We start from the raw sequence: 56,107 nt of genomic DNA on the forward strand, positions 1-56,107 counted from the left end.
CCCTCGTCCGCTCCGGCGCCCGCTTCGAAAACGGCCACCTCGTCGAGGACCTCGAAGTCGCCTGAAACTCAACTCACCCACAAGTCTTGACAATTACTCAACTCCACCTTCATGTCCGTCAGCGGCACTCCTGCGATACCGCCCGACCCGGTCAAGCATCTGCACGCCTCCCGGTTCCGCCGCACGCTCGCGTACTTCATCGTGCGCCGGCCCCGCGGCCTGATTGCCGCCGCGTTGCAGTACGGCCACCTCAAGACGAAAGTGACCTTGAACTACGCCGCGAACGACGACGACTCCTGGCTCGACGACCTCGCCGTGGAGCGCCTGGAGATGGTCCTGGAACAGTCCGAGGACGACTGGACCCGCCTGGAGGAAGAGCACGAGCACGTCAGCGGCCCGGCCGCCGCGGAGTACCGCCGCCGCACCGCCGGCGCCGCAGTGTTCCTCGGCCGCACCGTGCGGGCACAGGCCAGTGTGAACCGCCTCCTGGCGCAGACGGACACCGACATCCACCACGGCGAAGCCATGACCTGCGTGCATCGTGCGGAAACCGCGGCATGCCGCAAGGAGAATCTCCTGCTCGGGCTGCCCGTCGACGACGGCCCCGATGAATCGCTGTGCCGCAGCACCTGCGCCAACCTCGCGTACACCGACCGGGACATCGCCCAACACCGCACACGCCTGCCCGCCCTGATGGCGGAAGCGCGCGATCCGATGACCCCGCGCCCTCGCCGGGACCGTGCCGCCGCACAAGCCAACCAGATCCTTGCCGTGATCGAGCAACACGAGACATCGCGGCCAGGAGCCGCACACACCAAGGGCGGTCAGACCACATGACCCGCAAGAACAGAGACCGCAATGCGGAGCGTGAGGCGATACAAGCCGCCGCGACGCGTCTGCTGGCCGGAACGCCCTTTCGCTCGACGGCTGGCAAACTCACCGGAACAGAGCTGATCGCCGAGTGCGGGCTACGCCGCGACATCGTCTACGGCGACCACAAGGACCTCGTGGACGAGTTCAAGGCCCGGGCCAAGGCACAGAACTTCACCCCGCAGGTCGCCCAGCACATGGCCGAGGCCAACGCCGCGTTGAGGGACGCCCTGGCGAAGACCAAGGCCGAACTCGCCGCGGAGCGAGAGCGGGTCCGCGCCCTCGTGCGCGCCACAGCCGAGCTGTCACTCGAGCTCGCCCAAGCGCGCGAAGAGCTTGCAGCAGCTCAGCAAGTAACACGGCTGCCCGGCGGGCGGCGGTGACGGCCGGCGATCTGCGTGTCACGTCCTCGGCAGTCGGGCAATGCGGCTCCGACGGACCGCTCCCTGCGACGTCGCACAGTGGCTTGAGCGCCGCTGTCGGTGATGCAGAGGCTGGCCTCGGTGCCTAGGTGCGCGGTTGCCCTGAAGGGGGCAGGGCGCGTGCCAGGAGGAGGGCTACGTCGTCGCGTTCGTCGGGGTGCCGCAGGGCAAGCAGGCGTTCGCAGGTTGCCTGGAGCGGCTCGTCTTTGCTCTGAAGGAGGTCCAGCAGGGCGGCCAGGCGGAGGTCGATGTCGTCGTGACGGGTTTCTATGAGGCCGTCGGTGTAGAGCACCAGCCGGTCCCCTGGATCGAGGCTGACGGTGGTGGCGGCGAAGGCCGCCTCGCCCACCCCCAGGGGTGTGCCTGCAGGGAGGTGGAGCGGGTGGGCTCTGGCGCCTGGGCGGATCAGGATGGGTGGGAGGTGTCCGGCGCTGGCGATGCGGATCTGGGCCTGGTGGGGGTCGTAGACGGCGCAGACGCAGGTGGCGATGTACGGGTCGAGTTCGGCCGTGATCTCATCGAGGTGGACGAGGATGTCAGCGGGGTCGAGGGCGAGCCGGGCCAGTGTCTGCGTGGCGGTACGCAGTCGTCCCATCGTGGTGGCAGCGTTGATGCCGCTGCCCATGACGTCGCCCACGACCAGGACGGTCCGGCCGTCGCGCAGTGCGATGGTGTCGAACCAGTCGCCGCCCACTTCGCTGACCATGCCGGCGGGCCGGTAGTGGGTGGCCACCTCCAGTCCCACCAGCCGGTCCGGTGGGCGTGGCAGCATGCTGCGCTGGAGGGTGAGCGCGATGTCGCGTTGCCGCCGGTACCAGCGGGCGTTGTCGATGCAGACCGCGGCGCGGGAGGCCAGCTCACAGGCCAGGAGAGCGTCGTCGGCCGTGAAGGGGTGCTCGTTGCGGGCCCGGAAAAGCTCGATGGCGCCCAGCACCTGATCGCGGGCGGACAGCGGTACGGCCAGGTAGGAATGCACTCCGGCCGCCCTCAGACGGTCGGCTGTAGGTCCGTCCGGGGTGATACGGCGAAGGTCGCCGGGAGCCAGGGTTTGAAGGCGCACCGGCGTGGCGGATGTGACGCAGCAGGTGACGAACTGGTCCGCGGTGTATCGCCTATGGGCGCCGAGGGCGTCGGTCACGGCCCGGGCCAGGGCCGGGTCGGCTGCCGCGGTGGCTACGGACCGCATGAGCGCAGGGTTTTCGGTTGGGTCGCTGCTTGAGGTGTCCAGCACGTCGTGGAGTACATCCACGGTGGCGATGTCGGCGAGGTCCGGCACGATCAGGTCGGCCAGTTCGGCAGCGGTCTTGTCCAGGTCGAGTGTGGTGCCGATGCGCGCGGAGGCGTCGGCGATCACGGCGAGGCGGTGGCGGGCCTGGTCGGCTTCGGCCCTCGCGCGGTAGCGGTCGGTGACGTCGATGACGGAAGCGGCAATTCCCAGGACCCGTCCGCGGGCGTCCTCGAGCCGGTACAGGGACACCGACCAGGCGTGGTCGTTCTCCGGGTCCGCCAGCCTGCGGCCGACCAGCTCCCAGTCCAGGACGGGCTGGCCGGTTTCCAGGACGCGCCGCATCATCTGCTCTGCAGCGTCGGCGTTGATGCCGGGCAGGATCTCCCGGGTTGTGCGGCCCAGGTGCTCCTCAGCGCTGAGGCCGTTGATGCGGGCGAGCGCCGGGTTGACCGCCGCGTACCGCAGATCCGTGTCGAGGACGGCAACCCCGATGGGCGACTGCTCCACGAGGCGCACGGACAGGGCCAGATTGCGCTCCACTGCGCGCAGCGTGCTCTGGTCGCTCGCCAGACCGAGGGCGTAGACGTCGCCGAGATCGTCCAGCAGGCGCATGTTGCGGAATTCCAGCAGACGCGTGGAGCCGTCCTTGTGCCGCACGGGAAAGACCCCGGCCCAGCTCTCGCCGGTGGTCATCACCTGCTGGAACAGGTCCAGGACGAGGGCGAAGTGTTCTTCGGCGACCAGCAGGCGGGCTGCGTACTCGCCAAGCGCCTCTTGCGCGGTGTAGCCGAAGAGCTGCTCGGCCTGGGGGCTCCAGAAGACGATGCGCCCCTTGGCATCCAGGACGACCGCGGCAACGTTGAGGACATCCAGCAGACTGCCCGGGGCTGACGGGCCGGCCGTCGGATGCTCGGCCCGTATGCGCTCCGGCGGGAACCGTGCGTCGTCGGCCATCTGGCCTCCTCCCAGCCTGCTGTAGCGGGCAGGACGCTTGCTGGCGTCCATTGTCCCGCTTTGCCGTTCGCGGCCACGCCCGTTCGTGCGCTCAGCGGCTCCGCACCCTCAAAGCCGGCGGACGGAGCTCTGCCTCTGCGCTGACGCTGGTGGCCCCAACGAGGTGGCTTATCCGCCTCGGGAGTGGAGTGCGGGTGTCGGCGCAGTGTCTCGGCGTGCCTCGTGCCCGGCATGCGGAAGACGAGCGCTCGAGTGGCGGCTGCGAATCCCGATGGATTCGGTCCAGCGCATCAAGCGGTGTCGCAGCCAGGCAGCCGCAGCGCCGAGCATGCCGGGCAGCGTGGCTCGGGCCGGTGGCAGGGGCAGACGGGTCTGCCGGCGGTATGCCTTCCAGTCCTGGTACAGGCCGGGTGCCAGGGCGAGGGCGAGCAGTATCAAGGGGACCACGACAGCGGATATCACGGCGGTGTGTCCTTCCGGATCATGGTGTCGGACAGCTCAGCCGGACGGGCTCTGCGCCAGTGCGGGAGTGCCGGCCTTGGACGGCCTGCCGCAGAAGGCGTCGAGCGTGCCGTACGGGTTCTCGCTATGCCGGGCATCTAGGTGGGGCGGACGGCGATCGTGCTTCCCGGCGAACCAGGACCACACGCTGCTGCAGGCCCCGGCCCACAGCGGCAACGGCAGCCACACCAGAGCATCCATCGCCACGTCCTGCCCTTCCCTGTTCGGATGCGCGGTCTTGGGAAACGACGCGGGCACCCCGCGACCCGCAGGCCCCGGCAAGCGAGCGCCAGGCGGATGACTCGCCGCCAGCAGCAGGGGCGCCGTCACACCTCACTCATATACAACGAGGCAAGGAATATGACAACCAACGAAGCGCTTTCTTGATAGCAGGCGACTCAAGAAAGGGGGTTGTTGACGTGCTGGTACAGGCACGGGTGGATGGTGATCATCTCCTCATCCGCCTGCCGTGGCGCCTGGCCGTGGCTGCACGTCGGCGGACGCTGAGGGTTTCGCTCGAGCCCGTTGCAGAGGTGCGGGTTGAGCCGTCGTGGTGGCGGGCGCTGCGGATCGGCACGCCGGGCCGGGACTACCGGTTCCGGCCGGGGCGCTGGTGTGCCGGAGAGCTGGTCCACGCCAAGGGCCGCGACTTCGTGGCGCTGATGGAGGATGCGCCTGCCCTCGTCGTCGACTTCTACCACTGGCAGAGTCCGTATGCGCGCCTTGCCCTGTCCGTAGGTGACCCGCACGGGCTCGCGGCCCTGTTGCGGGACCGCGTTGGCCGGCTCAGCAGAGCACCGGGAGGTGGTGTCGGTGCTGATGCGAGCTGACCCGCGCCAGGACGACCCGGCTCGCTGATCGTTCGGTGGCACACCACCCGCCCGGCCGCGGTGCCGCTGGATGCCTGGCGCGACAGTCCTTGGTGGCACCGCGTGCGGGCGCAACCCGAGGATCAGGATCGTTCTTTGCGTGAGCCGGAATGCCTAGGATTCGCATCGCTCGGTGGCTGGCATGGGGGACTTGCTGTTCACTCGTGGTGCTGGTGCGAGGCGAGCGGCGATGCCGGCGTCGACGAGGGACGGGCCCGCTGTCGAGCCGATGCTCAGGGAGTTGCTGGAGCAGGCAATGGCATTCCCTGGGGGAGACGCAGCCGGTGAGGGGAACAGGAAGTTCTCGAAGGCGTCCAGCCCGAAGAGCATCAGCAGGAGCATCACCGGCAGGACCAGAGCTATCACGACCATGACGACTCCCGGTGAAGCAATGATCACGGGAATGCAGCGGACAGAAACTCCTGGTCCAAGGCTGGGCCGATCGGGGGAACTTCGCACGCTCGGCGCGAAGGCAGTAGACCGATCGGGTGACATCACACCGATGAAGGCCCTTGATCGTTCGTTGGGCCGTGCATGGATGCTCTCGGTGGAGTCGTTCAGCCCTTGGCTGGTCTATCGGAGACTGACCGGCTTCCCCATCCGTGTCCGATGGTCTCAGCGGTGACGTCATCGCCTGCGAGCGTGCGAGAAGGCGCCTGCATGGGCCGGTGGTGATGGTCAGCAGCACGGTGACCACCGTGATCCGCGCGGTGGTGTCCGTGGTGTCTGACTTTCCCCGGTGAGCGTTTACGGGCTGGTCGGGGAGCCGGTGGTGCGGTGCTGGCGCGCCGCAGCGACCGGCCGTCGGATGGGCTGCACGATGATCCCGCGGCTGCTTCTGCGCAGTCTGCGGGACCGCCCGGCCGACTGACTGCACCGTACTCCCAGCGGTGCAGCAGTCATGCCCTGCCCGTACGCCGTGTGCGCGCAGGAGCCACGGCGCGAAGGCGAAGGCGCGTCCGTCGGCGTGTAGGCGGACGGGAAGGCACGACCGTGGCGCCGATGGCTCCGCATTCCGGCGCTGCGGGCAGGCTCGCCGACCCGTGCGGTCCGTGCGGTGCGGTCAGCGCGTGTCAGCCGCCGCGGCCCGCTGGGAGCGGGAGGGGCAGCCAGCGGGCGTGGAGGCGGTCGTACCAGTCGACGTCCGTCCAGATCTCGCTCGGCTGCGGGTGCCTGCCGGGTGCAGACCGGCCACTGCCGCCGATGCCGGCCGTCAGGGGTGCGAGAAGCCACTTCGGTAGCGTCATGGTCTGCCCTCCCTTCTGCGGCATGGGCGACCCCCAGGGCACCCTGGGGGTCTGTCTCGTCGCGAACTGCCGGCGTGCCGACCACGCACGCAGAGTGCGCCGGGGGCCTCTGCCTGGTTTCCCCAGGCCCTGGTGTGCTCCGCCGGTGAGCGCCTTGGCGTTGGCGGATCGCGTCAGATCTGAGGTCCCCGGCGACGCCGCGGCAGGCGAGGACGGCGAGACGGTCGCCGCCGCTACGCCGGGTGTTCGTGGGCGCTGGCGAGGCAGCCGGACATGCCGAGCCGCTGCTTCATCCAGCGTTCGCCTTCCTGACGTGGATCGGTGCTGATCAGGATCCAACCACCTCCCTCTCATGCACGGTTTCCGACTGTTCCGACATCATGGTTGTTTCCGGGCTCCAGGATACTTATGCATCCCAGTCCAAGATTTTTTAGGTTTTTTGTCCCCGTTTGGCCGTTCAGGCGGCTTCTGCTGCGGCGCCTGACGTATCGGCGGCCCAGGTGACGGTGAGGTGGTCGTCGGTGAGGTCGACGGTGATGGTTGAGCCGTCGGGGATGTCGCCGGTGAGCAGGGCGCGGCCGATGCGGGTTTCGAGTTCGCGTTGGATGAAGCGGCGCAGCGGGCGGGCGCCGTAGACGGGGTCGAAGCCTTCGGCGGCGATGTGCCGGCGGGCGGGTTCGGTCAGGTTGAGGGTCAGGCGGCGGTCGGCGAGGCGTCGGCGCAGGTCGTCGGTGAGCAGGTCGACGACGCGTTCGATCTCCGGCAGGGTCAGGGGCTTGAACAGGACGACGTCGTCGACCCGGTTGAGGAACTCGGGGCGGAAGTGGCGGCGCAGTTCGCCCATCACCGCGCTACGGGCCTCGTCCTTGATCTCGCCGTCGGGGGTGACGCCTTCCAGCAGGTACTGGGAGCCGATGTTGCTTGTCATGATCACGACGGTGTTGCGGAAGTCGACCGTGTGGCCCTGGGCGTCGGTCAGGCGGCCGTCGTCCAGCAGCTGCAGCAGCGTGTTGAAGACGTCGTGGTGGGCCTTTTCCACCTCGTCGAGGAGGACGACGCTGTAGGGCTTGCGGCGCACGGCCTCGGTGAGCTGGCCGCCTTCTTCGTAGCCGACGTAGCCGGGCGGGGCGCCGACCAGGCGGGAGACGGTGTGCCGCTCCTGGTACTCGCTCATGTCGAGGCGGACCATGTTGTCCTCGGTGTCGAACAGGGCGGCGGCGAGGGTCTTGGCGAGTTCGGTCTTGCCGACGCCGGTGGGGCCGAGGAAGAGGAACGAGCCGATGGGGCGGCGCGGGTCCTTCACGCCGGAGCGGGCGCGGATGACGGCGTCCGCGACGAGCTGGACGGCCTCGTCCTGCCCGACGACGCGTTCATGGAGGATCTCGTCAAGGCGCAGCAGTTTCTGCTTCTCGCCTTCGAGGAGGCGGCTGACGGGGATGGATGTCCAGCGGGCGACGATGTTCGCGATCTCCTCCTCGGTGACGACCTCGCGCAGCAGCCGGCGTCCGCTCTGCTTGGTCGCGAGCCGTTCCTCCTCGTCCTGCAGGCGGCGGGTGAGGTCGGGCAGGCGGCCGTGGCGCAGTTCGGCGGCGCGGTTGAGGTCGTAGGCGCGTTCGGCTTCCTCGGCTTCGTGGCGGGTGTGTTCGATCTCCTCGCGCAGGGCCTGGACCTTGCGCAGGGCCTGGCGTTCGGCCTCCCACTGGGCGCGCAGGGAGTCGGATTCGGCGCGCAGGTCGGCCAGTTCGCGGCGCAGTTCCTCCAGCCGGGTCTTGCTGGCGGCGTCCTCTTCCTTGGCCAGGGCTGCTTCCTCGATCTCCAGGCGCCGCAGGCGGCGGGTGAGTTCGTCCAGTTCGGCCGGCATGGAGTCGATCTCGGTGCGCAGCATGGCGCAGGCTTCGTCGACGAGGTCGATGGCCTTGTCGGGCAGGAACCGGTCGGAGATGTAGCGGTGGGAGAGGGTGACGGCGGCGACCAGGGCGCTGTCCTGGATCTTGACGCCGTGAAAGACCTCCAGGCGTTCGCGCAGGCCACGCAGGATGGAGATCGCGTCCTCCTCGGACGGCTCGTCGATCATCACGGGCTGGAAGCGGCGTTCCAGGGCGGCGTCCTTCTCGACGTGCTTGCGGTACTCGTCCATGGTGGTGGCGCCGATCATGTGCAGCTCGCCGCGCGCCAGCATCGGCTTGAGCATGTTGCCTGCGTCCATCGCCCCTTCGGCGGCGCCCGCGCCGACGACGGTGTGGAGTTCGTCGACGAAGAGCAGGATGCGGCCCTGGGCTGCGGTGATCTCGTGCAGCACGGCCTTGAGGCGTTCCTCGAACTCGCCGCGGTACTTGGCGCCCGCGACCAGGGAGCCCATGTCCAGGGCGAAGATCGTCTTGTCGCGCAGGCCCTCGGGTACGTCCCCGTGGGCGATGCGCTGGGCCAGGCCCTCGGCTATGGCGGTCTTGCCGACGCCGGGGTCGCCGATGAGGACGGGGTTGTTCTTGGACTTGCGGGACAGGATCTGCACGACCCGGCGGATCTCGGCGTCGCGCCCGATGACGGGGTCGAGTTTGCCGGCGCGGGCGTCGGCGACCAGGTCGCGGCCGTACTTGGTCAGTGCCTCGTACGCCGATTCCGGGGTTGCTGAGGTCACGCGCTGGTTGCCGCGGATCTGAGTGAGGGCGGCCAGGAACCGCTCCCGGTTCAGGCCCTGCTCGCGCAGGGCACGGCCGGCCGCGGTGTCGGTGCCTTCCTCGATGAGCGCAAGGACGAGGTGTTCGACGGAGACGTACTCGTCCTTGAGCCTCTTGGCCTCCTGATCGGCTGTGTCCAGCAGCCTCGACAGGCGCTGGGTGAGGTAGACCTGGCCGGGGCCGGCGCCGGGGCCGGAGACGCTGGGTCGGCGGCTGAGTGCGGCCTCGATGGTGGCGCGTGTCTGGTCGGGGTCGGCTCCGGCCGCGGTGAGCAGACGGGGTACGAGCCCTTCGGGCTGGTCGAGCAGGGCCAGCAGCAGGTGTTCGCCGTCGACCTCGACGTGCCCGTAGCGCACCGCTTTGGTCTGGGCGTCCTGTAGGGCTTCCTGTGATTTCTGGGTGAGGCGGTTGATGTCCACGGCGGTGTTCACCTCCTGCCGACGCCGGGGCGGCCAGCGAGGGCGGCTTCCAGTTCTTCGATCCGGTCCAGCAGGTCCAGGACGACTCCCAGGGCCGTGTAGTTCAGGCCCAGGCCGGCGCGCAGCCGGTGGATGCGGGCGATGCGCAGCAGGTGCGCGGAGCCGAAGCGCATGGTCCCGGCCGGGTCGGTGTCCGGGGTGAGCAGTCCGAGGGCGACGTAGCGGCGGACCATGTCCGGGTGCATCCCGGCCGCGGCGGCGAAGTCGTGCAGGGCCACACCTGCCACCCGGCGGGCGGGCAGCGGTACGAGTGGATACCCGGTGTCGGGGCGGTGCGCGGTCATGAGCGTGGCCCTCCGGAGCTGCTGGAGGTAGTGGTGGGTGTTCGCGGGTTGAAGCCGGATTCCCGGGCGAGCTTCTCCCACAGCTCGCGCTCACCAGGGGACGGGGTGCCGGGCGGGACCATGACCTTCACCTCCGCGTACAGGTTGCCCGGGGTGCCGCGCGGGTTGGGCATGCCGCGACCGCGCAGCCGGAGCCTGCGTCCGCTGGAGGAGCCGGGCGGCAGCTCCAGCCGGGCCGGCCCGCCGGGGGTGTCGACGGTGACGGTGGCGCCCAGGGCCGCCTCCCAGGGGGCGACCGGCAGGTCGACGGTGATGTCGCGGCCCTGGACGCGGTAGCGGGGGTGCGGTGCCAGGCGGACCCGGAGATACAGATCGCCGGGCGGGCCGCCACCGCTGCCGGCTCCTCCCTGCCCGGCCAGCCGGATCCGCTGGCCCTCGGTGACGCCCGGCGGGATGTTCACCTCGTACGTCCGCTTCCCCGAAGCCGTGTCCAATGAAATCTTGCGCTGTCCGCCGGTGTAGGCGTCCTCCACGCTCAGCGTGATCTCCGCCTCGCTGTCGGCGCCCGGAGCACGCACCCGGCCGAACCCTCCGCCCCGGCCGGCGCCGAAGAATCCCCCGAGCAGGTCCTCGAGGTCCACGCCGCCGAGACCGGCCCCGAAGTCACCGCCGAGCCCGCCGCCGGGGAAGCCGCCGACATCGCCCCCGCCGAAGTCGACGCGGACCCTGCGCCCGCCGGCGCCCGCGCCTGCGCCGAAGGGGGAGCCGACCCGCTCGTCGTAGTCCTCGGGAACCTGGCGCCAGGCAGGGCCGAACCGGTCGTAGCGGGCCCGGCTCTTCGGATCCGACAGCACCTCGTACGCCTCGTTGATCTCCTTGAAGCGTTCCTCCGCGCCGGGGTCTTTGTTGATGTCGGGGTGAAAGCGGCGTGCCAGGGTGCGGTAGGCGCGCTGGATCTCCTCGCTGCTGGCGTCCCGCTTGACACCGAGTACCTGGTAGTAGTCGGGAGTCTCGTTCGCCATCGGCCCCTCCCCGGCTCATTCCGGCCGTTTGGCCACCGCTACCACGGCGGGGCGCAGCAGCTGCCCGTCGCTGCGGTAGCCACACCTGAGCACCTCGACGATCGTGCCCGGCTCGGCGGTGGGAACGTCTCGGGCCTGGGCGGCCTCGTGCAGTGACGGGTCGAACTTCTCGCCCACCTCGGCGAACCTGCGGTAGCCCAGTCCCTCAATGGTGGCGAGCGCCTGCCGCTGCACGGCCTCGACGCCGGCGATGATGCTCTTCGGGTCCGCCTCGGCGTGGCGCAGCGCCAGTTCCAGGTGGTCGAGCACCGGAAGCCACAAGGACAGCACCCGCTCGCGTTCGGTGGCCCTGACTTCGGCGATGGTGCGCTCGTACCGCTTGCGCTGGTTGTCGAGTTCGGCCATCGCACGCAGCCAGCGGTCCCGCAGCTCGGCGGCGCTCTCACCGCCCGCGGCCGGTTCACCGACTGGCCGGGGACCCTCCTCGGCCGCCGTGGTGGCCTGCGTCTGAGCGGTCGCGGCTTCCGCTTCCTCCTTCTCCACAGCGGCGCTTTGCGCCTGTTCCTCAGGGGCAGCAGATTCCTGTTCGGCGGCCGGGTCTGTGGGACGGCCGCCCTCGTCGGGGGACAGGTCGCGCGCTTCCTTCATGATCACTTTCCCTCGGCTCGCTGCCGGTTCCGGCACTCCGTGGTCGACGATCATTCCGGCCGGAACTCGGCGTCGATCACATCGTCGTCGCCGCCCTCGCCGCCGGGCCGCCGCTCCGGACCACCGCCGCCGCTCGGCGGGGCGGTGGCGGACAGCCCGTGGAAGACCTGCTGCAGGTCGGCCGTCAGCGACCGGATCCGCTCCAGCGGCGTCGCCTCGTCCTTGACCGCCTGGTGCGCGTCCGCGGTCAGGGTCTCCGCGCGGGCCTTCTCATGCACCGGCACGGCGTCGCCGAGCTCGCGCAGCCGCCGCTCGACCTGGTAGGCGGCGCCGTCCAACTCGTTGCGGGCCTCGACCAGCTCCCGGTGGCGGGCGTCCTCGGCCCGGTGCCGCTCGGCGTCGGCGACCATCCGCTGCACCTCGGACTCGTCCAGGGTGCCGCTGCCGGAGACGGTGATGCTCTGCTGGGCGCCGCTGTCCTTGTCCTTGGCGGAGACGTTGAGGATGCCGTTGGCGTCGATGTCGAACGTGACCTCGATCTGCGGCACGCCGCGCGGCGCGGGCCGGATGTTCTCCAGCCGCACCCGGCCCAGCACCCGGTTGTCGGCCGCCTTCTCCCGCTCGCCCTGCAGGACCACGACATCGACGGCGGGCTGGTTGTCCTCGGCGGTGGTGAAGACCTCGCTGCGCCGGGTGGGGATCGTGGTGTTCCGCTCGATCAGCTTCGTCATCAGCCCGCCCAGCGTCTCCACACCCAGGGACAGCGGGGTCACGTCCAGCAGGAGGACGTCCTTGACCTCGCCCTGCAGTACGGCCGCCTGCACCGCCGCGCCGCAGGCCACGACCTCGTCCGGGTTGACGGACATGTTCGGGTCCTTGCCGCCGGTCAGCCGCCGCACCAGCGCCTGCACGGCCGGCACCCGGGTCGAGCCGCCGACCAGGATCACCTCGTCCAGATCGTCCGGGGTCACCTTGCCGTCGGCCATGGCCTGCTTGACCGGGCCCATGCACCGCTCGACCAGGTCGCCGATCAGCCGCTCGAAGGTGGCGCGGCTGACCGTGGTCGTCAGGTGCTTCGGACCGGAGGCGTCCGCGCTGATGAACGGCAGGTTGATCTGCGTCTGTGCCGCAGAGGACAGTTCCACCTTCGCCTTCTCCGCCGCCTCATACAGGCGTTGCAGCGCCTGCGGGTCCCGGCGCAGGTCGATGTCGTTCGTCTGCTGGAACTCGTCCGCGAGATGGTCCACCAGCCGCCGGTCGAAGTCGTCACCGCCCAGGTGCGTGTCCCCGGCGGTGGAGCGGACCTCCACCACACCGTCCCCCACGTCGAGCAGGCTCACGTCGAAGGTGCCGCCGCCCAGGTCGAACACCATCACCGTCTCATGCTGCTTCTTGTCCAGCCCGTACGCCAGGGCCGCCGCGGTCGGCTCATTGATGATCCGCAGCACCTCCAGACCCGCGATGCGCCCGGCGTCCTTGGTCGCCTGCCGCTGGGCGTCGTTGAAGTACGCGGGCACGGTGATCACCGCCTGGGTGACCTTCTCGCCCAGCTGCTTGGAGGCATCGTCCACCAGCTTGCGCAGCACGGCCGCCGAGATCTCCTCCGGGGCGTATGTCTTGCCGCGCACGGTGAACCGTGCCGCATCCTCCGGCCCGGCGACCACCTCGTAGGACACCTGCTCGGCCTCGGTGCCCACCTCGCTGAACCGGCGGCCGATGAACCGCTTGGCCGAATACACCGTGCCTTTAGGGTTCAGCACCGCCTGCCGGCGCGCCATCTGACCCACCAGCCGCTCGCCGGTGTCGGTGAACGCCACCACCGACGGCGTGGTCCGCGCGCCCTCAGCGTTCGGGATCACCCTGGGCTCATGGCCCTCATATACGGCGATCACCGAGTTCGTCGTACCGAGATCGATGCCCACAGCCTTCGCCATGATCATCTCCTCCGTCGTCGGCGGATCCGCTGCGGGCGGCCGGCCGACCACGAGCCAGGAACACCGACGTCGTCCCGGACGGCCGCACCGCCTCCAAGTTCCCGCCGCCTATCCCCATAACCTCCATTTCGTGTCGCTGTTTCCATTTTCCCTCTGCTTCTTTCCCTCTGGTTCGGAACCCTGAATTGGTCGGCGGCCACCGCGGGCGGTGGCGCATGGTCCTGCACGAGACTGCGGCGCCACCAGGCAGCGATGGCACCCCTCGCGCCACCTGGTCAAACCGGCAGGCGTTACCAGCGGGCGCTGATGTGGGTAGGTGGCGCGGCGGGGGAGGGGCTGCGACGCAGGGGCGCGGGGTCGCTCCCCAGGAGCACAGAAGAACGCCGCAATCCGGGAGGCGGCGCAGAGAGGGGAGCGGCGCCCCTGGGCCTGCCCCAGCCGGCCGGGATCCGCCCTGAAGGGATGAGGTGATCGCCAGGTGTTGTGGTGGTGCGCCGACTCTTGGCGCGAAAGGTGAGTGCCATGTTGTCAATTTGGCTGCGTTGCAGTTACAAAGGTTCCGGTCATGCGGGTCGTGGGGCTCCCCGGGTCGTGAGGCGGCTGCGGGCACCCCTTTGTGTTGAAAGGGGAGACGTGAGGGGCCAGTTGTCATGGTTGCCCGTCGCGGCGTTCGGTGTACGAGTCGGTATGTGGGCGGGCCTGGCCGGGCGTCTACGGCGCCGAACGGTCACGGCACAGATCGAGCAGGTTGCCCACTCGGCGGTGATGGGGCGGCTGGTTGTGGGAGCGATCCGGTGACCGGCCCCGCCCGGATGGGTACAGACGCTACGGTCGGCCTGCATGTCGAGGCGCTGTTGACCAGCGACTGTGCCGCCGTGTATGTCGCCGGCGAACTCGACCTGGACACCGCCGAGCAGCTGGTGCAGACGGTCCGGACTTGCCTGACGCACCGTCCGAACGTGGTGCGCGTGGACGTTTCCGAACTGGCCTTCTGCGACTGGTATGGCCTCAAGACTCTGCTCAGCCTGCACCGGGAAGCGCAATGCGCCGGATGCGCCCTGAAGTTGTCCGGGACTGTGCGGCCGCAGCTTGCCCGCCTGCTCGCCGCGACCGGCACCGGGCATCTGCTGACCGCGACCGGCGCGCAACCGACCGGTACCGCACGCACCACGGGTACCGCTCGGCGCCGTCACTGCGCGGCTGCCCCGTTGGCAGCGCCAGGCCCTGGCCCTGGCATTCCTTCGGCCCGGCCCGCCACCGCACCGGAACCGGCAGTGGCTTGACGGAACCCGGCCGCAACCGACCGGCATCTGCCAACGACCCGGCGGCGGTTCCCCTGTGCATCAGCCGATGCCGAGCCAGCCCAGGAGGGTTTGCAGGAGGACGATGGCCGACAGCAGGGCGGTCACGGACACGCACACGGTGGCCACGGCACGGAAGACGGGGCCGTTGGCGGCGTCTCCCAGAACGTTGCGGCGGTTGGCCAGCGTGAGGACGTAGGCGAGCAGGATCGGGGTGATCAGGCCGTTGACGACCTGGGCCCGTACCAGGAGCTGGATCAGGTTGCCGGGGACGAGGGCGATGGCGGCGCCGATGCAGACCTGTGCCGTGAACAGCCCGAGGAACAGGGGTGCTTCGCGGAACCGGCGGGAGACGGAGCTTTCCACGCCAACGGCTTCCGCGACGGCGTAGGAGGTGGACAGGGGGACCACCGCGGCTGCCAGGGCAGAGGCGCCGAGCAGCCCGAGGCCGAAGAGCTGTTCGGCGAAGCGGCCCGCCACCGGCTTCAGCGCGGAGGCGGCCTCTGCCGCGGAGTCCAGTGGTGCCCGGGTGGTGATTGCGGCGGCGGTGGCGATGATGATGAACATGCTGATGACGTTGGCGAAGATCGACCCTGCGACGGTGTCGGCCTTCTCCTGCGGATATTCGGCGGGGCCGATCCCGCGGTCGGCGACGGCTGCGGCGACGTAGAACTGCATGTACGGGGTGATCGTGGTGCCGATCAGCGCGACCCCGAGCAGCAGGAAGTCCTTGTCGCCCACGAAGTGCGGCCAGGCCAGCTGGGCTCCGGCCTGTCCCCAGTCGGGGTGGGCCAGCATGGCGGCGATGGGATAGGTGAGAAACGCCAGTGACAGCACCAGGAAGATCTTCTCCGCGTACCGGTAGGAGCCGAAGACGACCAGCGCCCACACTCCCGCCGCAGCGAGGGGTACCGCGATGTAGCGGGAGGCGCCGAGAAGTTCGAGGGCGGCGCCGATGCCGGCGAACTCGGAGACCACCAGACCCAGGTTGGCGATGATCAGGCACAGCAGGGCGAAGGAGGCGACGCGGACGGAGAACTGCTCACGGATCAGTCCGCCGAGCCCGACACCGGTGTAGGCCCCCAGGCGGGCGCACATCTCCTGCACGACGACCAGTGCGACGGTGACCAGGAGCATGAAGAAGAGGGTGCGGTAGCCGTACTGGGCTCCGGCCGAGGCATAGGTGGCGATCCCGCCCGCGTCATTACCCGCGTTGGCGGCGATCAGGCCGGGACCGGCGATGGCCAGGGCGGTGACCAGGCGGCGCCTCCAGCGCGGCGCGGGCCGGTCCGGCGCAGCCGTGGCGGGCGCGTCGGGGACAGCGGGTGCCGTGGTGGAGTTCCGCTCCATGAGCGTGGCCTCTCCTCTCGGATGCGTAGACAACAGGGGCGCTGTTTCAGGGGACGAGGCGGAAGACGCGGAAGCGGCCGCGTTCGGGTACGAGGGCGTCGACCAGGTCGTCGGCGAGGATCCGGCCGAGGGGGCGGTGCTGGTCGTCGACGACGACCACGGAATGCCGGCGGGTGTCGGTCAGCCGCTCGACCACCTCGCTCAGCGGCGCGTCCGGGCTGACGGTCACAGGGCCGGGCTCCTGCACGAGCTCACCGAGCCGGGTGCCGGGGTGGGCGAGCAGCAACTGCACCACCGGGACGTCGTCCACCAGGGCGCCGTTCCCGTCCAGGACGCACACGGCGTCCAGATCGGTGGCGTGTTCGGCCTGCCCGCGCAGCTCGGCCACCACGTCCGCCACCGACCGGTCGGCGGTGGCGGTGACCAGCAGGGACGTCATCAGCGCGCCAGCGGTGTCCTCGGCGTAGCCCAGCAGCCGGCGCAGCCGGTCAGCCTGCTGGGGGCGCATCGCGCCCAGCAGCCGCTCCCGCTCGCCTTCGGGCACGTCACGCAGCGCCTCGCTGGCCTCGTCGGGCTCCATCTCCTCCAGCAGTCGGGCGGCCTGCTCGGTGGGGGCCTCGCGCAGCAGTGCCTCCAGGTCGGCGGCGTGCATCTCCTCCAGCGCGTCCGCGGCCTTGCCGGGTTCCACCATCTGAAGCAGCTCGCTGCGCGCGCCGCGGCCCAGGTCCTCCAGCAGGTCGGCCAGCTCCGCGGGGCGCAGGGTCTTCAGCGCGGAGTTCGGGGCGCGCAGCCGTACCTGTCTCGCTGCGGTGCCTTCACGTTCCGGGCCGCCCAGCGCCTGGATGGCCGCCCAGTCCAGCACCTTCTCCGGCGACGGGCGCCGGTGCAGGCGTCGCGGGCCGATGCGGCGCAACAGAACCTTGAACCCGACCTCGGCGCCCACCAGCCGCCAGGTTCCCTCCACGCGGGCCAGGTACAGGTCCGAGGCGCGGATCACGCGGACCCCGTCGACGTCGACCAGCTGGTGGTCCAGCACGTCATGGGCGAGGCGTACCTCGCCGTCGCGCACCTGGAAGTCCCGCAGGTCAAGGCGGGCGGAGTTCAGCTGGACGCCGTCCGAGGTCAGGTCGGCGACCGCCGCGACGGGCACGTAGGCGGCCCGGTGGCCGACCTTGACGACCAGCCCGGCCACCGCTGGGTACCGCTCTCCGCGCCACCGGCAGATCACGTCCGCCAGATGGCCGATCTCCTGACCGGCGGGGTTGACCACCACCGCCCGGAGCAAGCCCGCCAGGGAGACCAGGGCCTCCCGCACCGCCCTCTGGGCGAGCGCCCCGCCCTGTCGGCGCTTCCGTCCTTCCTGCTGCACTTCCTTTCCCGACATGTCGTAACCCTCACGCACGCCTTCGACTGGCACGCACCGACACGACCGTGTTCCGTCGGCCTTCTCCAAGGGTCGCGGCAGCCGGCTGGCTGTGAGCAGGTGTGCCTGTCAGCAAGTCCTTGTGCCGGCGGCCACCGAAGCCCGACGGCGCACACTGCGGTGCCCGCTCTACCCGTCCATTTCAAGTCTGCCGTGGCGCCCGCACTGGTGGAGCGGATGTTCAGATGGCCTACTGGCGCGGTGATCTGCCGCGTCGCCTCAAACCGGGCCGACCACGGCTGTGGGTCAGCTGACGTGGACGCGGGGCCTGCGTTCAGGAGTCGGCTCGGCGCGGCGGAGTACCTCGCGGGTGACCGGAGCCACTTCTCCGTCACCGAAGACCAGGAAGCGGATCAGGTGGCTGATCGGGCCGCCCTCGGTCCAGCTGAAGTACACATGGGGCACCTCGCCTGTGCGGTCGCGCAGGGCCAGCAGGATCGCCGCGATGGTGTTGGGCACCGTCGGCCCCTGGGCCTGCAGCAGGCGCACCCCGTCCCTTTCGACGCCGCGTACGGTGACGTCCGCGGTGAAGTCCGACGAGTCCCGCACGAACACCTCCAGAGGCAGCAGCGGTCGCCCAGCTCCTGGGCTGTCCTGCCCCGAGGGGAGCCGACTGCTTGCTTCCTGCGGATCGTGCGCGATCAGATGCAGGGGGCCCTCGGCAGCTGCCTCGTCGAGCATCCGTTGCGCCTGGTCATCAAGGATGACTTCACCGACGCGCAGTTCGAACGCCCGGTGCACGCGCGAGCCGAAGGAGGTGACCAGGATGGCCAGGATGAAGATCGCCGCGATTTTGATGCCGTCGGGTCGTTCGGCCACGTTGGCGACGAAGGTGTAGCAGAAGACGGCGGTGATCACGGCGAAGCCGGCACTCGCCCGTGTGTGGCCCTTGCGGTGCGCCGCGACGGTGGAGGCGAAGGACGCCGAGAGCATCAGCACCAGCATGCCGGTCGCATAGGCTCCGCTCTGCTTGTCCACGTTCGCGTGGAACCACACGGTGATGAGCACGGCCGCCGCGGTGAACACCAGGACCAGCGGGCGCACGGCACGTGTCCACTCCGGAGCCATGCCGTAGCGGGGAAGGTAGCGGGGGACGAGGTTGAGCAGGCCGGCGAGCGCGGAGGCCCCGGCGAACCACAGGATCGCGAGGGTGGAAACGTCGTACGCCGTGCCGAAAGCCTGGCCCATGTAGTGGTGGGCGAGGTAGGCGAGCGCACGGCCGTTGGCCGGTCCGCCGCTCTTGAAGGCGTCCTGCGGGATGAGGATCGTCGTCGCCAGGCTGGACAGCAGTAGCAGGCAGCTCATCGTGAGGGCGGCCGTGGTCAGCAGCCGGCGCGTGCCCCGGATGCGGCCCTCGGGCTTGGCGTATGTGTCCGCGGGGTCGCCCTGGATCTGCGGCATGACCGCGACGCCGGTCTCGAAGCCGGACAGGCCCAGGGCCAGCTTCGGGAAGACCAGCAGGGCGACGCCCACCATGGCCAGGGGCGAGGAGTGTGCTGCCGTCATGGCCTCGGTCCAGTCGCGGATCGCGACGGGGTGGCCGATGATCTGCCAGGCCGCGACGGCGAGCACGGCGACGTTGAAGGCGAGGTAGGTGCCCACCAGGGCTACCGCGATGCCGATGGCCTCGCGGAAGCCCTTGAGGAAGACGGCTCCGAGCGCGCCGATGAGGAGAGGGCGATCCACAGGTGTGCGCTGTGCAGCCAGATGGGGGCGAAGGGGTTCTCCGTCACGTGTGCGGCGGCGTCCGCGGACGACAGCGTGATGGTGATCATGAAGTCGGTGGCCGCGAAGCCGAGGAGTACCAGGACGAAGATCTTCCCCGGCCACCAGGGCAGCAGCCGTTCCAGCATGGCGATCGACCCCTCGCCGTGTGGGCTCTCACGTGCCACGCGCCGGTAGACCGGCAGCGCACCGCACAGGGTCAGCGCGATCAGGACCAGGGTGGCGAGCGGGGACAGCAGGCCGGCGGCGAGCGCGGCGATGCCCGGCTGGTATCCGAGGGTGGAGAAGTAGTCGACACCGGTCAGGCACATCACCCGCCACCACCGATGGCCTTCCTGCTCGGGGTGCGGCGTGCGGTGCGGGCCGGGATGCCGGGCCGTCTGCTCGCTCAGCCCCTCCAGGAGCCAGGTACGCCACCGTGGCGCCGGAGTTGCGGATGCTCGCGGATCAGCGGACGTGGCGCTCGTGCGTTCCGTCTCGATGCCGGTCATGCGATCCCCTCCTTCTGCGGTGCCGCCGGGGCATGACCGCGGCCAGGCACGTCACCGGTCATCCGCGCCACGGCCACCCATGTTTACTGCACGTAGCGGCCTACGGCCCCTGGGGCGACGGTCGCCCCGCAGCGCTCGCTGGTGCTCAGCACGGTCCGCAGTTGCTGATAGCGGTCGAGGTCCTCCCAGGTGTCGTGGTCGGGCGGGCTGGGACGGCGGCGTCCGGTGCACCAGGCCCAGGCACTGGCGGTGACGCCGGCGAAGAGCGGGAAGAGCAGCCACAGCAGGGCGCCCACGAGTCAACCTCCCTTCCTGTGCTTGAAGGACGGTCGTCAGGGCGTGAGCTGCTTGGGTGCGCCACCGCCGGATATGGCGATCTTGCGGGGCTTGGCGTGTGCGGCCACCGGAACGCGCAGGGTGAGGACGCCGTTGTCGTAAGCCGCCTCGGCGGCTTCGGTGTCCAGGGCATCGGACAAGGTCATGCGGCGGATGAACCGTCCCGTGGGCCGCTCGGTGAGGACCGGGCGCGCGCCGTCTGGGATCGGGGAGCGGCGCTCCGCCGTCAGAACCAGCGTGTCCCGCTCCACGGTCAGGCTGATGCTGGAGCGGTCCATCCCGGGCAGGTCGAACTGCAGGTAGAGCGCGTCGTCGTCACGCCAGGCGTCCGCCGGGATGGCGGTACCCGTGCTGGCGGCATGCGCCAGCTGATGCGTGAGCCGGTCGAGATCGCCCAGGGCGCCGGTGCGCGCAAGCATTCGCTCTTCTCCCTTCACTCTGCATGTCGGGCCACCTCTCAGGGCGGTCCGACGAACGAAGACCGCTTACCCGTATAACCCACCATCGCAGACTTGACAAGTAGCGACTGGATGAAGTTGACACAGCCTGACTCAATCTTCTACTACGTTCAGTAAGTGTTCGGTCGCGTCGACGGTCTCTCCCGAGGCGGTCGACGCATGGAAGGCCGGAAAGGAGGAGGGTGCTGGTGACGGAAAGCTTGAAGAGTGTCTGGCTGCTGGCCGCACGCGGCGGCGCAGCGGTTGTCTTCGGCGCACTGACGCTGGTCTGGCCGCAGCTGACGGTGCTGGCCCTGGCCTGGGTTTTCGGCGTCTACGCCCTGGTGGACGGTGTGGTGCTCATGGGTTCGGCATGGCGGCACCGGCACGAGCGCCGGCCCGCGCTGGTCTGCGCGGGTGCCGGTGCGCTGGGCATCGTGGCCGGGGTGGCGACGGCTGTGTGGCCGGGCCTTACGGCGCTGGCCCTGGTGATCATGGCCGGCGCGTGGGCCATTGTCACGGGCTGCCTGGAGCTGTGGGTCGCCACGCGCATGCGGCATGAGCTGCCGCACGCGTGGTTCTGGCGTGCCTCCGCCGTCGTGTCCGTGGGTGCGGGCGTGCTGCTCTGGTTGCGCCCGGATGCCGGTGCGGTGGCCATCGCCTTCGTCCTGGGCGTGTACGCGCTGATCGCGGGCGGTCTCTGGCTGGCTGCGGCCTGGCGGGAGTACCGCGCACACAGCGAGCAGGGCAGCCGGTCGTGGCCGCGGTCGGCGTCCGGTGCCCGCGTGGCCCACTGACCGTGTTCCCGATGCGCCTGAACGCCCAGCGGCCGACCGGGCGCTCAGGCGCTTGGGCTGCCCATCGGCTGCAAGCTGGCGCGTCTGCCTGACCGTGCGCGGGCATAGTCACGGCCGCCGCTCCTCCGTTGCATGCACGACATCGGTGCGCGCGGAGCCGGCCTCGGCCGCGACGGTCTGGCGCAAGCGCCTTGCCTGTCAGCCGGTGACCGAGGCCCACTCGACCGGATCGCCGAGACCGTCGCCTAGAAAAAAGTTGAGTCCAGGGGTGTCAACTTTTCGATAGTGTGGTATAGCAGTAGTAGAGCGAAGGCGTAGCGGAACGAGGACAAGGAGGGATGAACATGCTGATGCGTACGGATCCCTTCCGCGAGCTTGACCGGCTCGTCGAACGGGTCTGGGGCACGGCCGCGCACCCGGCCGGCATGCCGATGGACGCCTGGCGCGAGGGCGACACGTTCTTCGTGGAGCTGGACCTGCCGGGCGTGAACCCGGAGTCCATCGACCTCGATGTCGAGCGCAACGTCCTGACCGTCAAGGCCGAACGCAAGCCGACGTACGGCGAGGGCACCGACACGGTGATCACCGAGCGGCCTGCGGGGACGTTCAGCCGCCAGCTGTTCCTTGGCGACACCCTCGACACCGAGCGCATCGAAGCCTCCTACGAGGCAGGCGTTCTCAAGCTGCAGATCCCGGTCGCAGAGCAGGCCAAGCCCCGCAAGATCGCGATCAGCGGCGGCAGCGACCGCAAGGAACTCGGCAGCTGAGCAGCGACCAACCGCTCCAGGCCCCGGCGCACAAGCCCGGGGCCTCGCTGCATCACAGCCCCTGACGCGATGCCTGCGAACGGGGAGCGGCCCGACGTCAAGTCGGCCCCCGAGCCATCCGCAAAGCCCCTCCTGCGCGGTGCCACGCCTTGTGAGCTCCTGCCGTCGCGAGTCGCACGCCTCCGTCCTGGAAGGCACCGCACGAAACCTCGCGGCTGGGCAGCTGTGGGTGGCTGGCGGCCTACTGCGGCGGTGTGTCTGGACCGACGCGGAAACGCCGTCGAGCTCGCTTCAGAGAAGCTCGTTGAACTCTGGGGTGCTCGGCGGCGTCGGCTGATCAGCAGCACTGGTCCGTCCTGTGCACCGCGGCCCGGACGCATGGTCGTCCTCAGATTCCCTGTCTATCGGCGTCACCCAGGTGGCCCGGGCCGACAAGGCACCCGTCCTTGCGGCCCATGATGATGCGGGGAGTGACTTCCATCCCTACCGAGGGAATCGACCATGCACGAAATGTGGTGCGGCGCGGACACTTCGGGAGAACCGGTGTGGCACGTGCTTGTGGTGGACGAGGGCCTGACGTTGTGCGGGTTGGAGAAGCATGAGGAGCCCGTCCAACGCGCGTCGACCGACAAGCACTGCTTTCCGTGTATGAAGCGATTCCAGGCCGCTATGGCGTCGATCGGGTCCTGAAGACGGTGGTGGCGGTATGTGCGGCCGCTATGTCTCCACCCGCAGCCCCAAGGAGCTGGCCCGGCTCTTCCGAGTCACCGACTGGGACCCGCAAGAGGCTCTCGCGCCGAGCTGGAACGTCGCCCCGACCGACGACGTGTGGGCCGTCTTGGAACGCACCCGGCGCGACAGCGACGCCGAGCCCGTAGTCCGCCGCCAGTTGCGGCCACACTGCGGTGGGGGCTCGTGCCGTCGTGGGCGACGGACACGAAGATCGGGCAGAGAATGATCAACGCTCGGGTGGAGAGTGTGCACGAGAAGCCCGCTTTCCGTCGAGCGTTCGTCCAACGCCGCTGCCTGCTGCCGGCCGACGGCTTCTACGAGTGGCGGGAGATCAAGGACGAGAAGTCGGGAAGGGCCCGCAAACAGCCCTACTTCATCCATCCGGAGGATGGCCAGGTACTGGCCCTCGCTGGCCTGTACGGATACTGGCGCAATCCCGAGATCAAGCACGACGATGACCCTGCCGCATGGCTGATGACCTGCACGATCATCACCACTGACGCCACCGACGCCGCCGGCCGCATCCACCCCCGTATGCCCCTTGCGCTCAGCCCCGATCACTACGACGCCTGGCTCGATCCCCGCCGGCAGGACGCCGAACAGCTACGCGCACTGCTCACCCCGCCCGCAGGCGGCCACCTGAAAGCCCGGCCCGTTAGCACCGCCGTCAACGACGTCCGCAACAACGGCCCTGAGCTACTGGAAGAAATCAAGCCGTAGCCGGAGACCGGACAGCCTGCCTTGGCATCTGTCAGGAGCTTGTTGAGCCGGAGTCTTCGCCGCGTCGCTCAACGGCTCGACGAGTCAACCGAGGTCGCCGGCCCCTCGCGCGGGATAGTCATCATGGATGTACCGGATGCGCTGTGAGGAGGAGTGCGACATGGCCGGGTCGAGCAGTGGCGGTGCTGCGCGTGAGAGCGGCGGCAAGGCGCGGTTCGACGACATCTACCAGCGGCCGGACCCTCGCGCATACTTCGGGCGGCTTGCTCCGCTGGAGTACGAGATCCCGCACCATGCCCAGACGGTTTTCCGGCGCGTCGCCGCCGAACGGGCCGCGCTCGATGACGGCCACCCCGGCCGCCCGGCGGTGCTGGACCTGTGCTGCTCGTACGGGATCAACGCCGCGCTGCTCAACCACGAGGTGACGCTGGCGGAGCTGTACCAGCGGTATACCTCCCCGGATTGCCAGGCGATGTCGACAGCGGAGCTCGCGGTATCGGACAAGCAGTTCTATGCCGAGCGGCGCCGACCGGATGCCCTGCCGGTATTCGGCCTCGATGTCTCGGCTCCTGCGGTGCACTATGCACTGGAGGTGGGGCTCCTGGACGCCGCCTTCACCGACGACCTGGAGCAGGGCTCACCGAGTCCTGGGCTCAGGCGTGCGCTCGCCGACGTCGGCCTCATCACGCTGACAGGCGGCGGCAGCGACATCACGGCCCGCACCTTCGCCGCAGTGCTGGACCACGTGCAGCGGCCGGTATGGGTCAGCGCGTTCGTGCTGCGGACGGTGTCCTACCACCCGATCGTTCAGACAATGGCCTCGCACGGTCTGCGCACCACTCTTGATGCCTCTCGTACGTATCCGCAACGTCTCTTGACTGACGAGCAGGAACGGCGGTATGCGATCGAAGCAGTACGGGCGCTCGGTCATGACCCTGCCGGGCGTGAGGAGGCCGGTCGTTTCCACAGCCTGCACTATGAGTCCCGCCCCGGAGCCGCCGTAACTCCGAGGAGGTGACGGTTCTCTGGGGGACCACGGCTGAGCCGCGTACGGGCTTAGAAGCTGTTGTCTTTCCGAACCTGATGGCGGTGTTTTCGCTGGTCGTGTGTCACGAACGCTGAAGGAGGCGTCGATGTAGGAGTCGCCGGAAGCGGTGCTGTGTGAGAGATGGAGGTAGGTCCTCCGGGGTCGCCCTGCAGGGGGAGGCTCCAAACCACCGCAGGCTGCGTCGGTTAAGTGCCGGTCGTGGTGAGCGCTGCGGGAAAAGGCGCGACCTTGATCGCGTCAGGTGTGGGTCAGGAAGGCGAGCGTGAGCGAACCGCTGATGACGTGTCGTAAGAAATTCCAGTGGCGTCGAAACCAGGGCGAGACCAGGGCTCTGGGACAAGTCCGGGGGGAGCCTGCTGACTGCCCGGATGGCGTCCGGCATGTAGGCGGCGCGAGCCTGGCCCGGGCTCTTGCACGGAACGTGAGAACCTGTCGCCCCGATACGGCCGCTGGACAGCCTGTCCGGCAGCGGGAGGGAGAACCCCAAGCGGCCAACACCGCAAGGGGCGGAGTACCGATGCGGGGCACGGGGACGGACCGTCTCGTAGTAGTGACGAAGCCCGGTAATGCGGGTGGAGCGAAGGGGACGGATCACCCTGGCCTGTTTGGCGGTCAACCGGCGATGCCGGGAGGAGCCGGGTGAGCGGGTCGAAGTCGTTCGAGATCTCGAAGCATGTGGTCTGGGAGGCGTATCTCAGGGTCAAGGCGAACCGGGGAGCGGCCGGCGTCGATGGTGAGTCGATCGAGCAGTTCGAGGCGGACCTGAAGGGAAACCTCTACAAGCTGTGGAATCGCCTGTCGTCGGGCAGCTACTTCCCGCCGCCGGTACGGATGGTGGAGATTCCCAAGCCGGGAGGACGTGGGGTCAGGGTCCTCGGAGTGCCCACGGTCGCGGACAGGATCGCGCAGACGGTGGTGGCCATGGTCCTGGAGCCGGAGGTGGAACCCGTCTTCCACCCCGACTCCTACGGATACCGGCCCCGCCGCAGTGCGCTGGATGCGCTTGCGGTGTGCCGGGAGAGGTGCTGGAGGAAGGACTGGGTGATCGATATCGACATCCGGGGCTTCTTCGACAACCTCGACCATGACCTGGTCCTCAAGGCGGTGGCCCACCACACCGATCAGCGGTGGATCCTGCTGTATGTGGAGCGCTGGCTGAAGGCCCCGCTCCACCAGGATGGTGGCGTGCTGGTCGCGCGGGACCGCGGGAGCCCGCAGGGCTCGGCGATCTCACCGTTGTTGGCGAACCTGTTCATGCACTACGCGTTCGATGCCTGGATGGCCCGGGAGTTCCCGGCCGTGGCGTTCGAGCGGTACTGCGATGACATGGTGGTCCACTGCCGCACCGAAGCCGAGGCGCACCAAGTGCGTCAGGTGATCGGTGAGCGGCTGGCGCAGTGCGGGGGCTTGCAGTTGCATCCTGACAAGACCCGCATCGTGTACTGCAAGGACGGCAAGAGGCGTGGCTCGTACGAACACACCTCGTTCACGTTCCTGGGGTACGCGTTCCGGTCACGGAAGGTCCGGACACGGAGCGGGAGCTACTTCTTCAGCTTCAACCCGGCCATCAGCGACGAGGCCGCCAAACGGATCCGGAAACAGATCCGGGCCTGGCGGCTGCACCAGCGCAGTGGATCGTCCCTGGCAGACCTCGCACGGGAGATCAACCCGATCGTGCGGGGCTGGATCGGCTACTACGGACGGTTCTACCCGTCCGAGCTGGTCAAGAGCCTCAAGCGCATCAATCACTACCTGATGCGGTGGGCCATGCAGAAGTACAAGCGACTCCGGCGCCGCCGGATGCGGGCCTGGACGGCCTGGGGAAGGCCGCACGGCTCTACCCCGGTCTGTTCGCCCACTGGAAGCTTGTCAGACCTTGATCGACTGGGTGATGGGAGCCGTGTGAATCGAGAGGTTCACGCACGGTTCTGAGAGAGCCGGGAGGTGAGACTCCTCCCGGCTACTCGCCAGGCATGGTCTAGCTCCGAATGAGAGAGGCATCCGGCGTCTTGTTTCCGCTCCGTGAGCGAGGGGTGCGCGATGGCGTCGGTGCTGGGAATGCTGGAGGAGCGGGAGACAGCGGCCCGTGTGCGGGTGGAAGGGCTGCGGGAGGAAGTCGCCCGGTTGGCTGGGGTGTTGGAGGCCGCGGAAATCGAGCTGGACCGACGGGTGATCGCGCGGGAAGAGCTGGTCGAGGCCCTGGCAGCCTCGGCTGCCGAGACCACCGCCGTGACCGAGACCGAGGCGGAGCAGGAAACCGTGCCCTCGCCCGCGCCGGTGCCGGGATCGATCGTGCCACCTTGGCGCGAAGGATTGCCGGTGACGGTGCTGGCGCCGGACTACCAGCGGATCCTGGGCGTGCTCGACGAGCGGCAGCCGGCGGGCCAAGGACCGCTGAAGGCCAAGGAGATCACGGTGGAGCTGGGCCTTCAAACGACGTCGGCGAAGGTCGAGGGGGTGCGCTCGAAGGCCAGGCGCCTGGCAGAGCGCGGGTGGCTCGTGCAGGAGACGTCGGGGATGTTCAGCGCCGGCCGGCGGCCCGTGGCCGTGCCAGGCGCCGGCTCATCCGCGTGACCATCGACCACCGGATCATGGCCTCGCTGCTGGCCGGCAACGTCTCGTAGTCCCGGGCCAGCCGGCGCGAATGCATCAACCACGCGAACGTGCGCTCTACCACCCAGCGTCTCGGCAGCACCACGAACCCCTCCATATCGTCGGTGCGCTTGACGACCTGAAGGGTGAGCGCGAGTTTCTGCCGGCACCAGCCGGCCAGGCCGCCGGTGTAACCGCCGTCGGCCCAGACGAGGGTGATGTCGCGGTGCAGGCGGCGCAGCCGGGTCAGCAGGCCCGTCGCGGCGTCGCGGTCGCCGATGTTCGCGGCGGTCACCGCGACGACCAGGAGCAGGCCGAGGCAGTCGGTCACGATGTGCCGCTTGCGGCCGCCCACCTTCTTCCCGCCGTCCCAGCCGCGCGAGACGGACGGCACCGAGGCCGCGGCCTTCACCGACTGCGCATCGATGATCCCTGCCGTGGGCTCCGCCTCACGGCCCTCCCGCTCACGCACCCGTCCGCGCAGCCGGTCGTGGAACTCTGTGATCAGCCCGTGCTCGCGCCAGCGGCGGAAGAAGGCGTAAACCCGGCCCCAATCAGGGAAGTCCACGGGCATCGCCCGCCAGGAGATCCCGCCTGCGACCAGATAACGGATCGCGTCCAGCATCTGGCGGTGGCAGTAGCCCTCGGGCTGCCCGCCCCGGCCCTGGAGCCAGGCCGGCACCGGCAGCAAAGGCCGGATGGCCGCCCATTCCGCGTCCGACATGTCGGAGGGATACCGGCGTTCCCGGTCCGGATGGTCGGCCGCGTTGCCGTACACATGCGCGAGGCAATCACACGATGGAGCAGCCGAGTTGAACTGAACGGGTTCGGACGCGTACAACAACGACACCAGGGCCTCCCGGCACTGCTCGGTTAGATTCGCATCCCTGAGCTGTCCCGAGTTTCGTAGAGTCCGGTGGTCTTGTTTCAGGCGGACTGCGGGGTGGCTTCCTGTTGTCGCCACCAGTCGCGTTCGTACTCGGCGGGCGGTACGTAGTCGAGGGCGGAGTGGAGCCGTTATACGAGTCCGCGACCGAGCCGACGGACGCGGCGGCTCCGATCTCGGCGAGCCGGTCGGTGTACCGAATTGACACGTATTGCGACCCGCGGTCGCTGTGATGAATGAGGCCGGAGTCCTTCTTGATCTTCCGTCTCCACAGCGCCATCTCCAAGGCATCCAACGGGAGTTCGGTCCGCATGTGGTTGGCGACCTGCCAGCCGACGATCATCCGCGAGTACACGTCCAGGACGAACGCCACGTATGCCCAGCCCGCCCACGTGCGGACATACGTCATGTCCGCCACCCACAGCTGGTCCGGGCGCGAGGCCGTGAAGTCACGGTCGACCAGGTCCGGCGGCCTGGGTGCCGACGGCTCCGGCACTGTGGTCCGCCGCCGCTGTCCGCGGATCACGCCCTCCAGGCCCAGCTCACGCATCAACCGATGAACGGTGCAGCGTGCCACGAGGACGCCCTTGCGCCGCAGCGCATGGGTGATCCGGCGGACACCGTAGGTGCCGCCGGAGGCGGCATGGACCTGCTCGATCAGCGGCATCAGCTGCTCGTCGCGCAACCGGCGGGCCGACTTCGGCCGCTTCTTGCGCGCGTAGTACGCCGACTCCGACAGCCCCAGCACCCGGCAGGCGAACCCGACCCCGAGACCCTTGTCCTTGAGGTGCTCGATCACCTGGTCGGCCTCGGCCGGGGACGGTCGAGTTCGGCCGCAAAAAACGCGCTCGCGGCCTTCAGAATCTCATTCGCCCGCCTCAACTCCGCGTTCTCCCGGCGGAGCTGCCTCAGCTCTTCCCGCTCGGCGGTGGTCAGCCGGTCGTCGCGTTCACCGGCGTCTGCCTCGGCCTGGCGGACCCAGCTGCGCAGGGCTTCTTTGTGGATGCCCAGGTCCTTGGCGACGTGCGCGATCGGCCGGCCCGTCGTGCGGACCTCCCGGACAGCCCGCTCACGGAGCTCGTCCGGGTATTTACGTGGTGCTGGCACTGCTCGTGGTTCTCCTTCGGGCCAGGATCATAAACCTGGCTTCAGGGACTCCACGAAACCGGGATCAGCTCATCCCCGAGCTACCGAGAGGCCCTGTCTTCATGCGCGTACAACGGGAAGATCACCCCGGCGGGAAACCTGTTCGACCCGCCCGTTCCATGATCGGTTGAGATACGGGTTCTTAGCGTGCAGAGCCGACGTCCAGCACTTCGATCATGTCGCCGTGGACCGTGTAGACGAGCCAGCACCACTCGCCGAACGCCGCGGCCAGGTCCGGGGCCTCGATCGCCGAAGTCTGGGCGGTGACCGCGTCGATGAGCGCGATGATCTCCGCCTGCGCTTCGTCCGGCACGGCGAAGAGCACCTTGACGGCCCGATGCATCAGTTCCACCCGCATGATGGCCCCCCAGACGGCAGGAAGCAGCCAACGAATCGAGCGCACCGGCCCATGCCAGTGACCGGACAGGTCTCCTCAGATCCACCATAAGGGCGGCCTCAAGCGGAGATGTCGGTGTCCGACGGCGTCGTGATCGTCGCACGCCCCTCCAGGCGCGGAGATTGATCCTCCGCGGGGCCGTCATCCCCGGCAACACCCAGCCGTCCCATGAACGCGGGCTCGCTGAGCGCCAGGACGCTCTGCAGTCGCTCCCGCAGTTCCGTGTACGGCACTCCTGTGCCAGGTCGCTGTGCTGCCACGGGAGAACAACGAAAGGCGCCAGGCGGACGATGTCCGCCGCATGGGTGGCGTTGAGAAGCCGCTGACCAGGGGCACGGCCGACCGGGACGGACGAGGCTGAGAGCAGGCGATGTGCGGGGCCACAACCCTGGCCGGACGCTTGAGTGAGATCGCTCGCTGCCTGCATGGAAACCGGGGGGTGCGATGGCCAAGGAACATGGCACGACACGCTCTTCCACCGGAACGGACGTCGTGTACACGGATTCCGTGTTCGGCGCACCGTGCTGGGTGAGCCTGACCAGCCGCGATCTCGCCACAACGCAGCGTTTCTACAGTGCCGTACTGGGCTGGCAGTGGCGCACTGCCAGACTGGGTGACCGCTTCCTGACCGCGCTGGCGGACGGGATACCCGTCGCGGGGGTCGCCGGGATGGCCACTGTCTGGCATATGCCGGTGACGTGGACGCCGTACTTTGCCGCCGCAGACGCAGACGAGACGGTCGCCCGCGTCCGGGAGCGTGGCGCGACCGTGGCCGTGGGGCCGATCTCCTTTGCGCCCGGCAGGGCGGCGCTGCTCGCCGATCGCGACGGGGCCATCTTCGGGATATGGCAGGGCAGGCTCGTCACCGAGTGGGAGGCGTGGCGGCAGGCTGCACCGGTGTTCGTCACCCTCCACACTCGCGACGCTTTCGATACGGCGATCTTCTACGGCGAGATCCTCGGCTGGGCCTCCGGTCGCTCTGGCTGCTGCGAGGTGGAGTACGAAGGGGAAGAGGTAGTGCTGCGCAGCCAGGGTTCCGTCGTCGCGCGCATCGAGTCTGGCGCCGTGGATGCAGCGCCTGACCGCTCGGTCCGGCCTCACTGGCAGGTCCACTTCGTGGTGGCAGACACGTCGGGGTGTGCCCGAGCCGCACGAGAGCACGGCGGCGAGGTCCTTGCGGAGTGCGAACACGAGGCGGTGCTGCGCGATCCTGACGGAGCACTCTTCGTGGTGAGCTCCAGCCGGGACCACTGACGCCTCTCGCTGGTCGGCCCGGAGGCGAGTTGTACCGGTGTCCCCTCGGACCGAGATCGGAACGCAGCACGGACTTTGTCCGTCGAACGGGTTCTTCGACCTGAGGAAAGCAAAGCAGGGGCCGCCGGACCGGCAGAGCACTCGGAACGGACGGTGGCCGCGTGGGACAGCATCGGAGACGATTGCAGTGACGACAGAAGCCATCCAACGTGCATGGAGGGAGGAACACACAATGGCCGACACCTCGACGTCCGACCGCGCGGGATGGCGGTCCATGCTCGACGAGATCACCGAAGCACACAGCGGCGAACTGGTCACCATTGAAGTGGTGGATCCCTCGATCGAAAGCCAGCACGAAGCGGAGCGGCTGCCCTTCTCCTACCTCACCTACGACCCGAAGGACGACGTGGTGGTCGTCGCCGTCGGGGGGCAGTCACCGCGTTACCCGGTCGCCCTGCGTCACATGGTCCCGCATCCCAAGGAGGTCGACGTCTCTACGCCGGACGTCGCTGAGGCAGCAGTGCGAGTGGTGGACCCGGAAGACACAGCAACCTTGATCACTTTCTTCCCTGCGCAGTCCAGGACTGCCTCATGAACCAGCCCTGACCGAACGCTCCGGCGCCCGAGGCTTCCCTCAGCGGAGCCGCGGACGCCCACTCTCTGGCCGGATCAACCGGCGAGGTCAGCCCTGCCGAAGAGGGTGGCGTAGCCGGACGGCAGCTGGCTGATGATCTGGTTCAGCTCGCCGCCGGAGACCGCCTCGGCCAGAGTGGACAGCACCGCGCTGGCGTCCCACTCGGCCGTACGGGGACGAGCGCCGGTGCGCTCGGCGACGCGCCGGCAGAACTCCTCGACCCCGAAACTCTCCGCCTGCCCCTGTCCGCCACCCTTAAGGGGCTCACCGAGCGGTTCGGGCAGCTGTGCGGCGACGTCAGACGCCTCTCCCGGGGTGATCCGCTGCGCAAGGACCTCAAGTACCGAAGTAGTGATCTTCGCAGCCTCCTCCTGGTCTGCGTACTCGCCCCGCTCGCGGACCCGGGCCAGAAACTCGTCGTACCTCATACGCTTCCCTTCACCTGGTGTGGCACGTTCTCGCAGGGGGCCTCTGGCTACGTGCCGTGGTGCGCCGAATGATGAGTACTAGGTGTACCGGGCAGGGGCACTCCCGAAACGCGGCCGACCGTCGCTCGCCACATCAAGGAGAACCGCCCGGTATGGAGGTCGTTGTGACAGCCCATCCGGATCCCGCCACCGGCTCGCGAGCCCCGGTGAGCGTCACGGAGGTGGACGGCTGCGCCGTCCTGCGCTTTGCCGGCGAGCTGACCGCTGACAGGGTGCTGGACTTGGAGCAGCAGCTTCTCGATGTGCGTCCTTCTCAGGTCCGCGAGTGGGTGCTGGACATGAGTGACCTGACCAGCATGGACTTGACCTGTGCCTATGCTCTGCTGCGAGCGGCCACTCGCGTTCCGGCAACTACTACGGTCCGGGTACGCGGCGCACGGCGCACCGTCCAGCGCACGCTGCAGCACGCCGGTGTCGATACGCTCGCCGCCATCGAGTAGCCCCTGCCCCTTGCTGCCGACGCCGCCGTGTCACGCACTTGCCGCAATGATCATCAAAGCAGCCGCGTCCAGCTCGCCGGTCCCACTGTGCTCCTGCACGGTGGAAGCGGAACGCCGATCCTCCTCTCCCCGAGGCCGAGGATGGGCAGCGCAAGGGCGGCCGGCGCTTTCGCCACATCAGCCGGCCGCCCGCTCTCCTCGCTCGCACGGTCCGTCACCGTGCCGGCCGATACCGCGCGCCCTGTATCTGCATTCGGCTTCGTGCCGACCACCTCGCGGGACCAGGCGAGTCAGCGTCACGCCGGCTGGGACGGCTGCGGCTGCCGGGGCTGGGTGGCCTTAAGGATCGTATGGGCGATCAGTTCCGGCGCGTCCAGCATGGGCACATGTCCGCAGCCGGGCAGCGACACCAGTCGTGCCTGAGGGATCATGGCGCGGGCCCGGGCCGCCTGCCGCGGTGGCAGGATGCGGTCGCGGGTGCCCCAGGCGACGGTGACCGGCACATCGGGGATGTCGCCCGTGAACAGGCCGGGTGCGCGTCCGGCGCGCAGCGTGGCCTTGAAGGCCGGTGTGTGCTGCAAGGTCCGCAGGGCTGCGGCCACGGCCTGCGGCGGGCATGTCTGCGAGCGGCCGTACAGGGTGCCGGTCAGTACGGCACGGGCAGGCGCGGTGCCCACCAGGGCCTCCAGAGCCGGCTCGGGCAGCAGGCGTACACCGTAGTGGGTGGCATGGAGGAGGGTGTAGGTGTAGCGGCGCTCGGCAGGGGTCCAGAACCCGGCCGGGGCCAGCGCGGTCACGCTGCGGGCGAGCCCGGCCTGCCCCAGGCGCAGGGCGATCAGTCCGCCCAGCGAGTGGCCGACCACATGCGGCCGCTCGACGCCCAGGGCGGTGAACACCGAGCCCAGCCACAGCATGGCCGTCTCCAGGTTGCGGGGAACTCCGGGGCCGAGGTCCGGGGACTGCCCGAAGCCCGGCAGGTCCATCGCGATGATCTCCCTGTGACCGGTCAGCAGCGGGATGAGCGGGTCCCAGGTCTGCCGGTGGCATCCCAGGCCGTGCAGCAGCACGACCGGCTCACCCGACCCCTGCCGCTCATACGCCACCGTCACCGGGCCCAGGCCGGCTGCCTCACCTTGGACGTACCAGGTCGGCCGTGCCTCCAGCAGGACGCGGCCCCGTTCCCCGTCGGCCCCATCGGTAGCGGGGGTCTTCAGACGGCGCAGGCACGCCGCGACCTGTGCTGCGCGCTCACCGCCGTGGCCGGCAGCCGACAGGAGAGCAGATACCCAGGCCATCGTCGTGCACCTCACACACCACGGGACATTGACTGCGGTCGCAAAGGCGACACCGCCCACGCAGTGCCGCAGTGGCGTCAACCAGAAATGACACTGGTGTATTTCCGCTCGACCGCGTTTCACGCCGAGAGCGCGGATCAAGAACGAAGATCAAGAACGAGGGAGCCGCGCCGCTCTCTACGGTGTGGCCTCGGCAGCGGGTGGGGCTCGGCGGGGCGCGGCTGTGCGGTCAGGGCTCGCCGGAGCTCAGCCGCTCGATGGCTTCCAGGACATGTTTGCAGCGGACGTGCCTGCGCTCGTATCCCTCGAGAACCTGCAGGTCGGAGTCGGACAGGGACGGCAGGCGCTGCTCGATCTCCGCGACGCTGAGCTGGCTGAAGCCGACGATGGGCAGGCTTTCCTCGCTGCTGACCGCGCTGTCTTCGAGCAGTGCCAGCAGCTCCTGGTCCTGGCTGCGAAGTTCCTGCAGCAGGTGGAGGGTGGTGTCGTCCTGGGCCTGGCCGGCGAGGACCTCGTCAGCCCGAGCGCTGGCCAGGGCCCGGGCGGCCGTGGCGTACTCCTCTTCGGTGTTCCTCAGCACCTGTTGCTCGTCGGCCTGCCCTTGGCCGGGCAGCATCCCGGTCACCGCCTTCTGCCCGATGGTCAGCGGGAGCGTTGCTGTTTTCCAGCTGGTGCGGGTGGCCAGCCGCGCCATGTCGGCCGCGCCGCCGGTCAGGCTGCGGGGACGCAGTGCGCGGATATGGCCTTCGATGCGGTGCACACGGTCCTGCATCTCATTCGCCTCGCGCTCGAGCATCTGCCGGTGGGCACCGGGCGGCGCGAGTGCCGCATCCGCCCGCAGTCGGTCGCGCGCCGCGGCATGGGCGTCGCGGGCATCCTCAAGCACCGGTATCAAGGTCTGCGTCATCGCCATGGGGACTGCTCCGTGCACGCGGGGATCAGGCGGCGTTGAGCGGCCGCCCAGCCGGCCGTTCTCCTGCGGCTGAGCGGCCGGGATCATCCTGCGCGGATCGCGCGAAGATCACCCGTCTGGAGCACGCGTGCCATGCGGGAAACACGGCACTGGAGCCCGGCTTCACCCGCCGCTGCAGGTGCGGAGACAGTCTGCCGGTGGTTCCACTGTCCGGGTGAGGGCTCGTGTGACGTCGTCTTGGACGCCGCGCGGCCAGTCACGTACAGCCGTCATCGGCATGCCGTTGAAAGCCACTCGGCGGTCCTGGGCGCGCACAGCGCTGACGCGCAACAGCCCCGGATTGAGCACAGTCGCGGCCCCCGGTACCTCGGGGGCAGGCCCGCCCCTACGATGGCCCGCCCCGCGATCAACGCTGAGCGCTGGCGCCGTTGACACAGGCGCGGCTCAGGACGACCGGCCCGGGTACTCCGGCTCCCCGCTGTCGGCGTCGAACACCCTGGTGAACGTGGCACCGCACCGGCAACGCGAGTACTCGACCAGTTCCCCCGCTTCCGACACGCTCAGCCCCTGACTGAGTCGCACATGCACATGATCACCCATGAGGAGCTGCCTTCCTTGACGTCTGTCGTCCGCCTCATCGTGGGCGCCGGCCGCTCACGCTGACAATGCCGCAGCTCACACAGTTCACGAGTGCGACCATCTTGCTTCTCCATGTGGCCGCAATCCGGCCGTGCCGCGAAGCACCACCGGGAATAGCCTGAAGTGACGGAAGGTACGTTTGTGCGGAGGTGAGGAGAAATGGCACTGCCTGTGCGACGCGGCGGGCCCCTGGCTGAACGGCGGTTCCCAGGCTGGGGCACGGATCCTCTCGCCGAGTTCAACGATCTCATCGGCAGGATGGGCACCCTGCTGGAGTCCACCATGGGCGGCGCCATGGGCTCCATGACGGAGGGCATGGCAGCCTGGTCGCCGCTGGCGGACCTGTCGGAAACCGATGACGCCTACCTCGTCGAAGTCGAGGTGCCCGGCGTCAAGCGCGAGGACCTCGACATCGAGATGACCGAACGCGAACTGACCATCACCGGCGAGTTCAAAGAACGCGAGCGCACCGGCATGCTGCGCCGCAGTACCCGCAGGAGGGGCCGGTTCGAGTACCGCGCCGCGCTGCCCGGCGACATCAGCCCGGAGAACGTCGAGGCCACCCTCGACAATGGTGTGCTGACCGTCAAGGTACCGAAGGCGGAAGCCACCAAATCGCGCCGCATCGAGATCACGTCCGGACACTGACCCCGGCTCGGACAGTGAGCCCTGCCCCCGTGCGGTGCGCGCCGTACGGGGGCAGGTACGGGTTGGATGCGGTGACCGTCTCGGGCCGGCTGGCCGATCAGGACGTCTCGGTGGACGGATGCTCGGCTCGCGCGTGCGGCTGGGGGTGGCCGGCGGCGTGCAGCATCGGTGCGGTGTGCCGCTCGGGGCGGTGCCCGCCTTCGGCCGGGACGCGGCTGCGCGGCCCTTCGGCGTCGGGCAGGGGCACGGGGCGGCGGGCCACGAGGCGCCCGACCCAGCGCCGGCCACAGTGTTCGCAGGGCGGAGCGCCCTGCGGCGTGTAGGGGGAGGGAACCGCCGTGTTGTCGCGGTAGAAGACCTCCCACTCGGCATCGAGTGCGTCCCGGTAGCGCTGCACGTCGTAGTCGACGCTCCAGCGGTGCCAGCACGAGCCGCAGGTGAACTCCACACGTTCTACGGCAAGTTCGGTGATCACAGCACGGCACCTCCCATCCGGTTGGCGACTGTGGTCCGGGGCGCCGCGAGCGCGGCCTCGAGAGAGGGGTGGACGGGTAGGGCCTGGGCGAGTCCGCTGTCGCGCAGCAGCCGCTCCACCCGCCCTTCGGGGCATACCAGGCGCAGCTCTCTCTCGTCCTCCTCCAGCATGGCCCGGACGGACATCAGGGCAGCCAGGCCGCCGGTGTCGGCCCAGGTCAGCTCGGACAGGTCCACGATCAGGTTGAGCAAGTGCCCGTGCTTGGCGGTGACGGCGGCCACGTAATCACACAGCTCACGGGCCGTGGTGGTGTCCAGGGCCCCCTTGATCTCCGCCATGGCCCAGTTCCGTTCTCCCAGTGGGAGGCGAGGAACACAGCCGTGGTCCTCCCTCCTGCCGCTCAGCGCCCGCCGTGGCCCGCCGCACGACGTTTCGGGGTGCGGCGGCCCACGGCCATGTCGTCGATGCTGCGCTCTGTTGTTACCTGTATTCCCTCATTGTGTGTCACTTCTTCCGGTTGCTTTCCGTGCGGGGCGAGTCAGGTCGCGATCCGCTGTTACTCCGCGCCTGTGCGGCTGATCTCGATGCGGCGGGGCTCGGCCTCCTCCGTCACCGGGATCTTCACGGTGAGCACGCCAGCGTCGTAGTGGGCGGTGATCCTCTCAAGGTCGAGCGAGCCACCCAGCAGAAGCTGTCAGCTGAAGACTCCGTGGGGCCGCTCGGCGACGAGCAGGTCGGCCTCCCTGGCGTCCGGGCCGGGCCGCTCGGCTCGCACGGTCAGCACGTTGCGCTCCACATTGAGGTCGACGGTGTCGGGATCGGCGCCCGGCAGGTCGAAGTAGACGACGAGGGCATCGCCGCTCTGACAGGCGTCGATTGGCAGAGCGCCGCCATCGTGCAACTCCTTCCATCCGGCATCTGCCATTCCGGGCTCCGGGAGCCCGGATACCTCTGAGACCCCTATACCTCCCCCGTCAATCCTTGACAAGATGAGACTCAAGTTTTATCTCAGGAATTGAGGCAAGTAAGGGCGAAGTCGCAGCTCGCAGCGGGCGAGGAGGTGGCGGGATGCCGACGCGTGACCAGGGTGGAGACCTGTATGCGGTGCTGGGGGTGGAGCCCTCGGCGACAGCCGAGGTGATCACTTCTGCCTTCCGCGCCCGGGTGCGGGAGCTGCGCCCAGACACTCGCGTGGATGCGGCCACTGCCGAACGGTTCGGCGAGGTGCGGGCGGCGTACGAGACGCTCCGTGATCCGGTCCTGCGCGCGGCCTATGACCAGACGTACCAGCGGATGGCCGAGCGGGCATACGACCCCGGCCCTGTCGTCGTGCGGCCGGTCCGGCAGGCGCCGCGGTACCTCGTGGTGCTCGGGGTCGCTCGTCCCGAGCCGCCGTTGCGGGCCGGTCCCGTCCGGTGGGAGCGGACGTTCCAATGACGGCCAACCCAAAACGTGAAGCAGAGCATGGTGAGGAGGGAGAACCAGATGGCGCGCTCGGTCGGTATCGACTTGGGAACGACGAACTCGGTCGTCTCGGTCCTCGAGGGCGGCGAGCCCACGGTCATCACGAACACGGAAGGCGCCAGGACCACCCCGTCGGTGGTGGCCTTCGCCAAGAACGGCGAGGTGCTGGTCGGCGAGGTGGCCAAGCGTCAGGCCGTGACGAACGTCGAGCGCACCGCCCGCTCGGTCAAGCGGCACATGGGCGATCACTCGTGGAGGTTCCCCGAGCACGGCGACGTCGACGGCAAGCGGTACACCGCGCAGGAGATCTCCGCGCGCGTGCTGCAGAAGCTCAAGCGGGACGCGGAGTCCTACCTGGGCGAGGACGTGACGGACGCGGTGATCACCGTACCGGCGTACTTCGACGACACTCAGCGGCAGGCGACCAAGGAGGCCGGGGAGATCGCGGGGCTGAACGTGCTGCGGATCATCAACGAGCCGACCGCGGCGGCGCTGGCGTACGGGCTGGACAAGGAGAACGACCAGACCGTCCTCGTCTTCGACCTGGGCGGCGGCACCTTCGACGTGTCGCTGCTGGAGATGGGCGAGGGCGTGATCGAGGTGAAGGCCACCAACGGCGACACCCACCTGGGCGGCGACGACTGGGACCAGCGGATCGTCGACCACCTGGTCAAGCAGTTCAAGAACCACTACGGCGTGGACCTGTCCAAGGACAAGATGGCCGTGCAGCGGCTGCGCGAGGCCGCCGAGAAGGCGAAGATCGAGCTGTCCTCCTCGTCGGAGACGACGATCAACCTGCCGTACATCACGGCGTCCGCCGAGGGTCCGCTGCACCTGGACGAGAAGCTGACGCGCGCCCAGTTCGAGCAGCTGACGGCGGATCTGCTGGAGCGCTGCAAGGCGCCGTTCCACAACGCGATCAAGGACGCCGGGATCAAGGTCTCCGACATCGACCACGTCGTCCTGGTGGGCGGCTCGACCCGCATGCCTGCGGTGACCGAGCTGGTGAAGGAGCTGACCGGCAAGGACCCGCACAAGGGCGTCAACCCCGACGAGGTCGTCGCCGTCGGCGCGAGCCTGCAGGCGGGTGTCCTCAAGGGCGAGGTCAAGGACGTCCTGCTGCTCGACGTCACCCCGCTGTCCCTGGGCATCGAGACCAAGGGCGGCATCATGACCAAGCTGATCGAGCGGAACACCACCATCCCGACCCGCCGTTCGGAGATCTTCACCACCGCCGAGGACAACCAGCCCTCGGTGACCGTGCAGGTCTACCAGGGCGAACGGGAGATCGCCGCGTACAACAAGAAGCTCGGCATGTTCGAGCTGACCGGCATCGCCCCGGCCCCGCGCGGGGTCCCGCAGATCGAGGTCACCTTTGACATCGACGCCAACGGCATCATGCACGTCTCCGCAAAGGACCTGGGCACCGGCAAGGAACAGAAGATGACCGTCACCGGCGGCTCCGCGCTGCCCAAGGACGACATCGACCGCATGGTCCGTGAGGCCGAACAGCACGCCGAGGAGGACCGCAAACGGCGTGAGGCCGCCGAGACCCGCAACCAGGGCGAGCAGCTCGTCTACCAGACCGAGAAGCTCCTCAAGGACAACGCGGACAAGATCCCGGCCGACGCAAAGTCCGAGACCGAGACGGCGCTGGCCGACCTGAAGGAGAAGCTGAAGGGAGAGGACACCGCCGCGATCCGCCAGGCCGTCGACCGCACCGCGCAGGCCGCGCAGAAGATCGGCACCGCCTTGTACGAGAAGTCGCGGGCCGAGCAACCGACGGGTGCGGCCGGGGCGTCCGCAGGCGGTGGCACGAGCGGTGGTTCGTCCGAGGATGACGTGGTGGACGCCGAGATCGTCGACGACGACAAGCCGGAGGCTGGCTGACGATGACCGGGCGCGGGCCGCAGAGCACCGAACTGGAAGAGTTGTGGCGCCTGATTCAGGAAGGGCCCGCCGACCTGCTGGGGGTGCCCCCTCTGGGGGAAGGTGAAGGCTGAGTACGACGCAAGCGAGTGAGGCGGGACCGCCTGGCCGTACGCGAGATCGCCGCGGCCAACGTACTCAAGGCGATACTGCCCGTCCTGGACGCCGTGGACCGGGCGTGCGCCACGAGCCGCTCACGCCCGGCCTGAAGGACATCGCCGACAGGCTGCAGGACCAGCTCGGCTCGCTGGCCATCACGTCGTTCGGCGAGGCGGGCGATGCGTTCGACCCCCGCCTGTCACGATGCGCTGGCCCACCACGTCTCCACCGACCGCGACCGGCTGGTGTGCTCGGCGGCCCTGCATCCCGGCTATCGCCTCGGTGACCATCTGATGCGCCCGGCCACCGTGGAGGTCACCGGACCGGCTCCACCCGCGAGGAACCCCCGCGGTAGCGACCGAGAACTGGACTTCACCGCCGCGGACTTGCGTCGCCTCTCGTTAGTGGGCGAGCCGATGAGGGTGCGCGCTTGCCGCCGGACGGGTGGGAGTGCTACACGAGAAACTGGCACTCCCGACATGAGAGTGCTAACGGCTGGGTCGGGTGACGTGCTCGTGCGGCCGTGAGGGAAACCTCCAGTCGCGCGGGTGAACGTCGCGGGCGTCACCCCGGTCCACCGTCATCGACTCAAGGATTCGATGCGGAGGAGACCGTACCGATGACTGCGAAGATCATCGCCTACGAGGAGGAGGCGCGCCGCGCGCTGGAGCGCGGCATGAACCAGCTCGCGGACGCCGTGAAGGTGACGCTCGGCCCCAAGGGCCGCAACGTGGTCCTGGACAAGAAGTGGGGCGCCCCCACGATCACCAACGACGGTGTCTCCATCGCCAAGGAGATCGAGCTTCAGGACCCGTACGAGAAGATCGGCGCCGAGCTGGTCAAGGAAGTCGCCAAGAAGACGGACGACGTCGCCGGTGACGGTACGACCACCGCGACCGTTCTCGCCCAGGCCCTGGTCAAGGAGGGCCTGCGCAACGTCGCCGCCGGCGCCAACCCGATGGCGCTCAAGCGCGGTATCGAGAAGGCCGTGGAGGCCGTCTCCGCGGCCGTGCTGGAGCAGGCCAAGGAGCTGGAGACCAAGGAGGAGATCGCCAGCACGGCCGCTGTGTCCGCGGGCGGGGACCGGGCGATCGGTGAGCTGATCGCCGAGGCCATGGACAAGGTCGGCAAGGAAGGCGTCATCACCGTCGAGGAGTCCAACACCTTCGGCCTGGAGCTGGAGCTCACCGAGGGTATGCGCTTCGACAAGGGCTACATCTCCCCCTACTTCGTCACCGACCCCGAACGCATGGAAGCGGTCCTGGAGGACCCGTACATCCTGCTGGTCGGCTCCAAGATCAGCGCGGTCAAGGACCTGCTGCCGCTGCTGGAGCAGGTGATGCGGGAGAGCAGGCCGCTGCTGGTGATCGCCGAGGACGTGGAGGGCGAGGCGCTGGCGACCCTGGTCGTCAACAAGATCCGCGGCACCTTCAAGTCCGTCGCCGTGAAGGCCCCGGGCTTCGGCGACCGCCGCAAGGCCATGCTCGGCGACATGGCCGTGCTCACCGGTGCCACGGTCGTGTCCGAGGAGGTCGGCCTGAAGCTGGAGAGCGCCGACCTGGGCGTCCTGGGCCGGGCCCGCAAGGTGGTCGTCACCAAGGACGACACCACCATCGTGGAGGGGGCCGGCGACGGCAGCGCGATCGAGGGCCGGGTCAAGCAGATCCGTGCCGAGATCGAGCGCTCGGACTCCGACTACGACCGCGAGAAGCTGCAGGAGCGCCTGGCCAAGCTCGCCGGCGGCGTGGCCGTGATCAAGGCCGGCGCCGCCACCGAGGTGGAGCTCAAGGAGCGCAAGCACCGCATCGAGGACGCCGTCCGCAACGCGAAGGCGGCCGTCGAGGAGGGCATCGTCGCCGGTGGCGGCGTGGCGCTGCTGCAGGCGTCCGAGAAGGCGTTCGAGAAGCTGGAGGTGGACGACGAGGAGCGGACCGGTGTGGAGATGGTCCGCCGCGCGCTGACCGCCCCGCTGCAGCAGATCGCCCGCAACGCCGGCCTGGAGGGCGGTGTCGTGGTGGAGAAGGTCCGTACGCTGCCCGTCGGCCACGGTCTGAACGCCGCGACCGGTGAGTACGTGGACATGCTGGCCGCGGGCATCATCGACCCGGCGAAGGTGACCCGCTCCGCGCTGCAGAACGCCGCTTCCATCGCCGCGCTGTTCCTCACCACGGAGGCCGTCATCGCCGACAAGCCGGAAGAAAAGGAACCGGCCGCCGCCGGGGCCGGCGCCGAATTCTGAACGCCGCGCCCGGAGACGGACCGGCGGGTACCGGCGGCCGACAGCAGACCGCCGGCACCCGCCCAACCGCGCGCCTGGGAACCGCCGGGACTCGTGCACCGGCAGCCGGGGGAGGAATCGTGGCCCGTATGCCAGACACCCGGGGGAGAGGAGAGCCGCAAGCGCTGCTCCGGCTCATCTGCAGGGGGCGACATGAGAGTCGAAGTGGTCCCACCCGCTGCCGGCGTGTTGTTCGGCGTCCCGAACGACACGCACGAGGAGATCATTACGCTCATCGGCGCAGTTGCCAGAACTCCGCAGGCACACGTCTCCGGTCTGGCCGCAGCATTCGGCGAATGGTGCTGGCTCGTCTACACCGCCCACGACGACGTCATCGAAGTCCTCGGTGTCGGCTGCACACGATGACCCGACAGCCGAGCCGGGGCCAAGTGTCCTGTCCGCGCAACCAGGGCCTCATGCGCTGGATACCTGTTCACGCTTGGCGACGGCCGGCACGTACTCGCCGAGGAAGGTGCGGCTCCACCAGGCACCGGTCGCGCGCAGTTCCGACCAGCTGGTGAACCGGTACTCGTACCGGCAGATCCGGACGAAAGCGGGCGGCGAGGTGGGGAAGGGATTGCGGCGCAGCAAACTCAGGACGGCCGGGTTGTTCTCCAGGAGGGCGAGGAGCAAGGCGGGGAGCCAGCCGGCCGCGTACACAGGGGAGAGCGCGGCGAACCACATCAGCCAGTCCAGCCTGAGGTGGTACGGGGCCACCTGCGGCGGAAGCCGCCGCATGCCGCCCGGCTTGCCCTTGAAGACGTACTCCTTCCACGCGGTCTCTTCGGTGATCTCCGGCTCGTCGGTGCCCTCGACGATCAGCTCGTACCGGGTACGACCCACGCTGCCGAACGCGCCGTAGGTGTTGACCAGGTGCAGCGGAGTGAAGGAGGCGTTCATGACCTGGCGGCGGGAGAGCAGGTTACGCACCGGCCAGTAGCTGAGCACGCCGACCAGGGCGGTGACAGCCAGCACGAGGCCCTCGAACCACACCGGTGCGGCGGCGAAACGCGGCGCAGGCGCCAGACCCAGCGCGTCGGTGACCTGCGAGCCGCCGATCGCGGACAGCGCCAGCACGATCGTCAGCCAGTTCAGCCAGGCGAAGTTGCCGGACGCGACCAGCCACAGCTGCGTGATGATCACCAGGCCGGCGGCGATGCTTGACGCCGGCTGCGGAGCGAACAGGGCGAACGGCACGAGGAGTTGTGCGACGTGGTTGGCCGCCGCCTCCACGCGGTGAACGGGCCTGGGGAGGTGGTGGAAGAACCAGCTGAGCGGGCCGGGCAGCGGCTGGGTCTCGTGGTGGTAGTACAGGCACGTCAGATCCCGCCAGCAGGAATCGCCGCGCAGCTTGATCAGCCCGGCGCCGAACTCAAGCCGGAACAGCAGCCAGATCAGCAGCCATCGCACCAGCACGGGCGGCGCGACGTCGTCGTTGCCGAGGAAGATCGCCAGGAAGCCGGCCTCCAGCAGCAGCGACTCCCACATGAAGCCGTACCAGGTCTGCCCGACGTTGACGATGGACAGGTACAGCACCCACAGCAGCGCCCACATCACCATTGCCGCCCACAGCGGCACCCGGTCCGCCGCCCCCGCCGCCACCGCGGCGGATCCCGCTGCGCCCGTCCAGGCCATGGCGGCGAAGAAACGGTCCGAGTAGTGCAGCTGGAAGATGCTCGGAGCCCGCCTGAACGGCACCTGCGCGGTGAAGCGCGGCACCGGCAGCAGCCCCCGCTCCCCGATCAGCCCGCGGAACTGCAGGGCGGAGCTGATGAACGCGACGCAGTACAGCACGGCCAGGCCGCGCTGGAAAAGCATCCGGCCCAGCCAGTAGTCAGGGTCCGTGAACCAGTCCATGACGGCATGCCTCCGCACATCCGCCTGGCGTCAACACCCTCTTCTCGTCAGCTTGACATTTACCCCGTTCGTGGCCTATCTAATTATCGCAAATGTCTAGATTGCTCCGACTTGGTGGTGATGTGAGAGGAGGGCCGGGCGGCCGGCCCGGCCAGCGTCCACTGGGAGGCGCTGGTCGTACCACTGAGGTCTGCCCGGACTGCGGAAAGGGGTGGTCAGAGTGGATCGGCGTGACGCCTCCCTTTCCCTGTCCTGGCGCCCCGAGCGGGGCTGGCTGATCGTGAACGCGGCCGGAGAGCTGTCCATGACCACGCGGGCACAGCTGCGCGCCTATCTGACGCTCGTGACCTCGATGCCCGGCAGCGACCCTTCCAGGCTCGTCATCGACGTCTCCCGCGTGACCACCTACGACGCAATGGGGCTCGGCGCCCTGTTCGGTGCACACCTTCGTGCCGCCCGCTACGGCGGCCAGCTCCACCTGGTGTGCCCGGAAGGACCGTTGCTGCACGTGCTCGACGTCACCGGCCTGCGCCGGGCCGTACCGGTGTACGCGACCGTGGCTGAGGCGCTGCCCTCTTCCCTCACGCCGGCGGCCAGGCTGTCGGGCACGGTGGCTCCCGCATCAGGCGGCAACCGCGACCAGCGCGAAGCGGACGGCAGGGGGTGAGAGCAGGTGATCAGGTACGCCGGATTCCGCCCGAGCAGCGGGGACGGTTTCGTCCCAGCCACCGAGCTGGCGGCCGCCGCCGTCGACGCCCGAGGAACGGTCACCGCCTGGAGCCCCGGCGCCCAGGCCCTGCTGGGCTACAGCCCCGAGGACATCGTGGGCCGCGCAGCCGTCGAGCTTCTTGCGGACGGGCTGCCCGACTCCGCACGACGGCACCTGGCCGACCGCCAGGCATGGATCGGCCGCGTCCTGCTGCGCGACCAGGCCGGCCGCACCATCGAGGCCGAACTACGAGCCTGCCCGCTGCTGAACGGCAAGGGCGAAGTGCAGTGGCACCTGCAGGCATCCGTGCCCCAGGAGAGCGACGGAGCCGCCCTCGCGCTGCAGCGCAGCCTGCTGCAGCACCACTTCCCCGCCCAAGAGGCGCTTCAGACAGCCGCCCGCTACCTGCCCGCCGATCCCCACGCCGGCGTCGGCGGGGACTGGTTCGACGTCATCGCCCTGTCCGGCGCACGGATGGCACTGGTCGTCGGCGACGTCGTCGGCCACGGCCTGAACGCCTCCGCGGCCATGGGACGGCTCCGCACGGCCGTGCGCACCCTGGCCGATGTCGACCTGCCCCCGGACGAGCTGCTGTCCGACCTCGACGACCTCATCCTCGACGAAGTCAGGGACGGCACCGAGATGGCCGGGGAGATCGGCGCCACCTGCCTGTACGCCGTGTACGACCCGGTCACCTGCCACTGCACCCTGGCCAGCGCCGGCCACCCGCCACCCGCCGTCATCGCCCCGGATGGCACCGTCTCCTTCGTCGACGTCGAACCGGGACCGCCACTGGGGGTGGGCGGCGCACCCTTCGACGCCGTCGACATCACCCTGCCGGAAGGCAGCCTGCTCGCGCTGTACAGCGACGGCCTGATCGAAGCCCGCGACCGCGACATCGACGCCGGCATGAAGGCCCTGCGCGAGGCGCTCGCCCAGCCGGCGCCCTCTCTGGACGCCCTGTGTGACACCGTCCTGCAGACCCTGCTGCCCGACGGCCACGCCGACGACGTGGCGCTCCTCATCGCCCGCACCCACGCGCTGGACGCCGCGCACGTCGCCTCCTGGAAGGTGCCCGCCGACCCGGCCGCCGTCGCACAGGCCCGCCGCCAGGCCGCAGCCCAGCTCAGGCGGTGGGGGCTGTCCGATGCGGTGCCCACCACCGAACTGCTCGTCAGCGAACTGGTCACCAACGCCATCCGCCACGCCCGCGCACCCATCGAGCTGCGCCTGATCCACGACGGCAGCCTGATCTGCGAGGTCTCCGACGCCAGCAGCACCTCCCCCCACCCGCGCCGCGCCCACACCCTGGACGAAGGCGGCCGGGGCCTGCTGCTCGTCGGACAGCTCTCCGACCGGTGGGGCACCCGCCACACACCCAACGGAAAGACCATCTGGACCGAACAAGAACATCCGCTGCACGCCACCACCGCCCCTGACCCCAGCAGGCATCCGCCAGTGCCCGCCTAGGGAGGAGAGCATGCGACTCGACTGGGACGCCTTCATCGCCGCAGTCCAAGAACGCGGCGAATACCCTTCACAGAAGGAGGCGGAACGAGCCTCCCGGGTCGTGCTGGCCCTGCTGGGCGCTCACCTGGCGGGCGAGGTCCGCGCCGAACTGGCCGCCCGGCTCCCCGAAACTCTGGCCTACGTCCTGCTCAACCCACTCCAAGCACATGAACCCCTGCCCCCCGAGAGGTTCATCCGGGCGACCGCAGCCTGGATCGAAGGCGCCACGGAGAAGACCGCCACATGGGCCGTCAGCGCCGTACTCAGCGTCGTGGCCGACATCGCGGGCCAGGACCTGATGAACCACATCCTCCTCCAGGTCCCGCCCGGCTACGACCTGCTCTTCGGACACCCGCGACCGAGCTGACCACCACCGGTCATCAATCGCGCCGTGAGAAAAGGGGTGCCGAGTGACGTCACCTGGCTGCCGACCGCACTGGCCTGCGGCCGGCTGACGCGCATGATTGACCCTGCCGTAACCACCCTGGCCGCGGGCCGGTGGGCGAGGTGGCACCCAAAAACGCCGAGCCCACCACCGCGGGCGGGCTCGGGTCGCTGCGTACCGACACGGTCGTCAGCCGGTGATCTCGATGCGCCGGGGCTTGGCCTTCTCGGCCTTGGGGACCTTGACGGTCAGCACGCCGTCGGTCAGCTCGGCGGTGACGTGCTCTTCGTCGGTGTCCTGCGGAAGCGTCACCCGGTAGTCGAACTGGCCGGTGCGCCGGGTGCGGTGGCGCAGAACACCGGTGCGTTCCTTCTCCTTGATCTCGCCGTGCACCGACAGCTCGCCGGCGTTCAGCTCGACGGTGATGTCGTCCTTCTTCACACCGGGCAGATCGACCTCGAGGAGGTAGGCGTCGTCGGTCTCCTCCAGATCGGCCAGTGGCGCCCACGCCTCACCGGCCAGACCGCCGCCACCGGGAACCGCCGACTGCCACAGCCGCCCCATGCGCTCGTACAGGTCCTGGAACTCCCTGAACGGGTCCCACGCCGGACGGCTCTGCTCACGTCGCACAGGAAGCGCCATTTCCGATCATCTCCTTCCGAAAGGCTCCAGGCCGGTCACACGTCACGGCCTGCTCGCGTTCCGGAAGTCCCCCTGACCGGGACCTCCACTACCCATAACCTCGCCATTACCGTCCATATTCCCGCGTGCCCGGGTGCTCGATGCGGGCGCAGCAATCCATGGCGCGGCGGCCTGGAACGAGGCAGACGGTGCTGCTTGCGGGAGTGGCTCCGAGCGGGAACTGCTGGTCCTGCCTTGTCGTGGCCGCAAGTCGACCCGGACCGGGCCGCGGCAAAGGATACGGAGTGACGGCGCCCGCTCGTGGCGCACCAAGCCTCCCGGGTGCCGCAGGTGCCGCCGGCTGGAACCGTAGAGGTGGAGGGGGGCACGAAGGAGGCGTTCACCATGCCTTCGCTTCTGCGGGAGCTGGTTACGATGCGAAAGACTCAGACGGCGCTCGGCCGCCGACAGTGACCCGCAAACCGCACGAGAGCTTGAGGAGGTGACGTACACACTGTGCGTGCTCACGGGGACCCGACAGGTGGACACCGCCCTGTACGTGGCGCGCCGCCAGCTGGCCGACTCCCTGGTCCGCCACCAGCCTCTCCGGCACTGACCAGACCTTCTCAGCCGGTTTTGACGCGAGCGCCGTGCCTCGCACGAGTCGAGGTCCTGGGGACGGATCGGAAGACCGTGATCGGCCTGCCCACGGGCCAGGAAGCCTCGGGCGAGGTGTCCGGCGGCGATGTCGGTGGCGCTGCCCTCGTACGCCGCCGACACAGTTACCAGCGGCTGGAGGGCTACATGAGGGTGGCCTTCGTGTTGGGCAGCCGCGTCCATTGCCCACCGCCCTCTTCCTGAGCGTTCCGACTGTACAGAACGCGTGTACCCCCGAACCATCACTGCACTGCCCCGCCGTGTGGTGACACTGCATTTGGGGCACTCAACGCACGAAGACCCCGACAACTGCGCTTCCGACAAACGACTTGCCTAGTGAAGCCGCTGGAAATCTCCGTGGGTCTCCACCCACTCCAGTGGTGGCAGGTTTTCGGCCTGCCGGACGAGCTCGCGGACGAACTCCTCATCACCCGGCAGCAGATGAGACCGCGCCCCGGCCAGGTGCCGGTCGGCCTTGGCCACGGCCGGGCCGCTGCCGGCGGGAGCGGGCCGTGGGGGAGAGGACTGGTGGATGCGGCGGGCCAGCGCCCCGATCCGGTGGAAGACCTTCCTCTCCCGCTCCGGGGCAAGGACGGCGCCGTGCAGCGGGCGGCCCGGCACCGCGGTGAGGACCACCGCCCGCAGGGTCTCGTCGGCGGCGATCAGCCGGGGGGCGGCCGCCCCCAGCCCCGGTGCCCACGTCCGTAGCCCCCGCACTTCCCTGCCGTGGAACCGCTCGCTCTGGTGCACCTTCACATACCAGGTGCCGCCCTGGACGCCGTGGACCCGCCACACCCGGCTCTCCTCGCGCGCCCACGACGTATCCGTCCACTGCGCGATCCGGCCGACCGCCCGCTCTGCGAACTCCACGACCGCGGCGTCGGGACGGGCGGCAGATGTCTGGCCGGTCACGTCCGGCACGATGAGCAGCCGGTCGGCACCGGGGTCGAAGGCGATGCTGTCGCCGGGCAGTTGGAAGTGCAGGGCGAGCCGCGCGCCAACGCTGTAGGCGTCCAGGCCCGCACGGCAGTACGCCACCATTGGAGCGGGCAGGGCGGTAAGGGGTGCCCAGTCCATCGCGTCGCAGACGTCCGGTTCGGCAATCTCCGGCTCGCCCTTCCACCGCCGGACCTCGAAGAAGTGCCCGGTACGACTGGCGCCTGCTGGGCTGCGGTGGTGCACGGTCACGGCGGCCCGCACGTCGGCCGGGTCGATGACGACACCGGTCTCCTCCCGTGCCTCGCGGATCAGGGCGGTGACCACGTCCTCGTGCGGGCCGTCCAGGTGCCCCGACGGTAGGTGCCACAGGCCGGCGGCGTACACCTGCCCGGCCCGCCGGGACAGCAGAACCTGCGGCCCGTCGGCGGTCTCCCGGCGCAGGATCAGGTGGACGTCCACCGGCTCGGTGTGCCGCTGCTCGCTGCTCATCGCGCTCCCTTCGGACGCCGGGCGAGCAGAACCCTGAACGTCGCTTCCTCGACCAGAGATCCGTCCACCGCGTGCGCGTGGAGAAGGGCGAGGGCTTCGTCCTCGAACGCCTGGTGCCGCTCTGCGAAGAGCTCGGGAGCGGCGAACGACGTGGTGCGCAGGTAGCCGAGCACCTCGTGCGGCGCCCAGGCGCGGGTCACCGGGTACAGGTGCTCGGTGACGTCTTTGAAGGCCGAGTCGGCGAGGTCCTCCTCGTACGAGCGGCGGGGCTCGGCGTAGGCACGGCGGGCGCCCGCCCGGCGCTCGGCGCCCAGGTAGCGCTGGATCAATTCGCGCAGCGCACGGGTCCAGTCGGCGTCGTGGGTCCACAGGCTCCCGTCGCCCATGATCGCTACTGCGGCGCCCGGTGTGGCGACCCGGTCGGCCATCTCCAGGACCGCAGGGCCGTTCATCCAGTGGTAGGACCGGCAGAAGGTGATCAGGTCCGGGCCGGAGTCCGGTTCGCCGGGCAGCGTCGCGAGCGGCTCGTAGGCGTCGGCCGCCGCGTGGACCAGGGTGAGGGTGCAGTGGCCGAGCGTGGGGGTGAGGGCTTGCCTGGCCTGATGCAGCATCTGCGGGCTGACGTCGACCGCTTCGATGTGCGTCAGGTCAGCGCCGGCGGACAGGAGCGCGAGGGGCACCTGCCCGGTTCCGGTGCCCAGGTCGAGCAGCACCGGGGACGGCCGGCCCCGCAGCGTGTCGGCGAGCAGGCGCACCGTCGCCTCGGGCAGGCCGGGGCGGTGGCGGGCGTAGGTCAACGCCGCGCCCTCGAACATGGTCTCCTGCTCCGGTGCAAGGCCCGGAAGGGGCCCGTCGGGGTAGGTCACGGGGTGGCTCCCTCATCGCGCGGGTGGGGGGCGGATAGGTGCCAGGACAGGCGTCCGCATTCGGACGCCGCGCGCTGCCCGCCGTCCGCGTCGAAGTAGAGGCGGTAGCGGTCGGGGGAGCGTGCGGCCCGCCACCGGTCGGCGAGGTCCTGGATCTCTTTCCAGATGTCCCGCGGCCCTTGGACGGTGACGCTCCAGCGCCGGTGGCCCACCGGCTCCGCGCGCATCCAGGATCCGCAGCCAGGTGCGCCGATCGCCAGGTGCTCAGACCCGAAGTCCCGCACCAGACCGCCTCCGAGGAGATGGTCGGCCGCCAGCCAGAATCCGCGGTCGCTGTCCGCGGGCGGCGCCAGCTTGCTCCGCTGGGTCCATGTGCCGGGCTCGGTGGCCATGCGCTGCCGAAGCTCCTCGTTGAGCCAGATCCGCGCCATGCCGTGCCCGGCACGGTGGGCGAACTCCACGGCCCGCAGCTCTGCCGTGATCCGCCCGTCGACGGTGCGTTCGACGACAGCGAGGCCGGGCCACGACGGGGACGCGCTGGTCACGTGCGCCAGCAGCTTGCCGTCGGGCGCGAGCTGCTCGACCAGGGCCGTCGGCACGCGCTCCACCGTGTACGACACGAAGAGCCGGTCGAACTCCCGGCCCGGCACACCCTGTTCGCCCGATCCGCACCCCACCTGCGGCCGGAAGCCGAGGTCGGCCAGCCGGGCAGCGGCCGCGTCGGTGAGGTGCCGGTCCCGGTCGAGGGTCGTCACCCCCCGGTCGCCACAGACTTGGCAGGCCACCGCGGCGGTCACCCCCGCGCCCGTCCCGACGTCCAGCACGCGCAGACCCGGGCGCAGATCCAGCTCTTCCAGTAGCGAGGCGGACAGGCTCATCACCGTCGACATCGACGTGATCGACGCCCCCGACCGACTCCCGCGTGCCCGGCCCAGCAGCGGCTCCCCGTCGTGCTGGACGAGCACACTGCCCCCGCCGTACAGCAGCCCGAGCAGCTCGCGGCGGTCCTGCGGCGTCGCCCAGTCCAGCAGATCCCAGCGCGGCGGTTCCTCGTCCGGGCCGCTGCGCCGTACGTACGCCTGCGGCATCAGCACTTCGCGGGGCAGCACGAGGAGGGCGTCGCGGACCGGGCCCGGCCGCAAAGACCCTTCCTCCTCGAGCCGGGCGACCATCGCCGCCCGCGCGGCTGCCGGACCCGCTTCCGCACCCGTCGGCGTGGCCCCGCCGACCGGCCCGGCGGCGGGACAGGTGTCCAGAGTGCTCATCGCTCGCCCCAGCCCTGCTCGGAGTACGGGCGCCCCCGGAGGATTGCGTCGATCGCCCTTCGGGTGTACGGCACGACCGCGGCCGGAAGGTCCTGCGGCTCCCACCAACGCCACTCCACGCACCGGTCGGGCTCCAGGACCTCCGGGTCGCCGGTCCAGGACCGGGCCTGGAAGACGAGCGCGATCCTGGGCCGCACGTTGGGGGAGTCGACGTGGTGCACCGTGTGGACGAGGTCGACGTCCTCGGACGCGATGGTGAGGCCTGCTTCCTCTTTCGCCTCCCGGATCAGGCAGTCGATCGCGGCTTCCCGCTCGCAGTGGCCGGCCAGGAAGTGCCAGGTGTCCGGCGCGAAGGCGGAATCAGGGTGGCGCCGGCCGAGGAGGATCCGACCCTGGTCGTCCTGGAGATGGAGGTGGACCCCAACGATGTGCAGCTCGGTCCCCGGCGGGGCCTCGTCGGGCAGCGGATAGGTGTCGTCCGGCGGTCCCTCGGCCGCGGGGTGCTCGGCCGCGTGGCGCCGGATCAGCTCCCCGAGACCGGGACTCAGGCGTAGCCGGTCGAGCATGTCCACAGTGCACCACCCCAGCAGGACACCTTCGCGGAGATCCACCGCCCCTGCATCCCCACTCCAGCGCCCGGCATAGACGCTGATGGGCACCGCCAGGCCGTCAACGCTCGTCGCCTCCTGGACGGCAAACGGCACCAGTTCCGTGGGCGCCAGACCCGGCACCTCCTCGGCTAGCTCACGTCGTAGTGTCGCCTCGAGGCTGGCATCGTCCCGCGACCGCTTGCCTCCCACGAGGGCCAGCACCCAGGGCTCCCACATGCCTTCCCGGTCATCTCGTAGATGAAGGAGGTACCGGCCGGCTCCGTCATGGATCAGGGCGTTGGCGCTGACGGGCTCCGGGCACCCGTCGAGGCCGTCCGCCTCGGCGGCCAGGAGCTTGGCCCGCAGCGTCGGGGACCGCACGTCGGCGTACGGGAGCCACCGAGCCCCGGCGACTTCCTCGTCCTGCAGATCGAGCGCAGGCGGTTGCTCGCCGGTGAGGTAGAACGCGAAGCGGACATCGAAGTGCTGGTGAGCCGGCTCGCCCTTGGCCGGGTTGGCATCAATGTAATGCACATCCACATCGATCGGCTCGTCGAGAAACTGCGGGGTCAGGCACAGGTCACCGGGGCGCAATCCGGCCTCTTCGCACACCTCGCGCACGGCCGCGGCCAGGAGCGTACGGTCACCCGCCTCAACGTGGCCGCCAGGGCAAAGGAGCAGCCCTGTCACCCGATGGCCGATGTGGAGCACCCGGCGGTCGCGGTCGATGACCACGGCGCTGCAGGTCACGTGTCCGGGCAGCATGGCGCGGCTGGACGGCTCCTCGGCGGCGTCGAGGACAGACAACAACCTTTCCAGGGAGTCTCGTTCCTCGGGATGCCGGCTGAGGTAGGTCTCGATGGTCGCGCGGATATCAGAGCGGGAGGGTGGCACGTGATCACCTCGGGACGTGGCGGACGGAATGTACGGGCTGGGAGGGAGGGGCGCGCCTGGCGGCGGATCCGCCGATGACGGCTCCGGGCCGGGGGCCGTGTGCAGGTGGATGCTCACGGGCCACCTTCCAAGGAGCGGTCGTGCCGCACATCCACGGCGACTGCGGGATGGGGGGCGATCGGCCCCGACGGCGTCGGAGGTGTGACGGCCTCGGCTGAAGGAGAAGGCACGGCGGGCGAGCTGGGCATGTCCAGCAGACTGCGCAGCGGGGAGCGGTAGAGAACCACGAGGGGGACGAGGAGGAGGCAGGCGCCGGCGACCAGGGTGGGGCGCACGCCGATCCAGGTGCCGAGCCCGCCAGCGAGGAGCGCGGCTACGGGCCGTGCACCGGAGGTGAGCCAGGTACTCACGGCCTGCATCCGGGCCTGCATGCCGTCGGCGGTGACGACCTGGCGAATGGTGCGCTGGGTCGTCCCCGCGGCCGCGGCACAGGCCAGCTGAAGAAACAGCGCACCACCGATGGCGAACTGCCAGCTCAGGCCCGGGGAGGCGAGGAGCAACGGGATCTGGGTGAGCGGGGTGATCGCGAGGGCGGCGAGCATCATCGGCCCGGGCCCGTACCGCGCCGCGAGCGAGGGGGCGGCCAGAGCGCCGGCCGCCGCGCCCAGAGCTCCGATGCCCAGCACCACGCCGAAGGCGGTCGCGCCCATGGCGAGGGACCGGAGCAGGTTTGTTTCCGCAGACACTGTGTCCCCCGCAGGTCGTGTCGCTTTACATGGGGGACGAAGACCTGGCCGGTGTCGCATTCGAACGGTTCACCGTGTCGCTATCTCCAGCACTCCTCGTGACGAACGCCACACTGTAGCGGATTCCGAGGCGCGCCTGGGGTCGATCAGGCGCCTCGGGCTGTGAGTTGGCGTAGCGCGGCTTGGGTGCGGGCGAGGGCGGTGATGCGTTCGTCGATGTGGCGCAGGTGGGCCTCGATGAGTGCGGCGGCGTGGGGACAGGGGGCTTGGCCGCTGTCGCGCAGGGCGAGTACGCCGCGGATCTCGGCGAGGGTGAGTCCGGCGGCTTGGGCGTCGCGGATGAAGGTGAGCCGGGGCTGGGCCTCGGGCGGGTAGTCGCGGTAACCGCCCGCAGTCCGGGGCGGTGCGGGCAGCAGTCCGCTCTGCTCGTAGTAGCGAATGGTCTTGGCGGTCAGGCCGGTGACCGTGGCGAGGGTGCTGATGCGCATGTTTCCAGCCTTGACCTTCCAGCAGGGTAGAAGGTCAAGGCTGGGCGCGATTCAGCAGCAGGACTCCGGGGTCGTCCCGTCGAGGAGGTTTTGGGTGAGGGGGCGGCCGAGCTGGTAGGCGTCGGCGACGGGCAGGACGGTCATGCCGGGGTGGTCGGTGAGCCAGTCCTGGGCGGCGGCTGGGTTGGCGAAGAAGTGGACGTGGTTGCAGAAGGCCGAGCGTACGGAGGTCAGGTCGTCGGGGGTGACGATCGAGACGACGGCGTCGGCCGGGGTGAGGCCGGTAACGCCGTCGGGGGCTGCGGTGAGCCTGATCGGGGTGCCGGTGGCGTGGCAGGGGGATTCGACGTGGGCGGTGCGGCCGAGGACGGCTGGGAAGACGAGGGTGTCCAGGGCACACCAGGTGTACAGCTGCTTGCCGTCGACTTCGAAGCGGTGGGGGGTGGGGCGCTGGGTCAGGCCGCTGCCGATGATGCGGCCGGTCTCGTCGTACTCGGTGTCGGGCATGGCGGCCAGGGCGTGGCGGACGTCGTCTTCGGTGTGGCTGGTGGCGGTGGCGAGCTGGCCGGTGGTGACGGGCCGGCCGGTGGCCAGGAGCTGGAGCAGCGGGCGCCACAGCCAGGGCTGGCCGGTGACGTTTTCGCCGCCGCCCAGGGCGGCGGTCAGGCGGTCGGCGAGCTTCTGGGCGGAGGTGTCCATGGTCGGGATTCCTTGTCGTCGCTTTGCGAAGGTGGCGGGCGGTCGGCCGCCGCGCGTCCGGAGGGGGTGCCTGGTCGACCGTAGGGTCTGCCCCCGGGGACAGAGTCAAGTGCACTGGGCGCACTGCCTCGGATCATCCGCCCACAGGCCGGTTCCGCTGCCTTCGGCGAGTTCGGCCTGGTGGGCGGCTTCGAAGGCGTCGATGCGGCGCCGTGTCTTCTCCAGGTCCGCGATCCTGGTCTCGATGCGCGCCCGGGCGGTGCGCAGGCGTTCGGCCAGCGAGGGGCCGAGGGCCCGGTCGCCGGTTTCCGCGTAGGTGCTGAGGAGGTCGCGGATCTCGGCCAGGGTGAGGCCGAGGCTGCGCAGTTCGCCGATCAGCCGTACGCACCACAGGGCGTCGGAGTCGTACAGGCGGTAGTTGGCCGGGCTGCGGCCCGCAGTGTAGATCAGGCCCCAGTCGGTGTAGGCGCGCAGTGCCTTGACAGTCACGTGGGTGCGCCGGGACAGTTCGCCGATGGTCATCGGCCGTGCGGGCCGCTCGCCGGTCACAGGAACCTCCGGGTTTCTTGCGGTGAGTGTCGGGTGGTGGCCATGCCGATGATTGTCGGGGCGGAGGAGGCGTCACGGCCGCCGGTGGCGCAGGGCCCAGGCGGTCTCGGTGACGGCGGCCACGGCCAGCCCGTAGACGAGGTGGGCGGCGAGGCCGCGCAGGTGCGTGGCGGCGGGGTAGACCCGGTTGGGGGCGGAGAATCCGGCCAGCGGGGTGATGCCCTCGTCCACGATCAGCGACATGGCCGCGCCCGAGGCCAGCCCGGCCGCGACGGGGCTCAGGCCGGTGGTGCGGCGCAGCAGGGCGTAGACCGGTGCCCAGCTGATCGCCAGTCCGTAGTGGAAGGCCAGCCCGGCCCGGTCCAGGGCGCGGTCGCCGGGGTGGATGCCGAGCAGGCGCAGGGTCTTGTCGGCGGCGATCCGGTACGGCGGGCCGGGCCGGGCGGCGTCCTCGCGGGCCCGGTCTGGTTCGGATTCGAGCTGGTAGAGCGTGGTGCTCACCGGCTCCATAGCCTTGGTGGCCAGCCCGCCGGCCACCGGCGCGATGGCGAGGTCCTCGAGCAGGTCCGTGGTCTTTCTTCATCTTCGCGGTACCTCACTCCCAGGGGTGCGGATCGCTGTGCGGTGGTGGGTCAGGAGGCGCAGCAGGACAGTTTGCTCACGTCCCGGGTGTAGGTCTGGGCGGCGAGCTTGAGGCCCTCGGCCATGGTCAGGTACGGGCACCACAGGTCGGCCATCTGGTGCACCGTCATCCGGTTCGCCAGCGCGTAGACGGCGGTGGCGATCACATCACCGGCGCTCTCGGCGATGACATGGGCGCCGAGCAGCCGCCCGGTACCACGTTCGGCGACGAGTTTGATCAGGCCGCGGGTGTCGCGGTTGACCAGTGCCCGGGGTACGTACTCCAGGGGCAGGACGCGGTAGTCGCATGCCATGCCCTGCGCGATGACTTGGGCGTCGGTGAGACCGGCGGCGGCGATGGCCGGGCTGGTGAAGGTGACCCG

At 69.6% G+C, this 56,107-nt stretch carries 52 protein-coding genes and 6 pseudogenes (1 of these 58 cut by a window edge); 23 read left to right on the top strand and 35 right to left on the bottom strand.

Annotation, left to right across the window (positions count from 1 at the left end):
• Window positions 1-111 precede the first annotated feature (111 nt).
• Together IO29_RS12245 and IO29_RS12250 are read left to right on the top strand one after the other, a co-directional pair.
• Entirely contained in the window at window positions 112-837 is a 726-nt protein-coding gene (locus IO29_RS12245; RefSeq protein WP_051707543.1) for a hypothetical protein, read from the top strand.
• Entirely contained in the window at window positions 834-1,253 is a 420-nt protein-coding gene (locus IO29_RS12250; RefSeq protein WP_030382696.1) for a hypothetical protein, read from the top strand. The genes IO29_RS12245 and IO29_RS12250 overlap by 4 nt, the downstream gene beginning before the upstream one ends.
• Window positions 1,254-1,377: 124 nt before the next feature.
• Here IO29_RS12250 and IO29_RS12255 read toward each other — a convergent pair whose 3' ends face one another.
• A complete protein-coding gene (locus IO29_RS12255; RefSeq protein WP_033225313.1) occupies window positions 1,378-3,474 on the bottom strand; it encodes a SpoIIE family protein phosphatase in 2,097 nt (698 codons plus the stop codon).
• 498 nt (window positions 3,475-3,972) lie between these two features.
• Window positions 3,973-4,182: a hypothetical protein gene (locus IO29_RS38485; RefSeq protein WP_033225314.1), complete on the bottom strand. Its 210-nt coding sequence runs from the start codon at window positions 4,180-4,182 to the stop codon at window positions 3,973-3,975.
• Between the two features lie 212 nt (window positions 4,183-4,394).
• Here IO29_RS38485 and IO29_RS12260 point away from each other — a divergent pair, with 212 nt between their 5' ends.
• Together IO29_RS12260 and IO29_RS40005 are read left to right on the top strand one after the other, a co-directional pair.
• The gene (locus IO29_RS12260) at window positions 4,395-4,805 is read left to right on the top strand and encodes a hypothetical protein (RefSeq protein ID WP_051707544.1); all 411 of its coding nucleotides are present in this window, start codon (window positions 4,395-4,397) and stop codon (window positions 4,803-4,805) included.
• A gap of 778 nt (window positions 4,806-5,583) precedes the next feature.
• Complete coding sequence (locus IO29_RS40005; protein ID WP_267881976.1) at window positions 5,584-5,715, top strand: hypothetical protein; 132 nt, start codon at window positions 5,584-5,586, stop codon at window positions 5,713-5,715.
• Between the two features lie 202 nt (window positions 5,716-5,917).
• On the opposite strand, the gene IO29_RS12265 is transcribed toward IO29_RS40005, so the two are convergent.
• From IO29_RS12265 to dnaK (IO29_RS12290), 6 genes are all read right to left on the bottom strand, one after another.
• Window positions 5,918-6,091, bottom strand: coding sequence for a hypothetical protein (locus IO29_RS12265; RefSeq protein WP_158709319.1), 174 nt, complete (start codon window positions 6,089-6,091; stop codon window positions 5,918-5,920).
• Between the two features lie 457 nt (window positions 6,092-6,548).
• Window positions 6,549-9,188 (bottom strand): ATP-dependent chaperone ClpB, encoded by a 2,640-nt coding sequence (gene clpB, locus IO29_RS12270; RefSeq protein WP_030382699.1) that lies wholly within the window; start codon window positions 9,186-9,188, stop codon window positions 6,549-6,551.
• An 8-nt stretch (window positions 9,189-9,196) separates the two neighbouring features.
• Window positions 9,197-9,532, bottom strand: a complete 336-nt coding sequence (locus tag IO29_RS12275; protein WP_030382700.1) for a chaperone modulator CbpM — start codon at window positions 9,530-9,532, stop codon at window positions 9,197-9,199.
• Complete coding sequence (locus IO29_RS12280) at window positions 9,529-10,554, bottom strand: DnaJ C-terminal domain-containing protein (protein WP_051707545.1); 1,026 nt, start codon at window positions 10,552-10,554, stop codon at window positions 9,529-9,531. Before IO29_RS12280 ends, IO29_RS12275 begins: the two co-directional genes overlap by 4 nt.
• 15 nt (window positions 10,555-10,569) lie before the next feature.
• Window positions 10,570-11,202, bottom strand: a complete 633-nt coding sequence (locus IO29_RS12285; RefSeq protein ID WP_063738130.1) for a nucleotide exchange factor GrpE — start codon at window positions 11,200-11,202, stop codon at window positions 10,570-10,572.
• A gap of 50 nt (window positions 11,203-11,252) precedes the next feature.
• Entirely contained in the window at window positions 11,253-13,136 is a 1,884-nt protein-coding gene (gene dnaK, locus IO29_RS12290; RefSeq protein ID WP_030382703.1) for a molecular chaperone DnaK, read from the bottom strand.
• 794 nt (window positions 13,137-13,930) lie between these two features.
• On the opposite strand from dnaK (IO29_RS12290), the gene IO29_RS12295 reads away from it, so the two are divergent.
• Window positions 13,931-14,419, top strand: coding sequence for an STAS domain-containing protein (locus tag IO29_RS12295; protein ID WP_051707546.1), 489 nt, complete (start codon window positions 13,931-13,933; stop codon window positions 14,417-14,419).
• 60 nt (window positions 14,420-14,479) lie between these two features.
• Here the strand turns inward: IO29_RS12295 and IO29_RS12300 are convergent, their stop codons facing one another.
• The 5 genes and pseudogenes from IO29_RS12300 to IO29_RS12320 form a co-directional block, all read right to left on the bottom strand.
• Window positions 14,480-15,787 (bottom strand): NRAMP family divalent metal transporter, encoded by a 1,308-nt coding sequence (locus tag IO29_RS12300; protein ID WP_030382705.1) that lies wholly within the window; start codon window positions 15,785-15,787, stop codon window positions 14,480-14,482.
• 46 nt (window positions 15,788-15,833) lie between these two features.
• Complete coding sequence (locus tag IO29_RS12305; protein WP_051707565.1) at window positions 15,834-17,171, bottom strand: magnesium transporter MgtE N-terminal domain-containing protein; 1,338 nt, start codon at window positions 17,169-17,171, stop codon at window positions 15,834-15,836.
• Window positions 17,172-17,456: 285 nt separating this feature from the next.
• Window positions 17,457-19,426 (bottom strand): annotated as a pseudogene (locus tag IO29_RS12310) (amino acid transporter).
• Between the two features lie 83 nt (window positions 19,427-19,509).
• On the bottom strand, window positions 19,510-19,722 hold the full coding sequence (locus IO29_RS12315; protein ID WP_030382707.1) for a hypothetical protein: 213 nt from the start codon (window positions 19,720-19,722) through the stop codon (window positions 19,510-19,512).
• A 36-nt stretch (window positions 19,723-19,758) separates the two neighbouring features.
• Window positions 19,759-20,181 (bottom strand): Hsp20/alpha crystallin family protein, encoded by a 423-nt coding sequence (locus IO29_RS12320; protein WP_030382708.1) that lies wholly within the window; start codon window positions 20,179-20,181, stop codon window positions 19,759-19,761.
• Between the two features lie 227 nt (window positions 20,182-20,408).
• Here IO29_RS12320 and IO29_RS12325 point away from each other — a divergent pair, with 227 nt between their 5' ends.
• From IO29_RS12325 to IO29_RS12355, 6 genes and pseudogenes are all read left to right on the top strand, one after another.
• Complete coding sequence (locus tag IO29_RS12325; protein WP_030382709.1) at window positions 20,409-20,996, top strand: HdeD family acid-resistance protein; 588 nt, start codon at window positions 20,409-20,411, stop codon at window positions 20,994-20,996.
• 344 nt (window positions 20,997-21,340) lie between these two features.
• A complete protein-coding gene (locus IO29_RS12330) occupies window positions 21,341-21,763 on the top strand; it encodes an Hsp20/alpha crystallin family protein (protein WP_030382710.1) in 423 nt (140 codons plus the stop codon).
• A 706-nt stretch (window positions 21,764-22,469) separates the two neighbouring features.
• Window positions 22,470-23,215 (top strand): annotated as a pseudogene (locus tag IO29_RS12340) (SOS response-associated peptidase).
• Between the two features lie 160 nt (window positions 23,216-23,375).
• Window positions 23,376-24,233: a hypothetical protein gene (locus IO29_RS12345; protein ID WP_030382712.1), complete on the top strand. Its 858-nt coding sequence runs from the start codon at window positions 23,376-23,378 to the stop codon at window positions 24,231-24,233.
• Between the two features lie 669 nt (window positions 24,234-24,902).
• Window positions 24,903-26,195, top strand: a complete 1,293-nt coding sequence (gene ltrA / locus IO29_RS12350) for a group II intron reverse transcriptase/maturase (RefSeq protein WP_199806863.1) — start codon at window positions 24,903-24,905, stop codon at window positions 26,193-26,195.
• 108 nt (window positions 26,196-26,303) lie between these two features.
• Window positions 26,304-26,837 (top strand): hypothetical protein, encoded by a 534-nt coding sequence (locus tag IO29_RS12355; RefSeq protein WP_030382713.1) that lies wholly within the window; start codon window positions 26,304-26,306, stop codon window positions 26,835-26,837.
• On the opposite strand, the gene IO29_RS12360 is transcribed toward IO29_RS12355, so the two are convergent.
• From IO29_RS12360 to IO29_RS12375, 3 genes and pseudogenes are all read right to left on the bottom strand, one after another.
• Window positions 26,785-27,579: an IS5 family transposase gene (locus tag IO29_RS12360; protein WP_234307667.1), complete on the bottom strand. Its 795-nt coding sequence runs from the start codon at window positions 27,577-27,579 to the stop codon at window positions 26,785-26,787. The genes IO29_RS12355 and IO29_RS12360 overlap by 53 nt on opposite strands.
• Window positions 27,580-27,782: 203 nt before the next feature.
• Window positions 27,783-28,848, bottom strand: a pseudogene (locus tag IO29_RS12365) (IS3 family transposase).
• A gap of 181 nt (window positions 28,849-29,029) precedes the next feature.
• Window positions 29,030-29,290 (bottom strand): hypothetical protein, encoded by a 261-nt coding sequence (locus tag IO29_RS12375; protein WP_234307481.1) that lies wholly within the window; start codon window positions 29,288-29,290, stop codon window positions 29,030-29,032.
• Window positions 29,291-29,728: 438 nt separating this feature from the next.
• Between IO29_RS12375 and IO29_RS12380 the strand changes: the two genes are divergently transcribed.
• Window positions 29,729-30,538, top strand: coding sequence for a VOC family protein (locus IO29_RS12380; protein ID WP_030379215.1), 810 nt, complete (start codon window positions 29,729-29,731; stop codon window positions 30,536-30,538).
• A 232-nt stretch (window positions 30,539-30,770) separates the two neighbouring features.
• Window positions 30,771-31,133 (top strand): DUF5335 family protein, encoded by a 363-nt coding sequence (locus IO29_RS12385; protein WP_030379216.1) that lies wholly within the window; start codon window positions 30,771-30,773, stop codon window positions 31,131-31,133.
• A gap of 74 nt (window positions 31,134-31,207) precedes the next feature.
• On the opposite strand, the gene IO29_RS12390 is transcribed toward IO29_RS12385, so the two are convergent.
• A complete protein-coding gene (locus tag IO29_RS12390; RefSeq protein WP_030379217.1) occupies window positions 31,208-31,600 on the bottom strand; it encodes a DUF2267 domain-containing protein in 393 nt (130 codons plus the stop codon).
• A 152-nt stretch (window positions 31,601-31,752) separates the two neighbouring features.
• Between IO29_RS12390 and IO29_RS12395 the strand changes: the two genes are divergently transcribed.
• Window positions 31,753-32,100 (top strand): STAS domain-containing protein, encoded by a 348-nt coding sequence (locus tag IO29_RS12395; RefSeq protein WP_051707548.1) that lies wholly within the window; start codon window positions 31,753-31,755, stop codon window positions 32,098-32,100.
• A 296-nt stretch (window positions 32,101-32,396) separates the two neighbouring features.
• Here IO29_RS12395 and IO29_RS12400 read toward each other — a convergent pair whose 3' ends face one another.
• The 3 genes from IO29_RS12400 to IO29_RS38890 form a co-directional block, all read right to left on the bottom strand.
• A complete protein-coding gene (locus IO29_RS12400; protein WP_078618219.1) occupies window positions 32,397-33,395 on the bottom strand; it encodes an alpha/beta fold hydrolase in 999 nt (332 codons plus the stop codon).
• A gap of 229 nt (window positions 33,396-33,624) precedes the next feature.
• A complete protein-coding gene (locus IO29_RS12405; protein WP_030379220.1) occupies window positions 33,625-34,308 on the bottom strand; it encodes a hypothetical protein in 684 nt (227 codons plus the stop codon).
• A 444-nt stretch (window positions 34,309-34,752) separates the two neighbouring features.
• Complete coding sequence (locus tag IO29_RS38890; RefSeq protein WP_199806864.1) at window positions 34,753-34,908, bottom strand: hypothetical protein; 156 nt, start codon at window positions 34,906-34,908, stop codon at window positions 34,753-34,755.
• Window positions 34,909-35,106: 198 nt separating this feature from the next.
• Here IO29_RS38890 and IO29_RS12410 point away from each other — a divergent pair, with 198 nt between their 5' ends.
• Window positions 35,107-35,595 (top strand): Hsp20/alpha crystallin family protein, encoded by a 489-nt coding sequence (locus IO29_RS12410; protein WP_030379221.1) that lies wholly within the window; start codon window positions 35,107-35,109, stop codon window positions 35,593-35,595.
• A gap of 97 nt (window positions 35,596-35,692) precedes the next feature.
• On the opposite strand, the gene IO29_RS12415 is transcribed toward IO29_RS12410, so the two are convergent.
• The 3 genes and pseudogenes from IO29_RS12415 to IO29_RS40210 all read right to left on the bottom strand — a co-directional run bounded on the left by IO29_RS12415 (window position 35,693) and on the right by IO29_RS40210 (window position 36,995).
• Complete coding sequence (locus tag IO29_RS12415) at window positions 35,693-36,070, bottom strand: hypothetical protein (RefSeq protein WP_030379222.1); 378 nt, start codon at window positions 36,068-36,070, stop codon at window positions 35,693-35,695.
• Window positions 36,067-36,408 carry an STAS domain-containing protein gene (locus IO29_RS12420; protein WP_051707549.1) on the bottom strand — a complete coding sequence of 114 codons (342 nt, stop codon included), beginning with the start codon at window positions 36,406-36,408 and terminating at the stop codon, window positions 36,067-36,069. Before IO29_RS12420 ends, IO29_RS12415 begins: the two co-directional genes overlap by 4 nt.
• Before the next feature lie 218 nt (window positions 36,409-36,626).
• A pseudogene (locus IO29_RS40210) lies at window positions 36,627-36,995 on the bottom strand (Hsp20/alpha crystallin family protein).
• Window positions 36,996-37,138: 143 nt separating this feature from the next.
• Here IO29_RS40210 and IO29_RS12430 point away from each other — a divergent pair.
• From IO29_RS12430 to IO29_RS12450, 4 genes are all read left to right on the top strand, one after another.
• On the top strand, window positions 37,139-37,507 hold the full coding sequence (locus IO29_RS12430; protein WP_030379224.1) for a J domain-containing protein: 369 nt from the start codon (window positions 37,139-37,141) through the stop codon (window positions 37,505-37,507).
• Window positions 37,508-37,555: 48 nt separating this feature from the next.
• Complete coding sequence (gene dnaK / locus IO29_RS12435) at window positions 37,556-39,424, top strand: molecular chaperone DnaK (protein ID WP_030379225.1); 1,869 nt, start codon at window positions 37,556-37,558, stop codon at window positions 39,422-39,424.
• 757 nt (window positions 39,425-40,181) lie between these two features.
• Window positions 40,182-41,801, top strand: coding sequence for a chaperonin GroEL (gene groL / locus IO29_RS12445; RefSeq protein WP_030379226.1), 1,620 nt, complete (start codon window positions 40,182-40,184; stop codon window positions 41,799-41,801).
• 192 nt (window positions 41,802-41,993) lie between these two features.
• Window positions 41,994-42,206 (top strand): hypothetical protein, encoded by a 213-nt coding sequence (locus IO29_RS12450; RefSeq protein WP_030379227.1) that lies wholly within the window; start codon window positions 41,994-41,996, stop codon window positions 42,204-42,206.
• A 48-nt stretch (window positions 42,207-42,254) separates the two neighbouring features.
• Here IO29_RS12450 and IO29_RS12455 read toward each other — a convergent pair whose 3' ends face one another.
• Window positions 42,255-43,697, bottom strand: coding sequence for a lipase maturation factor family protein (locus IO29_RS12455; protein WP_030379228.1), 1,443 nt, complete (start codon window positions 43,695-43,697; stop codon window positions 42,255-42,257).
• A 220-nt stretch (window positions 43,698-43,917) separates the two neighbouring features.
• Between IO29_RS12455 and IO29_RS12460 the strand changes: the two genes are divergently transcribed.
• From IO29_RS12460 to IO29_RS12470, 3 genes and pseudogenes are all read left to right on the top strand, one after another.
• Window positions 43,918-44,364, top strand: a complete 447-nt coding sequence (locus tag IO29_RS12460) for an STAS domain-containing protein (protein WP_033225326.1) — start codon at window positions 43,918-43,920, stop codon at window positions 44,362-44,364.
• 87 nt (window positions 44,365-44,451) lie between these two features.
• Window positions 44,452-45,876, top strand: a pseudogene (locus tag IO29_RS12465) (SpoIIE family protein phosphatase); the annotation flags it as partial.
• 10 nt (window positions 45,877-45,886) lie between these two features.
• Window positions 45,887-46,282, top strand: a complete 396-nt coding sequence (locus tag IO29_RS12470; RefSeq protein ID WP_030379231.1) for a DUF2267 domain-containing protein — start codon at window positions 45,887-45,889, stop codon at window positions 46,280-46,282.
• A 207-nt stretch (window positions 46,283-46,489) separates the two neighbouring features.
• On the opposite strand, the gene IO29_RS12475 is transcribed toward IO29_RS12470, so the two are convergent.
• Window positions 46,490-46,942 (bottom strand): Hsp20/alpha crystallin family protein, encoded by a 453-nt coding sequence (locus IO29_RS12475; protein ID WP_030379232.1) that lies wholly within the window; start codon window positions 46,940-46,942, stop codon window positions 46,490-46,492.
• 478 nt (window positions 46,943-47,420) lie between these two features.
• On the opposite strand from IO29_RS12475, the pseudogene IO29_RS36555 reads away from it, so the two are divergent.
• Window positions 47,421-47,537, top strand: a pseudogene (locus IO29_RS36555) (DUF5133 domain-containing protein); the annotation flags it as partial.
• A 374-nt stretch (window positions 47,538-47,911) separates the two neighbouring features.
• On the opposite strand, the gene IO29_RS12480 reads toward IO29_RS36555, so the two are convergent.
• From IO29_RS12480 to merA, 10 genes are all read right to left on the bottom strand, one after another.
• On the bottom strand, window positions 47,912-49,006 hold the full coding sequence (locus tag IO29_RS12480) for an NUDIX domain-containing protein (protein WP_030379233.1): 1,095 nt from the start codon (window positions 49,004-49,006) through the stop codon (window positions 47,912-47,914).
• Entirely contained in the window at window positions 49,003-49,872 is an 870-nt protein-coding gene (locus IO29_RS12485) for a class I SAM-dependent methyltransferase (RefSeq protein ID WP_030379234.1), read from the bottom strand. The genes IO29_RS12480 and IO29_RS12485 overlap by 4 nt, the downstream gene beginning before the upstream one ends.
• Window positions 49,869-51,137, bottom strand: a complete 1,269-nt coding sequence (locus IO29_RS12490; protein ID WP_078618220.1) for a protein-L-isoaspartate O-methyltransferase family protein — start codon at window positions 51,135-51,137, stop codon at window positions 49,869-49,871. The genes IO29_RS12485 and IO29_RS12490 overlap by 4 nt, the downstream gene beginning before the upstream one ends.
• On the bottom strand, window positions 51,134-52,621 hold the full coding sequence (locus IO29_RS12495) for an NUDIX domain-containing protein (protein ID WP_030379236.1): 1,488 nt from the start codon (window positions 52,619-52,621) through the stop codon (window positions 51,134-51,136). Before IO29_RS12495 ends, IO29_RS12490 begins: the two co-directional genes overlap by 4 nt.
• Before the next feature lie 113 nt (window positions 52,622-52,734).
• A complete protein-coding gene (locus IO29_RS12500; protein ID WP_033225330.1) occupies window positions 52,735-53,367 on the bottom strand; it encodes an MFS transporter in 633 nt (210 codons plus the stop codon).
• Between the two features lie 146 nt (window positions 53,368-53,513).
• Window positions 53,514-53,855, bottom strand: a complete 342-nt coding sequence (locus IO29_RS12505; RefSeq protein ID WP_006143059.1) for a heavy metal-responsive transcriptional regulator — start codon at window positions 53,853-53,855, stop codon at window positions 53,514-53,516.
• 51 nt (window positions 53,856-53,906) lie between these two features.
• Entirely contained in the window at window positions 53,907-54,554 is a 648-nt protein-coding gene (merB, locus tag IO29_RS12510; protein WP_030379238.1) for an organomercurial lyase MerB, read from the bottom strand.
• A gap of 105 nt (window positions 54,555-54,659) precedes the next feature.
• Complete coding sequence (locus tag IO29_RS12515) at window positions 54,660-55,103, bottom strand: MerR family transcriptional regulator (RefSeq protein WP_006143057.1); 444 nt, start codon at window positions 55,101-55,103, stop codon at window positions 54,660-54,662.
• Between the two features lie 72 nt (window positions 55,104-55,175).
• Window positions 55,176-55,613 (bottom strand): hypothetical protein, encoded by a 438-nt coding sequence (locus IO29_RS12520; protein WP_006143056.1) that lies wholly within the window; start codon window positions 55,611-55,613, stop codon window positions 55,176-55,178.
• Between the two features lie 122 nt (window positions 55,614-55,735).
• Window positions 55,736-56,107: the 3' end of a mercury(II) reductase gene (gene merA / locus IO29_RS12525; RefSeq protein ID WP_030379241.1), read on the bottom strand. The gene runs 1,053 nt beyond the window's last position; the window shows 372 of its 1,425 coding nt (coding positions 1,054-1,425); its start codon lies off the right edge, out of view; its stop codon occupies window positions 55,736-55,738.

This window comes from Streptomyces sp. NRRL F-6676 (assembly GCF_000725625.1).
Classification (GTDB): Bacteria; Actinomycetota; Actinomycetes; order Streptomycetales; family Streptomycetaceae; genus Streptomyces.

What these genes read in the sequence shown, in the direction of transcription:
- IO29_RS12245 (WP_051707543.1), top strand. Translation starts at nt 112, where the DNA reads ATGTCCGTCAGCGGCACTCCTGCGATACCGCCCGACCCGGTCAAGCAT.
- IO29_RS12250 (WP_030382696.1), top strand. Translation starts at nt 834, where the DNA reads ATGACCCGCAAGAACAGAGACCGCAATGCGGAGCGTGAGGCGATACAA.
- IO29_RS12255 (WP_033225313.1), bottom strand. Translation starts at nt 3,474, where the DNA reads ATGGCCGACGACGCACGGTTCCCGCCGGAGCGCATACGGGCCGAGCAT.
- IO29_RS12265 (WP_158709319.1), bottom strand. Translation starts at nt 6,091, where the DNA reads ATGACGCTACCGAAGTGGCTTCTCGCACCCCTGACGGCCGGCATCGGC.
- IO29_RS12275 (WP_030382700.1), bottom strand. Translation starts at nt 9,532, where the DNA reads ATGACCGCGCACCGCCCCGACACCGGGTATCCACTCGTACCGCTGCCC.
- IO29_RS12280 (WP_051707545.1), bottom strand. Translation starts at nt 10,554, where the DNA reads ATGGCGAACGAGACTCCCGACTACTACCAGGTACTCGGTGTCAAGCGG.
- IO29_RS12285 (WP_063738130.1), bottom strand. Translation starts at nt 11,202, where the DNA reads ATGAAGGAAGCGCGCGACCTGTCCCCCGACGAGGGCGGCCGTCCCACA.
- dnaK (WP_030382703.1), bottom strand. Translation starts at nt 13,136, where the DNA reads ATGGCGAAGGCTGTGGGCATCGATCTCGGTACGACGAACTCGGTGATC.
- IO29_RS12300 (WP_030382705.1), bottom strand. Translation starts at nt 15,787, where the DNA reads ATGGAGCGGAACTCCACCACGGCACCCGCTGTCCCCGACGCGCCCGCC.
- IO29_RS12305 (WP_051707565.1), bottom strand. Translation starts at nt 17,171, where the DNA reads ATGTCGGGAAAGGAAGTGCAGCAGGAAGGACGGAAGCGCCGACAGGGC.
- IO29_RS12320 (WP_030382708.1), bottom strand. Translation starts at nt 20,181, where the DNA reads ATGCTTGCGCGCACCGGCGCCCTGGGCGATCTCGACCGGCTCACGCAT.
- IO29_RS12330 (WP_030382710.1), top strand. Translation starts at nt 21,341, where the DNA reads ATGCTGATGCGTACGGATCCCTTCCGCGAGCTTGACCGGCTCGTCGAA.
- IO29_RS12345 (WP_030382712.1), top strand. Translation starts at nt 23,376, where the DNA reads ATGGCCGGGTCGAGCAGTGGCGGTGCTGCGCGTGAGAGCGGCGGCAAG.
- IO29_RS12355 (WP_030382713.1), top strand. Translation starts at nt 26,304, where the DNA reads ATGGCGTCGGTGCTGGGAATGCTGGAGGAGCGGGAGACAGCGGCCCGT.
- IO29_RS12360 (WP_234307667.1), bottom strand. Translation starts at nt 27,579, where the DNA reads ATGTCGGACGCGGAATGGGCGGCCATCCGGCCTTTGCTGCCGGTGCCG.
- IO29_RS12380 (WP_030379215.1), top strand. Translation starts at nt 29,729, where the DNA reads ATGGCCAAGGAACATGGCACGACACGCTCTTCCACCGGAACGGACGTC.
- IO29_RS12385 (WP_030379216.1), top strand. Translation starts at nt 30,771, where the DNA reads ATGGCCGACACCTCGACGTCCGACCGCGCGGGATGGCGGTCCATGCTC.
- IO29_RS12390 (WP_030379217.1), bottom strand. Translation starts at nt 31,600, where the DNA reads ATGAGGTACGACGAGTTTCTGGCCCGGGTCCGCGAGCGGGGCGAGTAC.
- IO29_RS12395 (WP_051707548.1), top strand. Translation starts at nt 31,753, where the DNA reads ATGGAGGTCGTTGTGACAGCCCATCCGGATCCCGCCACCGGCTCGCGA.
- IO29_RS12400 (WP_078618219.1), bottom strand. Translation starts at nt 33,395, where the DNA reads ATGGCCTGGGTATCTGCTCTCCTGTCGGCTGCCGGCCACGGCGGTGAG.
- IO29_RS12405 (WP_030379220.1), bottom strand. Translation starts at nt 34,308, where the DNA reads ATGGCGATGACGCAGACCTTGATACCGGTGCTTGAGGATGCCCGCGAC.
- IO29_RS38890 (WP_199806864.1), bottom strand. Translation starts at nt 34,908, where the DNA reads ATGGGTGATCATGTGCATGTGCGACTCAGTCAGGGGCTGAGCGTGTCG.
- IO29_RS12410 (WP_030379221.1), top strand. Translation starts at nt 35,107, where the DNA reads ATGGCACTGCCTGTGCGACGCGGCGGGCCCCTGGCTGAACGGCGGTTC.
- IO29_RS12420 (WP_051707549.1), bottom strand. Translation starts at nt 36,408, where the DNA reads ATGGCGGAGATCAAGGGGGCCCTGGACACCACCACGGCCCGTGAGCTG.
- IO29_RS12430 (WP_030379224.1), top strand. Translation starts at nt 37,139, where the DNA reads ATGCCGACGCGTGACCAGGGTGGAGACCTGTATGCGGTGCTGGGGGTG.
- dnaK (WP_030379225.1), top strand. Translation starts at nt 37,556, where the DNA reads ATGGCGCGCTCGGTCGGTATCGACTTGGGAACGACGAACTCGGTCGTC.
- groL (WP_030379226.1), top strand. Translation starts at nt 40,182, where the DNA reads ATGACTGCGAAGATCATCGCCTACGAGGAGGAGGCGCGCCGCGCGCTG.
- IO29_RS12450 (WP_030379227.1), top strand. Translation starts at nt 41,994, where the DNA reads ATGAGAGTCGAAGTGGTCCCACCCGCTGCCGGCGTGTTGTTCGGCGTC.
- IO29_RS12455 (WP_030379228.1), bottom strand. Translation starts at nt 43,697, where the DNA reads ATGGACTGGTTCACGGACCCTGACTACTGGCTGGGCCGGATGCTTTTC.
- IO29_RS12470 (WP_030379231.1), top strand. Translation starts at nt 45,887, where the DNA reads ATGCGACTCGACTGGGACGCCTTCATCGCCGCAGTCCAAGAACGCGGC.
- IO29_RS12475 (WP_030379232.1), bottom strand. Translation starts at nt 46,942, where the DNA reads ATGGCGCTTCCTGTGCGACGTGAGCAGAGCCGTCCGGCGTGGGACCCG.
- IO29_RS12480 (WP_030379233.1), bottom strand. Translation starts at nt 49,006, where the DNA reads ATGAGCAGCGAGCAGCGGCACACCGAGCCGGTGGACGTCCACCTGATC.
- IO29_RS12490 (WP_078618220.1), bottom strand. Translation starts at nt 51,137, where the DNA reads ATGAGCACTCTGGACACCTGTCCCGCCGCCGGGCCGGTCGGCGGGGCC.
- IO29_RS12505 (WP_006143059.1), bottom strand. Translation starts at nt 53,855, where the DNA reads ATGCGCATCAGCACCCTCGCCACGGTCACCGGCCTGACCGCCAAGACC.
- merB (WP_030379238.1), bottom strand. Translation starts at nt 54,554, where the DNA reads ATGGACACCTCCGCCCAGAAGCTCGCCGACCGCCTGACCGCCGCCCTG.
- IO29_RS12520 (WP_006143056.1), bottom strand. Translation starts at nt 55,613, where the DNA reads ATGGAGCCGGTGAGCACCACGCTCTACCAGCTCGAATCCGAACCAGAC.